The 57,671-nt window shown below is 63.9% G+C and carries 46 protein-coding genes and 1 pseudogene (1 of these 47 running past the window's edge); 28 read left to right on the top strand and 19 right to left on the bottom strand.

Annotated elements, in window-relative coordinates; translation table 11 throughout:
• Nucleotides 1-3,758, bottom strand: the 5' portion of a protein-coding gene (locus ACFFWD_RS01640; protein WP_376960766.1) for an AfsR/SARP family transcriptional regulator. Its footprint begins 178 nt before the window's first position; 3,758 of the gene's 3,936 nt are visible here — the first part of the coding sequence; the start codon lies at nt 3,756-3,758; its stop codon lies beyond the left edge, outside the window.
• A 209-nt stretch (nt 3,759-3,967) separates the two neighbouring features.
• On the opposite strand from ACFFWD_RS01640, the gene ACFFWD_RS01635 reads away from it, so the two are divergent.
• Both ACFFWD_RS01635 and ACFFWD_RS01630 read left to right on the top strand, forming a co-directional pair.
• Entirely contained in the window at nt 3,968-4,255 is a 288-nt protein-coding gene (locus ACFFWD_RS01635; protein WP_376960764.1) for a hypothetical protein, read from the top strand.
• Between the two features lie 22 nt (nt 4,256-4,277).
• Nucleotides 4,278-4,523, top strand: coding sequence for a hypothetical protein (locus tag ACFFWD_RS01630; protein WP_376960762.1), 246 nt, complete (start codon nt 4,278-4,280; stop codon nt 4,521-4,523).
• 157 nt (nt 4,524-4,680) lie between these two features.
• Here the strand turns inward: ACFFWD_RS01630 and ACFFWD_RS01625 are convergent, their stop codons facing one another.
• Nucleotides 4,681-5,052, bottom strand: coding sequence for a c-type cytochrome (locus ACFFWD_RS01625; protein ID WP_376960875.1), 372 nt, complete (start codon nt 5,050-5,052; stop codon nt 4,681-4,683).
• 696 nt (nt 5,053-5,748) lie between these two features.
• Here ACFFWD_RS01625 and ACFFWD_RS01620 point away from each other — a divergent pair.
• Together ACFFWD_RS01620 and ACFFWD_RS01615 are read left to right on the top strand one after the other, a co-directional pair.
• On the top strand, nt 5,749-5,904 hold the full coding sequence (locus ACFFWD_RS01620; RefSeq protein ID WP_376960760.1) for an SAM domain-containing protein: 156 nt from the start codon (nt 5,749-5,751) through the stop codon (nt 5,902-5,904).
• 155 nt (nt 5,905-6,059) lie between these two features.
• Nucleotides 6,060-8,987, top strand: a complete 2,928-nt coding sequence (locus ACFFWD_RS01615; RefSeq protein WP_376960758.1) for an ATP-binding protein — start codon at nt 6,060-6,062, stop codon at nt 8,985-8,987.
• A gap of 184 nt (nt 8,988-9,171) precedes the next feature.
• On the opposite strand, the gene ACFFWD_RS01610 is transcribed toward ACFFWD_RS01615, so the two are convergent.
• Complete coding sequence (locus ACFFWD_RS01610; protein ID WP_376960756.1) at nt 9,172-9,384, bottom strand: hypothetical protein; 213 nt, start codon at nt 9,382-9,384, stop codon at nt 9,172-9,174.
• Nucleotides 9,385-9,498: 114 nt separating this feature from the next.
• On the opposite strand from ACFFWD_RS01610, the gene dinB reads away from it, so the two are divergent.
• The 5 genes from dinB (at nt 9,499) to ACFFWD_RS01585 (ending at nt 14,793) form a co-directional block, all read left to right on the top strand.
• Nucleotides 9,499-10,746 (top strand): DNA polymerase IV, encoded by a 1,248-nt coding sequence (dinB, locus tag ACFFWD_RS01605; RefSeq protein WP_376960754.1) that lies wholly within the window; start codon nt 9,499-9,501, stop codon nt 10,744-10,746.
• A 221-nt stretch (nt 10,747-10,967) separates the two neighbouring features.
• Nucleotides 10,968-11,756, top strand: coding sequence for an ATP-binding cassette domain-containing protein (locus tag ACFFWD_RS01600; RefSeq protein ID WP_376960752.1), 789 nt, complete (start codon nt 10,968-10,970; stop codon nt 11,754-11,756).
• Between the two features lie 58 nt (nt 11,757-11,814).
• Nucleotides 11,815-12,552 (top strand): ATP-binding cassette domain-containing protein, encoded by a 738-nt coding sequence (locus ACFFWD_RS01595; RefSeq protein ID WP_376960750.1) that lies wholly within the window; start codon nt 11,815-11,817, stop codon nt 12,550-12,552.
• Nucleotides 12,549-13,544, top strand: coding sequence for an ABC transporter permease (locus tag ACFFWD_RS01590; protein ID WP_376960748.1), 996 nt, complete (start codon nt 12,549-12,551; stop codon nt 13,542-13,544). Before ACFFWD_RS01595 ends, ACFFWD_RS01590 begins: the two co-directional genes overlap by 4 nt.
• A 97-nt stretch (nt 13,545-13,641) precedes the next feature.
• A complete protein-coding gene (locus ACFFWD_RS01585) occupies nt 13,642-14,793 on the top strand; it encodes a substrate-binding domain-containing protein (protein WP_376960746.1) in 1,152 nt (383 codons plus the stop codon).
• Nucleotides 14,794-14,894: 101 nt separating this feature from the next.
• Here ACFFWD_RS01585 and ACFFWD_RS01580 read toward each other — a convergent pair whose 3' ends face one another.
• The gene (locus tag ACFFWD_RS01580; RefSeq protein ID WP_376960744.1) at nt 14,895-15,689 is read right to left on the bottom strand and encodes a DeoR/GlpR family DNA-binding transcription regulator; all 795 of its coding nucleotides are present in this window, start codon (nt 15,687-15,689) and stop codon (nt 14,895-14,897) included.
• A gap of 365 nt (nt 15,690-16,054) precedes the next feature.
• On the opposite strand from ACFFWD_RS01580, the gene deoC reads away from it, so the two are divergent.
• The 9 genes from deoC (at nt 16,055) to ACFFWD_RS01535 (ending at nt 25,708) form a co-directional block, all read left to right on the top strand.
• Nucleotides 16,055-16,972, top strand: coding sequence for a deoxyribose-phosphate aldolase (gene deoC / locus ACFFWD_RS01575; protein ID WP_376960742.1), 918 nt, complete (start codon nt 16,055-16,057; stop codon nt 16,970-16,972).
• 8 nt (nt 16,973-16,980) lie between these two features.
• Nucleotides 16,981-19,365 carry an aldehyde dehydrogenase family protein gene (locus tag ACFFWD_RS01570; RefSeq protein ID WP_376960740.1) on the top strand — a complete coding sequence of 795 codons (2,385 nt, stop codon included), beginning with the start codon at nt 16,981-16,983 and terminating at the stop codon, nt 19,363-19,365.
• Between the two features lie 81 nt (nt 19,366-19,446).
• Nucleotides 19,447-19,905 (top strand): RbsD/FucU family protein, encoded by a 459-nt coding sequence (locus tag ACFFWD_RS01565; RefSeq protein WP_376960738.1) that lies wholly within the window; start codon nt 19,447-19,449, stop codon nt 19,903-19,905.
• A gap of 2 nt (nt 19,906-19,907) precedes the next feature.
• Nucleotides 19,908-20,840, top strand: a complete 933-nt coding sequence (rbsK, locus tag ACFFWD_RS01560; RefSeq protein ID WP_376960736.1) for a ribokinase — start codon at nt 19,908-19,910, stop codon at nt 20,838-20,840.
• The gene (locus tag ACFFWD_RS01555; RefSeq protein ID WP_376960734.1) at nt 20,837-21,712 is read left to right on the top strand and encodes a carbohydrate ABC transporter permease; all 876 of its coding nucleotides are present in this window, start codon (nt 20,837-20,839) and stop codon (nt 21,710-21,712) included. The genes rbsK and ACFFWD_RS01555 overlap by 4 nt, the downstream gene beginning before the upstream one ends.
• On the top strand, nt 21,709-22,746 hold the full coding sequence (locus ACFFWD_RS01550) for a carbohydrate ABC transporter permease (RefSeq protein WP_376960732.1): 1,038 nt from the start codon (nt 21,709-21,711) through the stop codon (nt 22,744-22,746). The genes ACFFWD_RS01555 and ACFFWD_RS01550 overlap by 4 nt, the downstream gene beginning before the upstream one ends.
• Before the next feature lie 47 nt (nt 22,747-22,793).
• Entirely contained in the window at nt 22,794-24,233 is a 1,440-nt protein-coding gene (locus tag ACFFWD_RS01545; protein WP_376960874.1) for an extracellular solute-binding protein, read from the top strand.
• A gap of 94 nt (nt 24,234-24,327) precedes the next feature.
• Nucleotides 24,328-25,422 (top strand): ABC transporter ATP-binding protein, encoded by a 1,095-nt coding sequence (locus ACFFWD_RS01540; protein WP_376960730.1) that lies wholly within the window; start codon nt 24,328-24,330, stop codon nt 25,420-25,422.
• A gap of 103 nt (nt 25,423-25,525) precedes the next feature.
• Nucleotides 25,526-25,708 carry a hypothetical protein gene (locus ACFFWD_RS01535; protein ID WP_376960728.1) on the top strand — a complete coding sequence of 61 codons (183 nt, stop codon included), beginning with the start codon at nt 25,526-25,528 and terminating at the stop codon, nt 25,706-25,708.
• A gap of 137 nt (nt 25,709-25,845) precedes the next feature.
• On the opposite strand, the gene ACFFWD_RS01530 is transcribed toward ACFFWD_RS01535, so the two are convergent.
• From ACFFWD_RS01530 to ACFFWD_RS01500, 7 genes are all read right to left on the bottom strand, one after another.
• The gene (locus tag ACFFWD_RS01530; protein WP_376960726.1) at nt 25,846-26,154 is read right to left on the bottom strand and encodes a hypothetical protein; all 309 of its coding nucleotides are present in this window, start codon (nt 26,152-26,154) and stop codon (nt 25,846-25,848) included.
• A gap of 90 nt (nt 26,155-26,244) precedes the next feature.
• On the bottom strand, nt 26,245-27,948 hold the full coding sequence (locus ACFFWD_RS01525; protein WP_376960724.1) for a bifunctional protein-serine/threonine kinase/phosphatase: 1,704 nt from the start codon (nt 27,946-27,948) through the stop codon (nt 26,245-26,247).
• Between the two features lie 33 nt (nt 27,949-27,981).
• On the bottom strand, nt 27,982-29,241 hold the full coding sequence (locus ACFFWD_RS01520) for an MFS transporter (protein WP_376960722.1): 1,260 nt from the start codon (nt 29,239-29,241) through the stop codon (nt 27,982-27,984).
• A gap of 285 nt (nt 29,242-29,526) precedes the next feature.
• Entirely contained in the window at nt 29,527-30,624 is a 1,098-nt protein-coding gene (locus ACFFWD_RS01515; protein WP_376960720.1) for an ABC transporter ATP-binding protein, read from the bottom strand.
• A gap of 61 nt (nt 30,625-30,685) precedes the next feature.
• A complete protein-coding gene (locus tag ACFFWD_RS01510) occupies nt 30,686-31,981 on the bottom strand; it encodes an ABC transporter substrate-binding protein (protein ID WP_376960718.1) in 1,296 nt (431 codons plus the stop codon).
• Nucleotides 31,982-32,060: 79 nt separating this feature from the next.
• On the bottom strand, nt 32,061-32,897 hold the full coding sequence (locus ACFFWD_RS01505; protein ID WP_376960716.1) for a carbohydrate ABC transporter permease: 837 nt from the start codon (nt 32,895-32,897) through the stop codon (nt 32,061-32,063).
• A 4-nt stretch (nt 32,898-32,901) separates the two neighbouring features.
• On the bottom strand, nt 32,902-33,795 hold the full coding sequence (locus tag ACFFWD_RS01500) for a carbohydrate ABC transporter permease (RefSeq protein WP_376960714.1): 894 nt from the start codon (nt 33,793-33,795) through the stop codon (nt 32,902-32,904).
• 557 nt (nt 33,796-34,352) lie between these two features.
• Here ACFFWD_RS01500 and nirB point away from each other — a divergent pair.
• The 4 genes from nirB (at nt 34,353) to ACFFWD_RS01480 (ending at nt 41,815) form a co-directional block, all read left to right on the top strand.
• The gene (gene nirB / locus ACFFWD_RS01495; protein ID WP_376960872.1) at nt 34,353-36,797 is read left to right on the top strand and encodes a nitrite reductase large subunit NirB; all 2,445 of its coding nucleotides are present in this window, start codon (nt 34,353-34,355) and stop codon (nt 36,795-36,797) included.
• Nucleotides 36,794-37,123, top strand: coding sequence for a nitrite reductase small subunit NirD (gene nirD / locus ACFFWD_RS01490; RefSeq protein ID WP_376960712.1), 330 nt, complete (start codon nt 36,794-36,796; stop codon nt 37,121-37,123). The genes nirB and nirD overlap by 4 nt, the downstream gene beginning before the upstream one ends.
• Before the next feature lie 10 nt (nt 37,124-37,133).
• Nucleotides 37,134-39,839, top strand: a complete 2,706-nt coding sequence (locus tag ACFFWD_RS01485) for a molybdopterin-dependent oxidoreductase (RefSeq protein ID WP_376960710.1) — start codon at nt 37,134-37,136, stop codon at nt 39,837-39,839.
• A gap of 557 nt (nt 39,840-40,396) precedes the next feature.
• Nucleotides 40,397-41,815: an FAD-binding oxidoreductase gene (locus ACFFWD_RS01480; RefSeq protein ID WP_376960708.1), complete on the top strand. Its 1,419-nt coding sequence runs from the start codon at nt 40,397-40,399 to the stop codon at nt 41,813-41,815.
• Between the two features lie 396 nt (nt 41,816-42,211).
• On the opposite strand, the gene ACFFWD_RS01475 is transcribed toward ACFFWD_RS01480, so the two are convergent.
• From ACFFWD_RS01475 to ACFFWD_RS01450, 6 genes and pseudogenes are all read right to left on the bottom strand, one after another.
• Nucleotides 42,212-42,529, bottom strand: a complete 318-nt coding sequence (locus ACFFWD_RS01475; protein WP_376960706.1) for a hypothetical protein — start codon at nt 42,527-42,529, stop codon at nt 42,212-42,214.
• 118 nt (nt 42,530-42,647) lie between these two features.
• The gene (locus ACFFWD_RS01470) at nt 42,648-42,869 is read right to left on the bottom strand and encodes a hypothetical protein (protein ID WP_376960704.1); all 222 of its coding nucleotides are present in this window, start codon (nt 42,867-42,869) and stop codon (nt 42,648-42,650) included.
• Between the two features lie 153 nt (nt 42,870-43,022).
• Complete coding sequence (locus ACFFWD_RS01465; RefSeq protein WP_376960702.1) at nt 43,023-43,865, bottom strand: DUF1194 domain-containing protein; 843 nt, start codon at nt 43,863-43,865, stop codon at nt 43,023-43,025.
• 257 nt (nt 43,866-44,122) lie between these two features.
• Nucleotides 44,123-45,118: pseudogene (locus ACFFWD_RS01460) on the bottom strand (ABC transporter substrate-binding protein).
• 204 nt (nt 45,119-45,322) lie between these two features.
• On the bottom strand, nt 45,323-46,915 hold the full coding sequence (locus tag ACFFWD_RS01455; RefSeq protein ID WP_376960701.1) for an ABC transporter substrate-binding protein: 1,593 nt from the start codon (nt 46,913-46,915) through the stop codon (nt 45,323-45,325).
• Between the two features lie 210 nt (nt 46,916-47,125).
• Nucleotides 47,126-48,064: an IclR family transcriptional regulator gene (locus tag ACFFWD_RS01450; RefSeq protein ID WP_376960699.1), complete on the bottom strand. Its 939-nt coding sequence runs from the start codon at nt 48,062-48,064 to the stop codon at nt 47,126-47,128.
• Between the two features lie 313 nt (nt 48,065-48,377).
• Between ACFFWD_RS01450 and ACFFWD_RS01445 the strand changes: the two genes are divergently transcribed.
• From ACFFWD_RS01445 to ACFFWD_RS01430, 4 genes are all read left to right on the top strand, one after another.
• Complete coding sequence (locus ACFFWD_RS01445) at nt 48,378-50,156, top strand: acyl-CoA dehydrogenase family protein (RefSeq protein WP_376960697.1); 1,779 nt, start codon at nt 48,378-48,380, stop codon at nt 50,154-50,156.
• Between the two features lie 35 nt (nt 50,157-50,191).
• Nucleotides 50,192-51,424 carry an ABC transporter substrate-binding protein gene (locus tag ACFFWD_RS01440; protein ID WP_376960695.1) on the top strand — a complete coding sequence of 411 codons (1,233 nt, stop codon included), beginning with the start codon at nt 50,192-50,194 and terminating at the stop codon, nt 51,422-51,424.
• Between the two features lie 250 nt (nt 51,425-51,674).
• Entirely contained in the window at nt 51,675-52,901 is a 1,227-nt protein-coding gene (locus ACFFWD_RS01435; protein WP_376960693.1) for a CaiB/BaiF CoA transferase family protein, read from the top strand.
• Between the two features lie 252 nt (nt 52,902-53,153).
• Complete coding sequence (locus tag ACFFWD_RS01430) at nt 53,154-53,549, top strand: RidA family protein (protein WP_376960691.1); 396 nt, start codon at nt 53,154-53,156, stop codon at nt 53,547-53,549.
• Between the two features lie 83 nt (nt 53,550-53,632).
• Here the strand turns inward: ACFFWD_RS01430 and ACFFWD_RS01425 are convergent, their stop codons facing one another.
• Both ACFFWD_RS01425 and ACFFWD_RS01420 read right to left on the bottom strand, forming a co-directional pair.
• Nucleotides 53,633-54,082 (bottom strand): hypothetical protein, encoded by a 450-nt coding sequence (locus ACFFWD_RS01425; protein WP_376960689.1) that lies wholly within the window; start codon nt 54,080-54,082, stop codon nt 53,633-53,635.
• Between the two features lie 81 nt (nt 54,083-54,163).
• Nucleotides 54,164-54,853 (bottom strand): TetR/AcrR family transcriptional regulator, encoded by a 690-nt coding sequence (locus ACFFWD_RS01420; protein WP_376960687.1) that lies wholly within the window; start codon nt 54,851-54,853, stop codon nt 54,164-54,166.
• 196 nt (nt 54,854-55,049) lie between these two features.
• On the opposite strand from ACFFWD_RS01420, the gene ACFFWD_RS01415 reads away from it, so the two are divergent.
• Nucleotides 55,050-56,282 (top strand): acyl-CoA dehydrogenase family protein, encoded by a 1,233-nt coding sequence (locus tag ACFFWD_RS01415; protein WP_376960685.1) that lies wholly within the window; start codon nt 55,050-55,052, stop codon nt 56,280-56,282.
• 139 nt (nt 56,283-56,421) lie between these two features.
• Entirely contained in the window at nt 56,422-57,480 is a 1,059-nt protein-coding gene (locus tag ACFFWD_RS01410) for a phosphotransferase family protein (protein ID WP_376960683.1), read from the top strand.
• Nucleotides 57,481-57,671 lie beyond the last annotated feature (191 nt).

Genomic DNA, 57,671 nt, shown 5'->3' with positions numbered 1-57,671 from the left:
TGGTTCCGTGCAACCGCAAGGGCATGCTGAAAACAGAGTTCCGCTTCGGCCGGCCCTGTCTGCCGATGCGCAAGCAGCCACTCTCCTTTCAGGCGATGCAGTTCTGCCTCGAAGAAGCGTTCGTTCCTTCTTTCGGCAATGTCCAGCGCCTTGGTCAGCAGATCCATCGCCTCGTCGGGCTGATCCGCATGTTCGCAGCATGTGGCGAGCAGGCTGAGCCTCCAGGTCTCGCTGATCAAAGCGCCCGTTGCTTTCACATCGTCATGGCCCTTGCGGGCGAGCGCGAGTCCTTTCGCTGCCTCGCCGCGCGTCACAAGCAGGTGACCGCGCAATACTGTGCAATTTGCCAACCAATATGGAAATCCCTGCTGCGTGGCAATCGCGGCCGCTTCCTCCAGCACATCGCATGCAGCCTTCTCATCGCAGCGCAAAAGATGCAGGGCAGCCGCATGCCACAGCGCATAAGCCAGGCTGTGCGAGTGGCGCAAAGTTCTACCCCAGGACACCGCCTGCTCGGCCCGCGACAGTGCCTGGTCCTGGTGGCCAAGCCTGAAGAGAATGTGGGCCAACAAGCTGAGCGCAGTTACCTTGAGGTCAGCGAACATAGGGCTTGGAGTGAGCCGGTGCGTTTCGGAAGCATAGATGGCAAGCACACGCTCCAGATGACGCTTGGACGAGGCAAATTCTCCAGAAACATGCAGGGAAGCACCCATCATAAGATGACCACCCAGGGTTGCACGCGGGTCATCCTGTTTCTCGGAGAGGCGTAACAAATTCTCTGCGTCCTCCCGCGCTGCAATGTGCTCGCCTCGCGTGAAGTGAAACGCGCCTTGTCCGCGGAGCACGGATATAAGAGTGGCGGCGTCGCCAAGCTGGGCGCACAGTGCACGGGCACGCGCGTACGCTTGCCCCGCTTCCGGCGCTGCATAGCCTTTGGAGGCGGCCAGAGCCACACCCAGGGCCACCTGGAGTGGAAGTTCTTGCCGCCAGCGATCTCGCTCGTTCGGTTGGGCTGACAAAAGCTCCAACCCCTTCTGCAACTGCACAACCGCCTCGGTCATAGCCCCGCGTGCAATCGCTTGTTGGCCCGCCTTAAGCCAGTAGCGCACTGCCTTGTCGGCCAGGCCAGCCTCGGAACTATGCCGCGCCAACAGGTCGGGCTGGGTTTCCACGATTTCCGCAAATTGTCCCTCCAGGGTTGTGGTGATCCGGGCATGAATCTGTTGGCGCTGGCTGCGCAACAAGGCACCGTGGGCGGCATCCTGTACTAAGGCGTGTTTGAAGGTGTATTCCGCGTCGGGCGGGGATCCTCGCCGGAAGATCAGTTCGGCGTTCACCAGCTGTGCGAGAGCATCATCGATCTGTGGTTGCGGCATCTGTGCGACTGCGCTGATCAGCTCGTGAGAGAACGAACGACCAAGCGCGGCCGCGATCTGCACCACCTCGCGTGTTGCTGGCAAACGATCAAGTCGTGCGAGGAGCGAAGCTTGCAGTGTAGACGGGATTGACGGCAGGACTGCCGGCCTGGTCAGTGCGTGGCGATCGCTGGCGTCCAACAGGAGGCCGCTCTCCACCACGCTCTTGGTTAGCTCTTCGATGAAGAGCGGCACGCCGTCGGTGCGATCGATGATGTGATCCACAATCTCTCGGGGCAGTGCCTTGCCGCCGGTCACCCCCGCGATCATCTCGGCACGCTGGGCGGGCGGCAGGCGATTGAGCGTGAGCAAGGTCACTTGCGGGCGGCCAATCCACGGGGGCGCGAACTCCCGCCGAAAGGTAATGATCAGAAGGACCGGCAGGGAAGGCACGTGATCGACGATCAGGTCGAGCAACTCCAGCGAGGTGGGGTCGATCCAATGGACATCTTCGAACACCACGAGCACAGGTTCGTCCGCGGCCATCCCCTCGAACTGCGCCAACAGTGCCCGAAGCGTCTTCTCCTTGCGCTTCTGGGGAGTGAGGTCAAGGGGCGGATAACGGTCGCCGGTCGGCACAGACAGCAGATTCGTGATCAGCGGGACAGGCTCGGTGATGTCGTCGGCCGCGCGGGCAAGCATCGCCGTAAGCTTGTCCAGCCGCTGCTCATCCGTGTCGTCGCGCCGGAATCCTGCCGCCCTTTGTATCTGGCTGATGATCGGATAAAGCGTGCTGTCTTGATGGTGAGGCGAGCAGAAATGAGGCAAGTGGGTGTGGGGCTCCTCCTGAAGCCGCTCGTGCAGCTCCACCGTCAGCCGCGACTTGCCGATTCCGGGCTCGCCCGACAGCAGCACCACGCGCCCGTCTCCGTTCGCCGCCTGTCGCCACCGGCGCAGCAATAGGTCCAGTTCTTCGTCACGGCCGATCAGCGGCGTAGTGGGCGCGCGCAATGCTTCGAAACGGCTGTCGACGCCGCTCGTCCCCAGCACCCGCCATGCCGGAACTGGCTCGGAGAATCCATTGAGCGCGATCTGCCCAAGGTGGTCGCAGTCGAACAGGTTGCCGACGAGCCGGCGGGTGCTCGCCGCTATCGCAACAGAGTTGGGCTCAGCGATCCTTTCCAGGGCCCCCGCGAGTTGCACAGCTCCGCCGATGATCACCTGCTGTTCCGCGCCATTGCCGAGGAGACCGCCGACCACGACCGGACCGGTGGCGATGCCTGTGCGCAACTGAAGGGAGCCGGCGCTACCGCCATCGAGCCTGGAGACCGCATCGACCAAGGTCAGACCGGCGCGAACCGCGCGTTCGATGTCGTGCTCGTGTGCTTGCGGATGGCCGAAATAAGCGAGCATCTCGGTCCCGGAGAGCCTGCTCACCATGCCGCCGGATCGAGAGATGATCGGCATGCAGCAGCGCTGATAGGCAGCGATCAGTGCCTGCAGTTCCTCCGGATCGAGTTGGGCCGCGAGCGCGCTCGTGCCGACAAGATCACAGGCAAGCACCGTGACCTGCCGGCGCTCCGGCGAACGCGGCTTTGCCGGCGGCTCAATCTCGACGTCGTCGAGCGACTTCGCCGCAGCATCCCCGTCTGAGGTCGTGCCTCGCTCCTGGTTCCATTGACGAAGGATCTCGCGGCGCAATGCTTTGGTGGTCGCATCCGGATCAATGCCCAACTCCTTTGCGAGAAGATCGGCGCAGGTGCGATACTGGCGAAGCGCCGCGCCGTGTCTGCCCTGTCGGCAATAAAGCTCCATGAGAGTGCGGTGGACACGCTCTTGCAGAGGGTCCGCCGCCAGCAGCCCCGCTGCAGTACGAATGCCGGGTTCGACCGCGCCCTTGGACAAATGATGATCCAACAGATTGGTCATCGCCTGCAGCGCCAGTTCGCGGAATCGCTCACGTTCCGCCGTCACCCAGCTCTCGAACTCGGGTGCGCGGACCTGGAAGCCCTCGAGAAGTTCGCCGCCATAGAGGGCGATGGCCTGCTCCAGATGTTCGGCTCCTTCTTGCGCAACCAGATCACCGAAGAGGATGGCATCGGTGGTCAACGCCGTCGGCTCAAAGGTGATTGTGTCCTCGTGAGCGACCAAAGCGCGTGGGTCGACGCGCGACAGCGCCTTGCGCACAAGGCTCAACGCCTGTCGCAGGCTGTCGCGCGCCTGCACTTCGCTATGGTCGCCCCACAGCAGAGCCGCAAGTTTCAGGCGCGCCTGAGCCTGGCCCGGGTGCAGCGCCAGATAAGCCAAGAGCGCCCAGGCCTTCCTGGTCGACAACGGGACCGGCTCTCCGGGATCCGTCTGGAGCCGGAGACCGCCAAGCAGCGCGAGATTGACCTTCGCCATGTCGGTCGCACTTGGGCTTGAGCGCGCAAGAAAAAGCGCCCCGGGGCCAAGGATTTTGCGAATCTATCACGCTTCGACCCACGGGTCGATTGCGGCACGACGGTAGGTTCTTCGGAAGCGACATGGTCGCCTGCGGACTGCATGTGAACAGGCACACATCGGGCGCCGGCGAACTGAACTAAGGCCTCTATTTTAAGGAAGGGATTTCCATGAAGAAAATATTCTTGGTGGCCGCTGTTGCGGCAGTGACGGTAGTGGGCTCCTGGGCGGGGGCTGCAGAGCTGCCAAGCTTTGAATTGAAAGGCTTTCCGATCACGCGACATCAGGTTGCGGTGATGGGAGCGGAAGGCGTTCAGGAACAGTCGGCGACCCCAACGCTTACGTACGGCGGGATGCCGGCGTCTCCGCATCAGATCGCCGTCTTGACACCGCGGCGCAGCATGACGGCGAAGGGGGCGGCCGTGAAGCCGGTGACTGTTGGCCTCGCGGCTGAATGAGAGGCGAGATTGGGGGGTGGGGGTGCTGACAGCATTGGTGCTCATTTGCTCGGCTGCGGTCGCAGCCGATGCGGGCGACTGCACGCGCAGCAACGCCAACACGGTGATGCGCGTGCCGGCCGAATTCGGAAATCCGGCGACGTGCTTCATGCATGCGCAGGCCTATCTGGCGGGGAGCTCGATTGGACGGGACCTCGATGCCGACGAGCGGGTCAGGATTATCTGCGTGCCACGTGAAAGCGTCATCGCCGCCACGCCGGGTCAATGAGCGAGAAGTCTCTCTGGCCGCGAGGTCATGCGCGTCGAATCAGCCCGATTCGCCTTCAGCGCCGCGCCTCGATTGGTTGGCGCTGCGCTTATAATCCGGCGCGCAAGCTGAGGTCTATGCCGCTCCTTGAAATCGCCGCGCCAGCTCGAAGCGATGATTATTGTTCTTTCTCGAGTGATCGTAAGAAAAGAAGCAGTTTCGCTCTGGTGTCGGCCGATGCCAGTCCCCCATACGGCCTCATGCTATTGCCAGGCACCGTCTCATCCGGGTTCGCGATGAAGCGATCAAGCATTGCCTCGTCCCAAACAAACCCCGCGCCCTTCATGGCGCTCGAATAGCCGTAGTTTGATACCGCGCCTGCTTTCCTTCCGACGATGTTGTGCAGGTGAGGCCCGAGTCTATTATCGCCCTCCCTTGTCGTGTGACAGGTTCGGCAGGAGCTGTTGAACACCCGTCCCCCCAATTCGACGTCTGCGCGTCGGTTGATCGACTCCTGAGATGTGGCAGAGGACGATAGAAGGATGGACACAATGCCGGTTAACGCTGCAAGCCAACGAGGCCGAGCCTCGCGCTTCACTTTTGCGACCGGCGGTCCATCAGTCGCTATTTCGCTGAGCGACACAATCAATTTACACCGCCTCACTCAATTGCCGTCTGCTAGCAGGCTTGACCCGCCTCAGGTGAGCGACGATTGGGCATAGAGCCCGGATCTTTCTTATGCCTGCGGATCTCCTGTATCGGATCGAGGCAATTTACGTCCTCCAATGTGAGAGCCAAGCGGAATAGTGCGGTACTTGGAGCCGAACAGCCGTTGTCGGCTCCTGGCCCCTTAGGAAATCTAAGAGCCTCATCTGAGGCCTCAAGACCACTAGCGTGGTGCGACCACGAACCGGCCAAAGGCTGGATCTCGAACGTCTCCAGCTAAGCGATCAACAACGGTTCATCGAGCCCAACTGCGTCCAATACAACGTCCAACAAAGCGTCCAACACAAAAAACCGGCTGCGCGTCTAAGCCTATGATATGCAGTCGAAAATCCGATCGGATAAATTCGAATCGGCGCGCTTCACCCGCTCCACGATTTTCTACGCCACTCCACGATTTTGTGCGATTTGGCACGCTTTTGAACGCTGCCAAAGGCGCGACCTTTATATGGTCCGAAATCTCCTCCCCAAGTTCAACAAATGTGCCAATCTGCTTTCTTAAGACAGCTGGGGGGCCAACTGCATGAGCGATCTTCGCGACTGGTTGCGTGGCAACAATCTGGAGCAATACGCCGACGCGTTTGAGGCGAACGACATTGACCTGGATATTCTGCCCGACCTCGATGGCCGCGACCTCGAGCAACTAGGTTTGTCCCTGGGCAATCGCCGCCGGCTTTGAAGGCGATCGCGGCGCGTAATACCGAGGTGGCCCGAATTTCCTCCTTCGACGAGGCTTCCTCGTTCGACAAATCTGCTTCAGCCGCATCGCTCCCGTCCGCTGAAAAATCGTCTGCCGCGGAGAGATCCGGTTCTGTCGATGCCGAGCGGCGGCAAGTGACTGTGATGTTCGCCGATATGGTTGGCTCAACGGCGCTGTCGGCGAAGTTCGATCCGGAGCTGCTCGGCGGCCTGATTCGGCGATACCAGGACGCGGTGGCCGGTGCGATCGGGCGTTACGGTGGTTTCGTCGCCAAGTTCATGGGCAACGGTGTGCTGGCCTATTTCGGTTTCCCACGCGCCTTCGAGGATGCGGCGGAACACGCCGTTCACGCAGCGATTGGAATTCTGTCGGAAGTCGGCGCAATCGAAATGCCCGACGGCACGCGCGTGCAGGTGCGGATCGGCATCGCCACCGGTCTCGTCGTGGTCGGCGAAATCATCGGCACCGGCTCGGCGCAGGAGCGGACCATCGTCGGTGAAACCCCCAACCTCGCCGCGCGTCTACAGGCGCTGGCCGGGGCGGATTGCATCCTCGTCAGCGAGTCGACCCAAAAATTGTTGGGCGGCCTTTTCGAGCTCACCCACACCGGCGAGCACGAGTTGAAGGGCTTTGCCCGCCCGGTGCCGGCCTGGCGGGTGTGCGGCGAAGCCTCGGTCGAAAGCCGTTTTGCCGCGATCCGCGCCGGAGGCCTGCCGCTGATCGGCCGGGCCCATGAAATGGGCTTGATGCGCGAACGCTGGCATCTGGCGCGGCAAGGCGAAGGCCAGATATTGACTGTGACCGGCGAAGCCGGCATCGGCAAATCGCGCGTGATCGAGGCGCTGCAGCAAGAGCTTGCAGCCGAAGCTCATGCGCGCATCAATCTGCAATGCTCTCCCTATCACAGCGACAGCGCGCTCTACCCGGTGATCCAGTATCTCAACCGCGCCGCCGGCCTTGCGCCTGCCGATCCACCGGATGTGCGCACCGAGAAACTCCGCGCCCTTCTTGGCGCGCGGCACATCGCCGATCCGGCTGCGCTGCCGCTGTTGGCCGAGCTGTTGTCGATCCCGCTGACTGAGGCGGCTCCGGCCGCGTCGCCGGCGCAGCGCAAGGCCGCGACGCTCGCGCTGATCGTCGAGATCATGACGCGGACCAGCGACAGCGATCCGGTGCTGATCGTGCTGGAAGACGCACATTGGATCGATGCGACCACGCTCGAAATGATGACGCGATTGGCCGACAGCATCACCCGCGCGCGGCTCCTTGTCGTGGTGTCGGCGCGCCCGGATTTCACGCCGTCGTGGCTGTCAAGGTCACACGCCACGCTGATTACGCTTGGACGCCTCGGCCGTCCCGAATGCATGCAGGTGGTCGCGAGCGTCGCTGCCGCGCATGGACTGGCGGCGGACACGATCGCCTCGATCATCGCCAAGACCGATGGCGTGCCGCTGTTCGTCGAAGAGCTGACCCGAAGTGTGATGGAATCGGCGGGCGAGGATTCGGTGCCGGCGACGCTGAAGGACTCGCTGATGGCCCGCCTCGACCGTCTCGGCGGCGCGCGCGAGGGGGCCCAAATTGCCGCGGTGATCGGCCGGCAATTCGCCTTTGCCTTGCTGGAAGCGGTTGCCGGCAAGGAAAACGACGAACTGGAGGACATGCTGGCAAAGCTGGTTGCCGCGGGAATTGTGTTTCCCGAGGCGCGTGGCTTCGAACGGAGTTTCAACTTCAAGCACGCACTGGTACGTGACGCCGCCTATGAAAGCCTGTTGCTGATGCGCAGCCGAGAATGGCACGCGCGCGTCGGTCTTGCGCTCGAGCAGCGCTTTGGCGACATCGCCGCGAAGGAACCGGAGCTGCTGGCCTATCATTTTGGCAAAGCGGGGCAGCTCTCTCTCGCTTGCGATTACCGCATGCGCGCCGGCAACCAGGCCGTGAGCCGCTCGACCTATGTGGAGGCGATCGCGCATTTCACGGCGGGTCTCAAGCTCGCCGAAACCATGCCGCCCCAAGACGGCCTGCGCCGGCAACTGGAGTTCTGGCTCAAACTCGGTGCGGCGTCGGTCGTCACGCACGGCCTGCAAAGCGTCGAGGCCGAAACAGCCTACACCAAGGCCGGCGAGATCGGTGAGCAGCTCGGCGACGGCCCTGCTTCCTTCCAGGCCAAATGGGGCCTCTGGATCAACGCCAACCTAAGGCGCAAAACAGCCCTGGCGCGCGACCGCGCCGGCGAACTGGTGTCACTCGCGCAACGGTCAGGCGATCGCGAGTTGTTGCTCGAAGCCTACCATTGCCAGCTTTCAACGGCATATTTTCGCGGCGACGTCGGCGGCGCGCTGGAGGGCTGCCAGCACGTTATCGCGCTTTACGACATGATGCAGCATCGTCATCTCGCGCACGCCTTTGGTGGCCACGATCCCGCCGTCTGCGCCCATATCCAGTGCGGCAACTCATGGCGGCTATCGGGCGACGAACAACAGGCAAGGCCGCATTTCTCGCAAGGCATTGCGCTGGCAGAAATGCTCGATCACCCGAATAGTCTCGCGCACGGGCTGCACAACGTCGGTATCGGCTATCAGCTCGGAGGAGAGCGCGAAGCGACCTACGCGGCGGCGCATCGCGCGGCCGCGCTTGCCGACAAGTTCGGCCTGCCGCCATGGCGCGCCAGCAGTCTGATCCTGGTCGGGTGGGCCACCGCAAGCGGCGCAGCCGCTGCAGACGCCGTGCGGCTGATCGATGCCGAGATCGCCAATGCCACCGCGGCCGGTCCGCTGCCGCAATATTATCTCGGCCTCGCAGCCGAAGTTCTGCTTGCCGCGGGGCGGCCTGCGGACGCGCTCCGTCATCTCGACCGCGCGATCGCGGGTATCGACGAGGCCGGCATCGGCATCTACCTGCCCGAGATCTATCGCTTGCGCGGCGCGTGCCTGCTGGCGCTCGACCGTGGCAACAAGACTGAGGCACGATCAGCCTTCGCAACCGCTGCCGGTATCGCTAAGCGTCAGGGGGCGGTCATTTTCGAGCGTCGCGCGGAGGCATCCTTGTCCGAGTTTGCGATATAGGGACCACCGGATAGCGGCTGGAGCCATGCCTGAGATGTCCGATCATGGCCCAAGGCGCAGCGTCCGATGAAACGTCCAACAAAACGTCCAACACGAAAATCAGCTATTTCTCTAGGCTGCTGATATTCCGACGGAAATTCGATCGGAAAATTTGAATCGGCGCGCTTCACCCGCTCCAGTGTTTTCAGGTGCCCGGTTCACTCCGACCAATTCGGCCGCGAGCGGATCTCTTCGCGGTCGCTGCGCTTGTGTCCCTCAATTCCGCTTCCAGAAGTCCCTTGGCGACGATCAGCGCGCGGACGGCTGCACGAACGTCGCCATCGCAGGCCGCGATCACCTGGTCGGCGGCTGCATCCAGCGGATCAGATCCTGATAGCGTCCTTGAAGCGGCCGACATGCTCGAAATCCCGGTTGACCGGCCCACACTATGTTCCTATTTTGTTCTCATGTCAATCGCGCCGTCCGGGGACGGCGGCAGGTTTCGGCCAAGTGCCACGGGCGAACGGTCGGGATGGCAACAGCAGCAACCATCCTTCATGCAGACCTGGATGCATTTTATGCCTCGGTGGAGCAACTGCTCGACCCTTCGCTACGCGGCAAACCTATCGCCGTCGGGGGCGGGGTCGTGCTTGCTGCGTCCTACGAAGCAAAGGCGTTCGGCGTTCATGGCGGCATGCCGGGACGGCGGGCACACGAGCTGTGTCCGCAACTGATTTTCGTCGACGGCCATTTCAAGGACTACCAACGGCTGGGCGACGCTGCGATCAAGGTGATCGGCGATTTCACTCCGCTCGTCGAGCGGATTTCCATCGATGAGGCCTTTGCCGACGTTGCCGGTTGCACGCATCTGTTCGGCACACCGGCCGAAATTGCTACGGCCATCCGCCGGCGCGTGCGCGCCGAGCTTGGCCTTCCGATCTCCGTGGGAGTCGCACGCACCAAGCATCTGGCGAAGATCGCCTCGCAGGTGGCCAAGCCCGACGGGCTCGTGGTCGTCGACCCCGATACCGAGCTCGAATTCCTGCACCAACTGAACGTCGAGCTGATGTGGGGCGTGGGGCCGGTCACGAAGGCGCGGCTGGCCGAGATCGGCGTCCTGACCATCGGCCAGTTGGCTAGGACGTCAGGGCGATCGCTCGAGCGGCTGCTCGGCCCGGCGGCCGGAGACAAACTCGCCGCGCTGGCGTGGAATCGCGATCCGCGGCAACTCAGGCCGCACCACCGGGCCCGCTCGGCAGGTGCGCAGTCTGCGCTCGGCAGGAAGCCTGCCGTCGAACGCGTCATTCGTCCGACGCTGCTTCATCTCGCCGACCGTGTCGCCACGCGGCTGCGGGCGAAATCAAGGCCCGGCCGAACCGTGACGGTTCGTGTTCGCTTCGCAGATCTGCACGCGGTCACGCGTTCTGTCACGCTCGACGCGCCGATCTCCGCTACCTTGATCCTTGCCAGGCTTGCCGAGCAACTGGTGCGCGCGATCCTTGCAGATCATCCGCATGAAAAAACGATCTCGTTGCTCGCGATCTCCGTGTCGCATCTCGAGGAGCATTGGGACCTGGCGCTGGAGCTACCGCTCGGACTTGAAGATGAGGTCCGCCGCCCCGGCAGCAGGCAAGGCATGGCGCGTTGGGCGGCAGACTGCGCCGTCGACAAGATCCGCGATCGCTTCGGATGGGACGCGATCGGCTATGGGTCGGCAGCCCTGGGGCTGTCCCGTTCGGTGCCCGACGCGTTTCGCTCGCTCGCGGAAAAGGAGCTGTAGCCGCAACAGTCCGCGGTTGCGCAATCCCGCGAGAGCCGCGGTCTCCCGTCGCGGACCGCTCCCGCTCTACGCCTGTCGTCACTCATGTCAGATGCCGGCCCGGCGCGCTTGGCCGCCGGCCATTGACACCTGACCGGTTGTGATAGAAAAATAACACATAAAGTGACAAAAATATCAGTCGTGTTACGATGCTATCACGGCGAGGGGAGGGCGAGGGTCGCATGTTTCGACCGCAGCCAAATGCAGAAGCGGCGGAGATCCGGCCAGAGCGGCCGCTGGTCAGGGTCGAGGGCGTCGCGAAGAGCTTTGGCGGTGTGCGCGCCTTGCGTGGCGTGAGCCTGGAGGTACGGCCCGGAGAGGTTCACGCGCTGCTGGGCGAGAACGGCGCCGGCAAATCCACTCTCATCAAGATCCTCAGCGGCGTGCACGCCTGCGACAGTGGCACGATCGAGATCGCCGGCCAGCCCGTTGCCTTCGACGGCCCGGCGCAATCGCGCGCGGCCGGCGTCGCGGTTGTCTACCAGGATCTGAGCCTGGTCGAATCCTTGAGCGTCGGCGCCAATATGATGCTCGGCCGCGAGCCGCTCACGCGCTTTGGCTTTCTCAGAAAGCAGAAGCTGATGACGGAGGCCGGAGCGTTCCTGAAACGGCACGGTATTCAACTCGATCCGCGCGCCATCGTCGGCTCGCTGCCTTTCGCCTACCGGCAGATGACCGAGATCTCGAAGGCGCTGATCGGCGATGCCCGCGTGCTGATCCTCGATGAGCCGACCTCGTCGCTGACCAGCGACGAGGTGCAGGTGCTGTTCGATGCGATCGCCAGGGTGACGAGCCGCGGCGTCGGCGTGATCTATGTGACCCACCGGCTGGACGAGGTGTTCCAGATCTCGCAGCGGGTGACGGTGTTTCGCGATGGCGCCAATGTCGGCACCTTTGTCACCACGGAAACCGACATGAAGCGTCTGGTCGCCGCGATTGTGGGGCCACGCGGACCAATCCGCAGCGCCTGAGCCTGTGGCGCCGGCACCCCGCGCCGGGAGGCCGGCGCCTGCGATCTCGCTCTCCCGGGTGTCCAACGACCGGCTCTCCGGCGTGGACCTCACCGTCTCCAGGGGCGAAATCCACGGCCTCGCCGGATTGATCGGCAGCGGGCGCACGGAAATCCTGGAGACCATTTTCGGCCTTCGCCGCGTCGAGAGTGGAGAAATCGCGATCGACGGTCAGGCGCGGTCGCTGCGGACGCCGACCGAGGCGATCGAGCAGGGCATCGCGCTTGTGCCCGAAGATCGCCACCTGCAGGGACTGATCCTCGAGCACTCGATCGAGCGCAACGTCGCGCTGGCGCAGCTTCGCCGGTTCTCGCGTTGGGGCTGGACGCAGCAGCGCGCAACGGTCAAGGACGCCGGCGCCGCCATTCGCAAGCTCGCCGTCAAGGCGCCGGGCCCCTCCAGCCTGGTCAAGACCCTGTCGGGCGGCAACCAGCAGAAGGTCGTCTTCGCAAAATGGAGCAATCCGCCGCCGCGCGTGCTGCTGCTCGATGAGCCGACCGTCGGCGTCGATGTCGGCGCGCGCGAGGAAATCTACAGCGTGATCCGAAGCGCGGCCGCCGCCGGCGCCGGCGTGCTCGTCGTCTCCTCCGACCTCGCCGAACTGCTTTTGCTTTGCGACCGGATCTCCCTGGTGGTCGAAGGCCGTATCGTCACGACGCTGTCGCGTGGCGCGATCGTCAATGCCGAGGAGCTCCATCACCTGCTTCAGCTAACCCAGGCTGCGGACCAGCGTCCGCCATACGAGTTGTCAGCATGATCGACCTCATCGCATCCCGGATCACCGCGCTGTCGACGCCTGCGCCGAACCGCCTGCAGAAGCTGTTGCAGACGCTGCTGCGCGGTGAGCGGCCCTACATGCTCTACATCGCCTTCGTCGTGCTTCTGATCGTCTTCAGCCTGAGTTCGCCGTGGTTCCTGTCGGTCGATAACTTCATGAATATCGGCCGGCAGACGACGCTGGTGTCGATCGTCGCCGTTGGCATGACGTTCATCATCATCGCCCGCCAGATCGACCTGTCGGTCGCCTCGACGCTGGCGCTGTCAGGCATGGCGGCAGCGCTCGCGATGGCCAATATCCACAATCACTGGATCGTGGGCGCGGGCGCCGGGCTCGGCACCGGGGCGCTGGTCGGGCTCCTCAACGGCATCCTGACCACGCAGCTGGCGATCCCCTCGTTTCTCGTGACGCTCGGCACGCTGAGCATGGCGCGCGGCCTTGCGATGATGGTCACCAACACCAAGCCGGTGATCATCACCAACGAGACTTACTTTGCCATTTTCGGAGAAGGCTCCTTCCTCGGCGTGCCGGCACCGATTGCCTGGACGCTGGCGTCGACGATCGTCGGCATTCTGCTCTTGCACTACAATATCTTCGGACGGCGCATCTATGCGGTCGGCGGCAACCCGACCGCGGCGCTCTATTCGGGCATCCGCACCAGGCAGGTGACGACACTCGCCTTCGTGCTGACGGGCATGCTTGCCGGACTTGCGGCGCTGGTGCTCTCGGCGCGGTCGCATGCGGCGCGGCCCGACGTAGTCCAGGGCATGGAGCTCGACGTCATTGCGTCGGTGATCCTCGGCGGCTGCAGCCTGTTCGGCGGTCGCGGCTTTATCCTGGGGACGCTGCTCGGCAGCCTGATCATCGGCACGCTCAACAATGGCCTGGTCCTGCTCGGTGTCAGCTCGCCGATGCAACTCGTCATCAAGGGCGCGATCATCATTGCCGCCGTCGCCTTCACCAAACGCTAGCCGCAATCCGACGCCGCACGAGCTTGCGTGCGGCGGCCACGGGGCAAGGTCGCCGACCCCGGTGAACTGGCGATCAAGAGGAAGACGGGAGGAAACAATGAAACTTAGCTCGCGACGACGGCCCGTGCTGACGGCATCGATTTTGGCGGCAGCGGTCTCCATCGCCACCTCGGCGGCCGCGGAAGTGCCCGCGACCTGCGTCAAGGGTGTTGATCTCGCAACGCTCGGACCGAAATCGATCATCGGTCAGGGGCCACATGGCGAGAAGGCCGCATCGCCCGATGCGCTCGCGCTCTCGGACGCCGACGCCGCGAAAGTGAAGGCCGGTCATTTCAAGGTCGGCATTTCCATGCAGACGGTCAACCTCGACTGGTCGCAGCTGCAGATCCAGGGCATCACCGACACGCTGAAGAAATACGGCGTGACCGTCACCGGGGTGGCGTCCGCCGAGTACCAGGTGGACAAGCAGATCGCCGACATCGAGAACACGATCCAGCAGCACCCGGACGGCATCATCTCGATCCCGGTGGATTTCACCGCGACCGTGCCGACCTACAAGAAGATCGCCAAGGCCGGCATTAAGCTGGTGCTGATGGACAGCATCCCGACGGGTCTGAAGCATCCCGAGGAATATGCATCGATGGTGTCCGCGGACAGTCAGGGCAACGGCCAGATCGCGGCACAAATCCTTGCGTCCTGCATCCCGCAGGGCGGCACCATCGGCCTGGTCAACTTTGGTGTCGATTACTTCAGCACCAACGAACGCACCAAGGGCGTCCGGGAGTGGATGGCGAAGAACCGGCCGGACATCAAGATGAAGCAGGTCGACTTCACCGATCCGCCGAAGGTCTCGCAGATCGCCGGCGATTTCCTGACCGGCAATCCTGACGTCACAGCATTGTTCGCGGTGTGGGACCAGCCGGCGCTCGACACGCTGAGCTCGATGCGCGCGCAGGGCATCGATATTCCCGTGACGACCGTCGATCTCGGCCTGCAGTCGGCGATCGAGATCGCGAAGGGCGGTCCCCTGAAGGCGACCGGCTCGCAGCGTCCCTATGATCAGGGCGTCGCGGAGGCCATGGCCATGATGAACGCGCTGATCGGGAAGGCGACGCCGGCCTGGATCGGCGTGCAGTCGCTGCCGGTGGTGCAGTCGAACGTGCTGGAATCCTACCAGACCGTGTTCAAGAAGGAGCCGCCGGCCGGACTCGTCGACGCTTGCAACAAGGCGAAGCCGGCGTGTAACTGATCGGGATCAGCATGCGCGATCCGCTCTCGCGGGTCGCGCAGCGCCCTATCGGCTGGGGCGGGCGAACTCCACACAGGGATCGCCGGCCGCGGCTCAGCGGATCAATCGACCTTTCGTGCGTATTCGACCGGAAGGCTCTTGAACAGCTTGCGCATCTCGCTGGAGACGGAGCCGCCGATGATGATCCGCGAGAAGGCGTCGAGATTGGCAAAGAAGGCGGGCTTGAGGCTGCCGAGCTTGCTGGCGTCGGCCACCAGGATGCATTCCATCGCGGTCTCGATCACGGCCTGCTTGATGGCGATCTCGTGGAAGTTGGAACAGCTCGCGCCGCGCGTAGGATGCACGCCGCCCGCAGAGATGAAGGCCTTGTTGATGCCGAGCTTCCGCAGATAGGAAAGTCCCTCCTCGGAGGAGAAGGACTGCGATGAGGGGTGATAAAGCCCGCCCATCAGCATGACCTGCGTCGCCGGCCGCCGGGTGACGATCGCCGCGATGTTCATTGAATAGCAGATCACCGAGAGCGGCAGATCTTCCGGCAGGCAGTCCGCGAGCGACTGCATCGTGGTTCCGCAGTCGATGAAGATCGTGTCGCCGGCCGTGATCGACGCGGCCGCGGACCGGCAGGCAAGCCGCTTGTCCTGCGTGTGCTGGTCGATCTCCTGCTCAAAGGCATATTTGATTCCGCTCGGCGAGGTCGCGTTCACGACATAGCCGCCGAGCAGCGCAAGCGCGGTCTCGGTCCCGGCGAGGTCGCGCCGCACCGTCATTTCCGACACGTTCAGGAGTTCGGCGGCTTCCCTCAGATGCAGCGCGCCGCCGGTTTCCACGGCGCGCCGCAGCCTCAACAGGCGCTGCGCGCGTGTCTCGCTCGGGCGTGCACTCGATAGTTCAGCCATTTTTTGCACCGACCCTCGTTATCTATCCGGTTGACAGCGATCTTACAATAGTGTGATTTCCGAAACGGCAAATGTTAGAATCGTAACATGAGGCCTCGGCGCCGTTTATGCAATCCGTGACGATCGGTTGGTTCGATTCAACGTCAACGGATGGCAAACGCCTCGAACCGGGTCCGGGAGGAGCAAGTGTTGCAATCGAGACAGGCACTGTACGTGGCCGCGCGATCGATTCGCTAGGACGGGTGTGACGTTTGATGTCGCAGAGTGCATTGATACCGAACCCGGCCACAGCATCGTTTCGCTCTCCTGAACCGCGGAGCGCGCATGCGGGATCCTTCCCACGCAACGAAGGTTGCGAGCTGGAAATGGATTGGGTCGACGATATCCGCATCAATCTCTCCGCGGCCGAGCGCCGCGTTTCGAGCCTGTCCGGCCGGCGCACGGTGAAGAACGATGCGCAGGCGGCCTGGCTCCTGAAGGCCGTCGCATGCATCGACCTGACCACGCTGAACGGTGACGACACCGCCGGGCGGGTGAAGCGCCTGTGCGCCAAGGCGAGGGCGCCGGTGCGGGCCGACATTCTCGCGGCGCTCGGATTTGCCGACCGCGTCGTGCACACCGGCGCCGTCTGCGTCTATCACCGCTTCGTCGCTACCGCAGTCGAGGCGCTCGAAGGATCCGGCATTCCGGTTGCGGCCGTCTCGACCGGCTTCCCGGCGGGTCTCGTGCCCCATGACCTCAAGCTCAGGGAGATCGACGCCTCGGTGCAGGACGGTGCGAGCGAAATCGATATCGTAATCACCCGTGAGCACGTGTTGAAGCGCGACTGGCAGGCCCTTTACCAGGAGGTGAAGGAGTTTCGCGCAGCCTGTGGTGACGCGCATCTCAAGACGATCCTGGCCACCGGCGATCTCAAGACGCTGCGCAACGTTGCCAAGGCGTCGATGGTCTGCATGATGGCGGGCGCGGACTTCATCAAGACGTCCACCGGCAAGGAAGGCGTCAATGCGACGCTGCCGGTGACGCTCGTCATGCTGCGGATGATCCGTGCCTATCAGGAGCGCACCGGTTACAAGATAGGCTTCAAGCCCGCCGGCGGAATCTCGACGGCGAAGGACGTGCTCAACTACCAGTTCCTGATGAAAGAAGAGCTCGGGCGCGACTGGCTGGAGCCAACTCTGTTCCGCATCGGCGCGTCGAGTCTGCTCGCTGACATCGAACGCCAGCTCGAGCATCACGTCACCGGCCGCTATTCGGCCTTCAACCGTCACCCCGTGGGATGAAGCCGGATATGAGCGTCGCACATTATTACGAGACCATGGACTATGGTCCCGCGCCCGAGGCGGACGGCGAGGCGCGCGCCTGGCTGAAGAAGCACGGTGCGGTGTTCGGCCATTTCATCGGCGGAGAGTTTGTCGCGCCGAACGGCGGGAAGCACCTCACCACGATCGAACCCGCCAACGGCAATACGCTGGCCAGGATCGCGCAGGGATCCGCAGCCGACGTGGAGGCGGCGGTCGGCGCCGCACGCGAGGCGCAACCGCTCTGGGCGCAGCTTGGCGGCCATGGTCGCGCGCGCCATCTCTACGCGATGGCGCGGATGCTGCAGCGGCATTCCAGGCTGTTCGCGGTGCTGGAAGCCATCGACAACGGCAAGCCGTTGCGGGAAACGCGTGATCTCGATGTGCCGCTCGCCGCGCGCCACTTCCTGCATCACGCCGGCTGGGCCCAGCTGCAGGAACGGGAGCTCGCCGATCAGGTGCCGCTCGGCGTCGTCGGCCAGATCATCCCCTGGAATTTCCCGTTGCTGATGCTGGCGTGGAAGATCGCGCCGGCGCTCGCGATGGGCAACACGGTGGTGCTGAAGCCCGCAGAGTTCACCTCGCTCACGGCGCTGCTGTTCGCCGAACTTGCCGCGCAAGCGGCGCTGCCGCCCGGCGTGCTCAACGTCGTCACCGGCGACGGTACGACGGGGGCGTCGCTGGTGGATCACCCCGGCGTCGACAAGATCGCATTCACCGGATCGACCGAGGTGGGCCGCCTGATCCGGCAGGCGACCGCAGGCTCTGGCAAGTCGCTGACGCTCGAGCTCGGCGGCAAGTCGCCCTTCATCGTCTTCGACGATGCCGACATCGACGGCGCAATCGAAGGCGTGGTCGACGCCATCTGGTTTAACCAGGGCCAGGTCTGCTGCGCGGGTTCGCGCCTGCTGGTGCAGGAGGGGATCGCCGAGACGTTCCGCAAGCGCCTGATCCGTCGGATGGAAACGCTGCGCGTCGGCTCGCCGCTCGACAAGGCGATCGACATGGGTGCGGTGGTGGCCCCGGTGCAACTCGAACGGATCAAATCGCTGGTCGAGACCGGGGTGAACGAGGGCGCCGAGAAATATCAGGCCGCTGCCGCGCTGCCGCAGCAGGGATGCTTCTATCCGCCGACGCTGCTCTGGAATGTGCAGCCGTCCTCGACGGTTGCCATCGAAGAGATCTTCGGTCCGGTGCTGGTCGCGATGACGTTCCGGACCCCGGATGAGGCTGTCATGCTCGCCAACAACACCCGCTACGGCCTTGCCGCCAGCGTGTGGAGCGAGACGATCGGGCTTGCGCTCGACATCGCGCCGAAGCTGCTCGCCGGCGTGGTCTGGATCAACGCCACCAATTTGTTCGATGCCGGCGTCGGCTTTGGCGGCTATCGCGAATCCGGCTTTGGCCGTGAGGGCGGCCGCGAAGGCATCTACGAATATCTGAAGCCAAAGGCCTGGAGCCAGCGCAAGCCGCGGGCTGAAGCGCCGGTGCCGTCAGGCACGACCGCGGGCGCCGGCTTCGAGATTCCGCCGATCGATCGGACGGCGAAGCTCTTCATCGGCGGCAAGCAGGCCCGGCCCGACGGCAATTACGCCCGTACCGTGCTCTCGCCGAAGGGCAAGCAGCTCGGCGAGGTCGGCGAAGGCAATCGCAAGGACATCCGCAACGCGGTTGCCGCCGCGCGCGCCGCGGAAGCATGGCCGAAATCGACAGCGCATAATCGCGCCCAAATCCTCTATTATCTTGCCGAAAACCTTTCGACGCGCCGCGACGAGTTGGGGACGCGCATCGCCGCCATGACCGGACTGCCGAACGCCAAGGCTAAAGCGGAGGTCGACGCGAGCGTTGAGCGGCTGTTCAGCTATGGCGCCTGGGCCGACAAGTATGAAGGCGCCGTCCATATGCCGCCGCTGCGCGGTGTCGCGCTCGCCATGCATGAGCCGATCGGCGTCGTCGGGGTGGCCTGCCCCGACGAGGCGCCGTTGCTTGGCTTCATCAGCCTGGTCGCGCCGCTGATTGCGGTGGGCAATCGGGTCGTCGTCATCCCGAGCGAGCGCCATCCGCTCGCTGCGACCGATTTCTACCAGGTGCTGGAGACGTCTGACGTGCCCGCGGGTGTCGTCAACATTGTCACCGGCAACCGCAACGGTCTCGTCAAAGTCCTCGCCGAACACGACGATATCGATGCGCTCTGGGTGTTCGGCTCGAAGGAAGCCTCGGCAGCCGCCGAGCGGCTGTCCGTCGGCAATCTCAAGCGCACGCTGGTCGACCATGGGTTCGCGCTCGACTGGAACGAGCGCGCTGCCAGCGAGGGCCCGATCCTGCTTCGCCATGCGGTGCAGGTGAAGAACATCTGGATTCCCTATGGAGACTAGAGAGTGCGCCTCGCGGTGACACGAGCTGCAGATCCGGGTCAGCAGAGCCCGGACAAATGTCGGGGGACGAAGGGAGGGAAAATGCTGAAGACGATCGATCCATTGCTCAATGCCGACGTGCTGTACGCCCTGCAGGCCATGGGGCACGGCGATCGGCTGGTCATCTGCGACACCAATTTTCCGGCTGATTCGATCGCGCGCCAGACCGTCCTTGGCCGGCTGCTTCGCATCGACAATGTCAGCGCGGCAAGAGCGGTCGACGCCGTGCTCTCGGTGCTACCGCTCGACACCTTCGTCGAGGATGCGGCGATCCGCATGGAAATCGTCGGACAACCGCAGGAAGTGCCGCCGGTCCAGCGCGAGGTGCAGGCCGCGATCGACCGCGCCGAAGGGAAATCATGGCCGCTCGTCGGCGTTGAGCGTCACGCCTTCTATGAGAAGGCGAGGGGCGCCTATTGCGTGATCGCGACCGGCGAACGCCGCTTCTACGGCTGCTTCCTGTTCACGAAGGGCGTCATTCCGCCGGATGGAGGACAGTGACCATGAGCAAGAACGGCGTCGCCGTCCTCGGCGTTTTCGTCGTCGACCTGGCGTTCCGCGCCGGCAACCTGCCGGCGATCGGCGAGACCATCGCCGGCTCCGGATTTGCGATGGGGCCGGGCGGCAAGGGATCGAACCAGGCGGTCGCGGCCGCGCGCGCCGGCGCCAGCGTGACCTTCATCTCGCGGATCGGCAGCGACGCCTTTGGCGAGCTTGCCCTGAAGACATGGGAGGCCGAGGGGATTTCGCCGCGCGTGACCCGCACGGCCGCGCCGACCGGGGCCGCATTCATCTATGTCCATGAGATCCGCGGCGACAACGCCATCATCGTGGTGCCCGGTGCGGCGACCCATCTGAGCCCGGCGGATATTGATGCGGCCGCGGATGCGATCCGCGGAAGCCGCGTCTTCGTGACCCAGCTCGAGCAGCCGGTGGATGCCGCGCGTCGCGGGCTCGAAATGGCCCGCAGCGCCGGCAGCATCACGGTGTTCAACCCCGCGCCGGCCATGACGGTCGACAACGAGCTGTTCGCGCTCAGCGACTACGTCGTGCCCAATGAAACCGAGGCCGAAGCCCTGACCGGCATCGCGGTCGGGGATCTTGCGGCCGCCCGCAGCGCCGGTGACGTGCTGCTCGCCAAGGGGGCCGGAACCGCGTTGATCACGCTCGGCGAGCGCGGTGCGCTGTTCCACGCGCGGGATCGTTCGATCCATGTGCCGCCCTTTGCCGCCGGTAAGGTGGTGGAAACCGCGGGCGCCGGCGATGCATTCGTCGGTGGTTTCGCGGCGGCGCTCGCTGGTGGCGCGGATCCGCTTGAGGCCGTGCGTTTCGGTTCGGCGACCGCCGGGATTTCGGTGACGCGAGCCGGCACCGCGCCCGCGATGCCCCAGCGCGCAGAGATCGAAACGCTCTTGAAGGAGCATGCCGCGACATGATGCGGAATGATCCGATCAAGCACGTCTTTATCTGGCCGGCCGTGCTCGTCGTGCTTGCGATCTCGATCTTTCCGCTGATCTATTCGCTGACCACCAGCTTCCTCAGCTACCGTCTGATTCCGCCGATCCCGCCGCGGGTGGTTGGGCTCGGCAATTACGCATCGCTGCTGCAGGAGCCACGCTTCTGGAACGCGATCCTCACCACGACGCTGATCGCATTCATATCGGTCGGGTTGCAGTACGCGGTCGGATTCGCGGTGGCGCTGGCGCTGAACGCGCGCGTGCCGGGCGAGCGGCTGTTTCGGGTCGCGCTGCTGCTGCCGATGCTGCTGGCTCCGGTCGCGGTTGCGCTTGTGGCGCGCATGATCTTCAATCCGACCATGGGGCCGCTCAACCAGCTCCTGACCCAGTTTGGCCTCGCCAACTTGCCATTCCTCACCAACGGCCATTGGGCGCTCGCCTGCATCATCGCGGTCGAGATCTGGCAATGGACGCCGTTCGTGATCCTGATGCTGCTGGCCGGCCTGCAGACCCTGCCGGAGGATGTCTACGAAGCGGCCGAGCTCGAGAACGCCAGTAGCTGGCAACAGTTCTGGGGGATCACGTTCCCGATGATGCTGCCGATCTCGGCTGCGGTCGTCTTCATCCGCCTGATCGAGAGCTACAAGATCATGGACACCGTCTTCGTCATGACCGGCGGCGGACCGGGCGTCGATACCGAGACGCTGACCCTGTTCGCCTATCAGGAGGGCTTCAAGAAGTTCAATCTCGGCTACACCTCGGCGCTGAGCTTCCTGTTCCTGATCGCCATCACGATCATCGGCGTAACGTATCTGGCGCTGCTGCGGCCGCATCTGGAGAAACGCCGATGAGCGGACGTAGCTTGACGGGACTGTCGCCATGGGGACGCCGGCTGGTTGCGATCGGCTGCCTGGCCTGGTGCCTGATCACGGTGTTTCCGCTCTACTGGGTGGTGGTGACGGCGTTCAAGACGCCGCCGGGCGTCGTCGGCGGTCCCACCTATCTGCCGTTCATCGACTTCACGCCGACCATGCAGCCCTTCATCGATCTCTATCAGGGGATCCGTGGCGAGTTCTTCCGGACCTTCCTGAACTCGACCATCGTGGGCCTGTCGGCGGCCGCGATCGCAACCGCGATCGGTGCGATGGCGGCCTATGCACTGGTGCGGTTCGAATTCAAGGTTCGCCTCGGTGCGGGCCTTGCGTTCTTCCTGCTCGCGCTGGCCGGCTATCTGGTCTTCAACAACACGCTTGGCTTCACCCGGCCGCAGGCGTTGCTGCTCGCCTTTCCCATAGCGCTCGTCGCGTCGGTCGTGGTCAACCGCCTGCCGTTGCCCGGTCCGATCCTCGGCAATGAGGACATCCTGTTCTGGTTCGTCAGCCAGCGCATGTTCCCGCCGATCGTCACGGCGTTCGCGCTTTATCTGCTCTACAGCGAGATCGGCCGTCTCGGCTTCCAGCTGATCGACAGCTATGTCGGCCTGACGCTGTGCTACGTGGCGTTCTCGCTGCCGATCGTCGTCTGGCTGATGCGCGATTTCTTCGAGGCCGTGCCGATCGAGGTGGAAGAGGCGGCGATGGTCGACAACGTGCCGAGCTGGCGCATCTTCGTCGGCATTGTCGTGCCGATGTCGATGAACGGGCTGCTGGCGACCTTCATGATCACGCTGGCCTTCGTCTGGAACGAGTTCCTGTTCGCGCTGTTCCTGACCAATTCGAGATGGCAGACGCTTCCGATCCTGGTGGCGGGACAGAACAGCCAGCGCGGCGATGAATGGTGGGCGATTTCGGCTGCGGCCCTCGTCGCCATCATTCCAATGATGATCATGGCGGGCCTGCTCAGCCGCATGATGCGTTCGGGCTTGTTGCTCGGCGCGATCAAATAAGAAGTTTACGTAGGGAGGAGAATACCATGTTGAGAAGAACGTTCCTAATGCTTGCGACGTCGCTGGCGACCGTCTGCGGTGGAGGCCAGGTTTACGCCGCCTGCAGTCCTGACTATTCCGGCGTCACACTGACGGTGGCATCGCAGACCGGGCCGTACATCGCGTCGGCGCTCAAGCTCGGTGCGGACGAGTGGACCAAGAAGACCTGCGGCAAGGTCAATGTCGTCGAATTTCCGTGGTCGGAGCTCTATCCGAAGATCGCGACCTCGCTGACCGCGAACGACGCGACGTTCGATCTCGTCAGCTTTGCACCGGCGTGGTTGCCCGACTTCGTCGCCTATCTCAGCGAGATGCCGAAGGACATGCAGGCGGGCAAGGATTGGGACGACGTCGAGCCGGCCTATCGCGAACGCCTGATGGTCTGGGAGGGCAAGATCTACTCGCAGTCCATGGACGGCGACGTTCACACCTACACCTACCGCAAGGATCTGTTCGACGATCCCAAGGAGAAGGACGCGTTCAAGGCCAAGTATGGCTATGACCTCGCGCCGCCGAAGACGTGGAAGCAGTATCTCGACATCGCCGAGTTCTTCCAGCGGCCGGACAAGGGGCTGTGGGGCACGGCCGAAGCCTTCCGCCGCGGCGGCCAGCAGTTCTGGTTCTTCTTCAGCCACGCGGCCGCCTACACCAACAATCCGAACTACCCGGGCGCGATGTTCTTCGATCCCGAAACGATGGACGCCCAGATCAACAATCCGGGCTGGGTGAAGGGGCTCGAGGAGTACATCCGCGCCTCGAAGCTCGGACCGCCGAATGCGCTGAACTTCTCGTTCGGCGAGGTGAACGCAGCGGTCGCCGGCGGCCAGGTGGCGGAGTCGATCGGCTGGGGCGACACCGGCGTGATCGCGGCCGATCCCAAGCAGTCGAAGATATCGGGCAAGGTCGGCTCGGCGGTGCTGCCCGGCTCCGACGAGATCTGGAATGCGAAGACCAAGAAATGGGACAAGTTCCCGGCGGTGCTGCCGTCGCCCTTCATGGCGTTCGGCGGCTGGCAGATTGCGGTGCCGAAGGCCGGCAAGCACCAGCAGGCGGCCTGGGACTTCATCAAGACGTTGACGGGCCCCGAGGTCTCCGGCCAGGCGGCGATCACCGGCGGCACCGGCGTCAACCCGTATCGCAAGTCGCACACCGCCAATCTGCAGCTGTGGAGCAAGATCTTCACGCCTGTTGAGGCCAAGGAATATCTCGGCGCGCAGGCCGACTCCATCAACGGCAAGAATGTCGCGCTCGACATGCGTCTGCCCGGCTATTTCTCCTACACCGAAGTGGTGGAGATCGAGCTCGGCAAGGCGCTTGCCGGCCAGACCACGCCGCAGGCCGCGCTCGACACGGTGGCGAAGGAATGGAATCGGCTGACCGACGAGTTCGGCCGCGCCAAGCAGCTCGCAGCCTATCGGGCGGCGATGGGCCTGCCGCCCAAGAAGTAGCGTGCTAACTCGCGTGCACTCGAGACGGCCCGGATGACGCGCAAGCGCCATCCGGGCTCTCGATCGCCGTCGATAATGAGACAAACGGAATTCTATGGCCAACGTCGAAATCGATAACGTCAGCAAGGCATACGGACCCTACAAGATCATTGAGGGGCTTGATCTCACCGTGCGCGACGAGGAGTTCGTCGTGCTTGTCGGCCCGTCCGGCTGCGGCAAGACGACGACCCTGCGCATGATCGCGGGGCTCGAGACCGTCACCGGCGGCGCCATCCGCATCGGCGGACGCGACGTGACGAACCTGCGCCCCGGCTTGCGAAACTGCGCCATGGTGTTCCAGAACTATGCGCTGTATCCGCACATGACCGTCGGCGAGAACATCGGCTACGGCATGAAGGTGCGGGGCGAACCGCGCGCCGGTATTGAAAAGGCGGTCAAGGACGTCGCGCGCGTGCTCAATCTCGAGCAATACCTCGATCGCCGGCCCAAGCAATTGTCCGGCGGCCAGCGCCAGCGCGTTGCCATCGGGCGCGCCATCGTGCGCAGCCCGGACGTCTTCCTGTTCGACGAGCCGCTGTCCAACCTCGATGCCAAGCTTCGGATCGAGATGCGCACCGAGATCAAGGCGCTGCATCGGCGGTTGGCCAAGACCATCGTCTACGTTACCCACGATCAGGTCGAGGCCATGACCATGGCCGACCGCGTCGTCGTGATGAACGGCGGCCGCATCGAGCAGGCGGCCGATCCGATCACGCTCTACGAGAAGCCGGATAATCTGTTTGTCGCCGGCTTCATCGGCGCGCCCAGCATGAATTTCATTCACGGCGAGATCGCCGCCCGCGATGGGGCGCTGTGCTTCACCGAACCATCAGGCACAATGCTGGTCTTGCCGAAGAGCCGTGAGACCGCCTATCGGCGCAGCATCGGCAAGCCTGTCGTGCTTGGCGTGCGGCCGGACCATATCAGTCACCATGGCGCACCGGCCGGCTGTGCGATCCGCATGGTCGTGAAGGACGTCGAGCCGCTCGGCCCTCACACCCTCGTGATCGGAAAGGTCGGCGACTTTCCATTCACCGCGCAGATGCAGGTTGGCGTCGCTGCGGAGCCGGATCGTCCCTTCGACGTCGCGCTCGACCTCGACAAGGCGCATCTGTTCGACAAGTCGACCGGACGCGTCATCACGGCCTGATGCGCCGGGGCTGGCTGGATCTCAGCGCCGCGCCAAATCGTCGGTTGCGAGTTGGCCGATGACGCGCCAATCTTTGCGGTATGCCGGTGCTTGGACGCTTCCGATGACGGAGTGGTATCTCGTTTGGGTCGACGGCCTGCGCGGGCCCGAGGCGCAGAAATGGTCTTCGGATGCGCTGTGGGGACAGCTCTCCCGACAGGACGTGATTGTCCGCTTCCCGCTGACGGATCGGGAAGCCGAGCTGCCGATCGACCAACTGGCCAGGCTGCACCCGATCCCTGGTTGAAGGAATGCCGTGGGGGCTTACGGCGGGACGCGCAAGGCGCGTGCAGGGACGTCGCACGGCACGAACGGCAGCAGGATGCTGTCATAGCGCTTCGCATCCGGGTTGAGACCGATCAGCGGATGACCGTCGAGATACTTCTACGGCTCAAATTTACCGAATGTTCTGTCGATCGTGGCGGTCACTTTGGATTTCGAAATGATGTCGTCACCGGATCCGTCGCCGCCAGACCTGTATTCATATTCAGTCGTGTAGGTCGTCCGAGAGGTGGGCACCCAGAACTTGGCCAATAAGACGGCGACCACGAGAAACACGATGCCGATGGGTACGCCATACGCTTTCGCGCCCTCGTACTCCAGCATCGGGATTACGCCACCAACTCCCGCGTACAAGAAGGCTGCCCCCAGTAGGACCGCGATCAGGATTACAAAGAACTTGGCGAGGCCCATTGTTACCTCCTGCGCTTGAAGGTTGTATTTTATTCCGCGTTCGCGGAGTCGGCTACTGCTTTGTGCAGTGTCGCCGGCGAGGCCGTCGGACTAATGCCTCGCCAGCAGCACCACGATGATCACGGCCAGGATCGCGCACAGCACCTTCCAGAACGTCACGGGATCGCGGTCGTGCAGCGATTTGCGGGTGGTGGCCGCGGGGCCGGCCCAGGTCGCGCCGTTCTCCAGTTCGTGAGCGAATTCGATGGCGTCGCCGAAGCGCTGCGCGGGTTCGACGCTAAGCGCCCTGCCGATCACGGCGTCGAGCCAGGCCGGCAGGTCCGGGCGATAGCGCGACAGCGGCGCGGGCTTGCCGAAGCGTGGGCGCGAGAACGGCTCGATCTCGCCGAACGGATAGTTCGCCGTGAACATGCGGTAGACGGTGACGCCGAGCGCGAACAGGTCGGAGGCCTCGTCGCCGGCCTTGCCGCCGAACAGTTCGGGGGCCATGTAGCTCGCGGTGCCCGGAATATCCTCGGCGGGGAAGTCCTCCAGGAGCGGCACGCGCGCAACCCCGAGATCGACCAGGCGCAAGCCACCGTCCTTCAGCAGGATCACATTATCGGGCTTGATGTCGCGATGGATGATGCCGGCGCGGTGCAGCGCCGTCACCGCGCGCACCAGTTTTGTGGCGATGCCGATGCCCTCCGTCAGCGACAGGCGCGGCGCGCGGTTGAGCCGCTGCTCCAGCGTCTCGCCCTCGTAGAGCGGCATCGCCGAATAGAGCCGGGTCTGCCGTTCGGCCGGCAGTTCGATGATCTCGCCGATCCAGAGGCTGCGGACGCGCGCGGCGACCCAAGCCTCGCGCACGAAGGCGAGGCGGTAGGAGCCTTCGGAAGCGACGCGCGGATGGGGAAACTTCAAGACGACCTCGCGGCCCCGCCGCTTGTCGGTCGCCTTGAACAGGCGGCTGTAGCGTCCGTCGGACAGCACCTCGCCGAGCGCGAAATCGTCGATCACCTCGCCGGCCTTGGGCAGATCGAGGATCGGCAGGGTCGCGATCGCGTGCGTCAGCTCGTCGCGATCCGCCGGCGGCAGGTCGACGACGTCGAGCACCAGCGCGGTGGTGTTGTCGGTGCTGCCGGCGGTGAGCGCGGCATCGACAATGGCGCGCGCGGATTCCTCCGGCGGGGTGCGTTCCCCGAGCAGATCCTGGAGGCGCTGGTCGCCGAGCGCACCATGCACGCCGTCGCTGCAGATCAAGAGGCGATCGTGCTGTCGGAGCCCGACGGTCGCATAGTCGAAGCGCGCGAACTCCTCAAAGCCGATGGCGCGGTTGAGCATGTGCGCAAGATCGCCGCGGCCGGCGATGTGGTCCTGCGTCAACCGCTCTAGCCGGCCCTCGCTCAGGCGGTAGGCGCGGGTGTCGCCGATATGGATGACATGGCACAGCCGCCGCGACAGGATGACCGAGGAGAACGCGCAGGCCATGCCGCTGCGCGCAGCGTCGACGCGGCCCTGGCTGTAGATCCAGCTATTGGCCGCCTCCAGCGCCCGCGCGGCGCGGCGGCGAACGCCGAGCGTTTCCGGCAACGAATAGTAAGCATCGATGAAGCTGCGGACCGCGACCTCCGCGGCCTCGCGTCCGCCCTTGTGGCCGCCGACGCCGTCGGCGACCGCAGCAACGACGTCGCGACTTGTCGCGCCCGGCCGGTCGAGACAGGCCGCGACATAGTCCTCATTGGCCGCGCGCTTGCCGGTCTCGCTGGCGAAACCGACGCGTACCCCAAGATCCCGTTGCGAACCGTTCGCCACGCCCGAGCCCCGTCACCTTGCGGAGCGGAGTCGTCAGACGCGCGCTCCCGACACCGCGCCCCAGGTGGTGCGCCAGCGGACCTTGACCATGGCAAGTCCGATGAAGCCAAGCAACGCCAGGAAGCCGAAGAACAGGAAGCCGGCGCCGAAACCGCCGGTCATGCCCTTGGCGGTGCCGAGCGTCTGCGCCAGGAAGAAGCCGCCGACGCCGCCGGCGCAGCCGACGAGGCCCGTCATCAGGCCGATCTCGTGGCGGAAGCGCAGCGGGATCAGCTGGAACACCGCGCCGTTGCCCATGCCGAGCGCCAGCGTCCCGAGCGAGAACAGCAGCACCGAGATCCAGGCGATGCGCGGCATCTCGGCGAGCGACCAGCCGCTAGGTGCCGGTGCGGTCGGGCCTTCCGGCATGAACGCGATCACGACATAGGCCGCAACCACGACGCCGAACAGGATCGACAGCGAGCGGATGCCGCCGATGCGGTCGGCGATCAGGCCGCCGACCGGGCGGAAGCCCGAGCCGAAGGCGACGATCAGCGCAACCAGAAGGCCGGCTGCGACGCCGGAGACGTGGTACTGCACGGTGAAATAGAGCGGCAGCGCGTTGGCGAGGCCGACGAAGCCGCCGAAAGTGATGAAATAGAAGAACATGAACCAGCGGCTGTCGGAATCCCTGAGCAGCGCGCCATAGGCCTTCAGCGAGATCGGCTTGCGCTCGCCCGGCGCATCCTTGGCCGCGACAATGTAGTAGGCCAGCACCATCAGCATCGGGATCAGGAGGCAGCCGAACACGGCCTGCCAGCCCCAATGTTCAGCGATCGAGGGCGCAAGCAGCGTGTCGAGCACCACGCCCATATTGCCGGCGCCGGCAATCCCCATCACCACGCCCTGATATTGCGGCGGGTACCAGCGGCTGGCCTGGGGCAGGGCGACGGCAAAGGAGGCGCCGCCGACGCCGAGCGCGAGGCCAAACAGCTCGATCGCAAGCTTGCTGTTCAGCCCGGAATGCCAGACCGCCACGGTTGCGGCGATGACGACGACCTGGGCGATAATGCCGGTGCGCTTAGCGCCGATGATGTCGGCGAGGATTCCCATAGGCACGCGCAGCAGCGCGCCCGCCAGCACCGGGATCGCGACCAGCGTGAACTTCTCGTTCACCGCGAGGTTCATGTCGCGCGCGATGTAGACGATCAGCGGGCCGAGCGCGACCCACGCCATGAAACTGATGTCGAAGTAGAGGAACGCAGCCAGCAGCGTCGGCCAGTGACCTGCCTTCCTGAACTCAGCAAACTTCATGTGCACAGCCTCGCGGTGATGCGGCCGAACGAATGCGCGCAGGCGCAAAGTGTCGGCGCGAACAGGACAGAACATGTGTTGAAAGGTGAGGCGCTCGTCGTTGAGACGCGCTCGGTCACAAACAGTTCAGCAATATCCATGCCATCGCACAGGAGGCGGCGCTTTGCCTGCAATCGCAACACGTTGCGGGTGGAACCTGATCGCGCGCGACGCTTGGTTTTGCCGATGCGCCAAGCACGCACCGCCGCGCAAACGCGCAGGCTGGTGCTTTTTTGTGCGCCGCATTCAGCCCGAAATCGGCAGCTCGCTCTCGGGATCGAAGAAGTGCAGGCGGCCCACCTGCGCCGAAAGGCGAACCTGATCGCCCCGCGCGACCTTCATTTCCGCGGGCACGCGGGCCACCGTGAGGCTGTCGGCCCCGACCCTGGTCTCCAGCAGGATCTCCGAGCCAAGCTGCTCGACGACCTCGACGCGGGCGTCGAAGCTAAAGCCGCTTGCGCTGTCGCCGAGCACCAGATGCTCCGGCCGCACCCCCATGACCACTTGCCGGCCATCATGCGGCGCGAGCGCGCGCGCATCGGCGGCGGTGACTGTCAGCCGGAGGCCCGCCGCCTCGACCGCCATCGCGTCGGCACCACGGCGCACGGTGACGTCGATGAAGTTCATTGCCGGCGCGCCGATGAACCCGGCGACGAACCTGTTGGCCGGCCTTTCATAGACGGCAAGTGGCGTACCGATCTGCTGCACCCGGCCGTCGCGCATGATCACGACCCGGTCGCCCAGCGTCATCGCTTCGATCTGGTCGTGGGTGACGAACACCGACGTGGTGGGGATCTGGGCATGCAGGCGCTTGATCTCGATGCGCATCCGGGCGCGCAGCTTGGCGTCGAGGTTCGACAGCGGCTCGTCGAACAGGAACACCCGCGGATTGCGCACGATGCAGCGGCCGAGCGCGACGCGCTGCTGCTGGCCGCCCGACAGCTGCTTCGGCTTGCGCTGCAGCAGCTCGTGCAGGCCGAGGATGTCGGCGGCGCGGTCGATTGCAGCCTTGATCTCACGCTCGGCGACGCGCTTGTTGCGCAGGCCGAAGGCGAGATTGTCGTAGACGCTCATATGCTGGTAGAGCGCGTAGTTCTGGAACACCATGGCGACATCGCGGTCGCGCGGCGGGAGGTGATTGACGAGCTGCCCGCCGATGCGGATCTCGCCGCTGGTGACATCCTCGAGGCCCGCAATCATGCGCAACGTCGTCGACTTGCCGCAACCGGACGGGCCGACCAGCGCCACGAATTCCTTGTCGGCGATCTCGAGATCGACGTCCTTCACGGCGTGGAACAGCGTGCCATAATGCTTGTTGAGCTTGCTGAGGCTGATCGCTGCCATTTCCGCCGTCACTGACCCAGTTGGCTTATGACCCGCCGCGGGGTGCGCGGCGGGCTCGATGTTACTGCTGCTGTTGCGCGGCCTTGCTGACGAGCGGCGCACCGTCGGCCAGCACCTTCGCGATATCCTCGCGCTTGCCGGTGACCGCCTTGGTGACCGTATCGTTGAAGGCCTTGTGCACGGCCGGCCATTGCGGGAAGTAATAGGCGCCGCGCACCTTGTCGGGAGAATCCAGCACCGACTCCTTCAGGAGCTTCATGAAGGGATCCTGTGCGGCGATCTTCGGCCAGAATGTGGTGTTGGGCGGCGGCGCGCCGGTTGCCTTGAACAGTTTGATCTGCCCTTCCTCGTCGAGCATCATCGCTTCCAGCATTTGCTTGGCGAGCTTCTTGCGCTCGGGCGAGATCGATTTCGGGATGGCCCAGCCCCAGATGTCGTCCCAGGCGAACGGCCTGGTCCGGTTCGGGCCGAGCGGGAAGCGCGCGGCACCGACCTTGCCGGCGATCTTCGATTTGGCCGGATCGTTGAAGGTGCCCCACCACAGCGTATCCGCGACGGTGAACGCGGCGTCGCCGGCCATGAACACCGCATTGGCTTCGTTACGGTCGTAGGCTGGCATGCCGCGCGGCACGATCTTGTGGACGTTGATCGCATCCCACCAATATTCGACGTTCTGCTGCATGCAGGGCTCGCTCAGTCCCGACTTCCAGCCGGCCTCGGCCAGCTTCTTGTTGTCGCGCTCATAGGCGGGCATCAGTACGTCGCAATTGTTGGCCCACATCGACCAGAGCCAACTGAACCAGCTGTGGTTCATTGCCATGCCGCCGACGTAACCGAACTTGACCTTGCCTTCCGCCTGAAGCCTTTTGCTCACGCTGACGAGTTCATCCAGCGTCTTCGGGACCTCCTCGGGCTTGACCAGGTCGGTGCGGTAGAAGAACACGCTGAAGGTCTGGCCCATCGGCACCACCGTATTCTGGCCTTGCGCGTTCGCGAACACGACCGGCGCCATGCCCCACTTCTCGGCATATTTGTTGGCGTCGATGTCGTCGGTCGGCTCGAGCAGGTGCGCCCAGGTCTGGCCCCAATCGTCATTGTGCCAGATGACGTCGTACTGGTCCGAGTTCGAGGTCAGCGATGCCGTCATCTTCTCGACGTAGACGCCGTAGGAGTTCGGCACCTTGACGATCTTGACCGCGTTCTTGGCGCCCCAGGTCTCGAACATCGCGATCGAGGCATCCTGGATCGGGCTCGGCTGATAGCCGACCCGCAGTTCGGTTACTTGTGCGGCGGCGGTGCCCGTTGCCGCCACCAGCGCAGCGACGGCCGCGATCGTCCATCTTGCCACTCTCTGCATGGCTATCCTCCCTCGTTATTGTCGTTGCGTTTGAGCGTTTCGATTTTCTTCTTGGACTTCTCTGTTGGACGTCTCCTCGTCAGATCCGCAAACCGCGGATCACGTATTTCTGCCCGAACAGCGCGATCACGAAGGCCGGCACCAGCGCCATCACCGCAGTCGCCGCCATCAGGTTCCAGCGCAGTCCCATCTCGGTCACGAACTGTGCCATCACCACCGTGATCATCGGCACGCGGTTGCCGGTCAGGATCAGCGCGAACAGGAACTCGTTCCAGGTGAACAGCCAGCACAGCACCGCGAGCGCCGAGATCGCGGGCAGGGCGGAGGGGATCGCGACGCGGAAGAAGGCACCCCAGCGACTGCAGCCGTCGATCAAGGCGGCATACTCCATCGATGGATCGATGCCGTCGAAGAATCCCTTCATCAGCCAGGAGAAGAAGCAGATATGCACTGCGACGTGCGGCAGCAGCAGGCCGACATAGGTGTCGTAGATGCCCCAGCTCTGTGCCACGAAGTAGAGCGGTAATACCCAGGAGATGTAAGGCACGCAGCGGAAGACGTAGATGGTTCCGAACCAGATCCGCGACGCCGGCCCGGCGAAACGCGACAGCATGTAACCGCTCGACACCGTCACCAGCAGCGAAAAGATGGTCGCAAGCGTTGCAATCAGCGCGCTGTTGATAAAGGCCTCGACGATCCGCTCCTGGCCCAGCACCTCGGCGAAATTGCCGAGCGTGAATTCGGTGCCCCGATGAACGTAATAGACACCCGACTCCGGCCGCAGCGAGGTCAGGATCAGCCACAGCACCGGAAAAGCGAAGACGAAGCAGATGCCGGCAAGCGCCAGCGCGAACAGGGCCTTGCGGCTCCTTCGCGGCAGTTGCGGCAGCAGGCTTGGGCGGGTCACCATCGGCATCGGGTCAGGCCTTCGCGATACGGTCGACGAGGCGATAGAGCGCCACGCCGAGCACGAGGATGATGGCCGCGCCGATAATCGCCGCCGCCGAGCCGCGGCCGAGATCGAGGTTGAGGAAGGCGTGGACATAGGCATAGAGGCTGAACAATTCGGTGGAACGACCCGGCCCGCCGCCGGTCAGCGTCCACACGATGTCGAAGGTGCGGAAGGCGTCGATGGCGCGGATCACCACGCAGACGGCGATCACGGGGCGCAGCATCGGCAGGGTGAGGAAGCGGAACACGCGCCAGGTCGAGGTGCCGTCGATCGCCGCCGCCTCGAACGGCTCCTTCGGCAGGCTCTGCAGGCCGGCGAGCAGCAGCAGCGTGAACCAGGGCGTCCACAGCCAGATGTCGGTCAAGAGGATGATGGCAAAGGCGCTCCAACGCTGCACCAGCCAGGGCTGCCCTTCGAGGCCGATCGCCTCCAGCACCACATTCACGATGCCGAATTGGTCGTTGAAGATCCAGCGGATCATGATCGCGGCGATCACCGGCGCCACCATCAGCGGCAGCAGCAGCACCGTCTGCACCAGCTTCTGCCCGGGGAAGGGGCGGTTGAGCAGAAGCGCCAGCGCAAGGCCGAGGGCCAGCGCACCAGCTACGCTCAGCACCATGAACACGAAGGTGTTCGGCAACACGACATAGAGAAAGGCCGGGTCGGTGATTACCGCCTGATAATGGGCGAGCCCGACCCAGCTCTTCCTGGGGTTGTAGAGCGCCCAGTCGCGAAAGCTGGCGTTGGCGCCGATGACGATGGGAAGGACCTGGAACGCGATCAGGAGCAGCGCGGCCGGCGCGATGAGAAGCAGCACGAACCGCTGTTGCTCGCCGAACCTGGGACGCCGCGATGCCGACAAGCCCGTTCCTCGCCTGTGCGCTGACGCTTTGATCGTTGGCTTTGTTTGGTGCGTGGCCAGGACGCGCACAAAGCCAGCGATTATGGGAGCGGCGTTCGACGCTAGTCAATCCGGAGATGGCGAGCATGTCGGCGAGGCTTTTCAATCGATCGATCTCGCCGCCATGTCCGGTGACGTCGGCGTCGTATCGCTTGTCGAGGCGCGCGACGGGCGGCCGATCGGCCCGCCTGCTGCAAGCCGCAACGGCCGGCGACGCCGATCAGTGGGCACTGCACAAGAGATGGACGGTTCAAGCCAAAGATTTGGGCGACTGTCGTGCGCGCGTGCCAGCCTCCGATTCTGGAGTTGATTGCAGGGCATTGATTCTATTCGGGGAAATGCCGTCCCCGAATTGGCATGCGTTTTGAATAAGAGGCGTTAGACCGCCATTGCCGACGGTCGCTTGCCCGCCGCCGGGCGTTCCTAAATCGCCAAAACCTTTTGCCGAGCGTCGACGCTGCCGCGTCGTTGAGCGGCGTCGTCGGAATCTTGAAAGGCAGATCATGCTCGACAAACTGATCAAGCAAAGGCTGGTGGTGATCGGCAACGGGATGGCCGGCATCCGCACCGTGGAGGCGCTGCTCGAGCGTGCCCCCGATCTTTATGACATCACCGTGTTCGGCTCGGAGCCCTACGGCAACTACAACCGCATCCTGCTGTCGCCGGTGCTCGCCGGCGAGAAGACCGTCGACGACATCATGCTCAACACCGTCGATTGGTACGAGGACAACAACATCACGCTGCGCAAGGGCGAGACGGTCACCATGATCGACCGCCGCACCTGCGAGGTCGTCACCGAGGCCGGGGACCGCATCCCCTATGACCGGCTGCTGATCGCGACCGGCTCCAATCCGATCATGCTGCCGCTGCCGGGCAAGGACCTGCCGGGCGTGATCGGCTTCCGCGACATCTACGACGTCGACCGCATGATCAAGGCCTCGACCAGCTATCAGAACGCGGTCGTGATCGGCGGCGGACTGCTCGGCCTCGAAGCCGCCAACGGCCTGATGAAGCGCGGCATGAACGTCACCGTCGTGCACCTGCTCGATACGCTGATGGAGCGCCAGCTCGATCCGGTCGCCGGCGGTCTCCTGCGCAAGTCGCTGGAAGAGCGCGGCATGGTGTTCAAGATGCCGGCGCAGACACAAGCGATCCTGGGCGAGGACCGCGTCACCGGCGTGCGTTTCGCCGACGGCACCGAACTGCCGGCGGATCTGGTGGTGATGGCGGTCGGTATCCGTCCGAACTTCGAGCTTGCGAAGAAGGCCGGCCTGCACTGCGAGCGCGGCATCGTCGTCTCCGACACCATGCAGACCTATGACGGCCGCATCTACGCGGTCGGCGAATGCGTGCAGCACCGCCGCCAGACCTATGGTCTCGTCGCGCCGCTGTTCGACCAGGCCAAGGTCTGCGCCAACCACCTCGCCATGAAGGGCTTTGCCACCTATGACGGCTCGGTCACCTCGACCAAGCTGAAGGTCACGGGAATCGACCTGTTCTCGGCCGGCGACTTCGCGCCGGGCCCCGACAAGGAGGAGATCGTGCTGCAGGACGCCAATCGCGGCGTCTACAAGCGCATCATCCTGAAGGACAAGAAGATCGTTGGCGCCGTGCTCTACGGCGACACCATCGACGGCCCCTGGTACTTCCAGCACCTGCGCGACGGCACCGACGTCTCGCATATGCGCGAGCGGCTGGTGTTCGGCGCCGCCAATCTCGGCGACGGCGGCATCAGCGGCCAGAACTCGGTCGCCGCGATGAGCGACGAGACCGAGATCTGCGGCTGCAACGGCGTCTGCAAGGGCGCGATTGTCAAGGCGATCAGCGACAAGAAGCTGTTCACGCTCGACGACGTCCGCGCCCACACCAAGGCGTCGTCGTCCTGCGGCTCTTGTACCGGCCTCGTCGAACAGGTGCTGGCGTTCACGCTCGGCGGCGACTATTCGGCGGCGCCGAAGGTCAAGCCGCTGTGCAAGTGCACCGATCACAGCCATGACGACGTCCGCCGCGTCATCGTCGAACAGAGCCTGAAGACCATCCCCGACGTGATGCGCTTCATGGAGTGGAAGACCGCGAACGGCTGCCACTCCTGCCGTCCGGCGCTGAACTATTATCTGTTGGCGACCTGGCCCGGCGAATATCGCGACGACCAGCAGTCCCGCTTCATCAATGAGCGCGTTCACGCCAACATCCAGAAGGACGGCACCTATTCGGTGGTACCGCGGATGTGGGGCGGCGTGACCACGCCGAACGAGCTGCGCGCGATCGCCGATGTCGCCGACAAGTTCAGCATCCCGACCGTGAAGGTCACCGGTGGCCAGCGTATCGACCTGCTGGGCGTGAAGAAGGAGGATCTGCCCGCGGTGTGGGCCGACCTCAACGACGCCGGCCTGGTATCCGGCCACGCCTATGCCAAGGGCCTGCGCACGGTGAAGACCTGCGTCGGCTCGGAATGGTGCCGCTTCGGCACCCAGGATTCCACCGGCCTCGGCATCCGAATCGAGAAGTTCATGTGGGGCTCGTGGACGCCGGCCAAGGTCAAGCTTGCGGTTTCCGGCTGCCCGCGCAACTGCGCGGAGGCGACCTGCAAGGACGTCGGCGTGGTCTGCGTCGATTCCGGCTTCGAGATCCATTTCGCCGGCGCCGCCGGGTTGCACATCAAGGGCACCGAGTTCCTGACCAAGGTCGAGACCGAGGACGAGGCGCTCGAGGTGATCGTGGCGCTGACCCAGCTCTATCGCGAGGAGGGCTGGTATCTCGAGCGGATGTACAAATGGTGCGACCGCGTTGGTCTCGAGCAGATCAGGAAGCGCGTGGTCGACGACGTCAAGAACCGCAAGGCGCTGTTCGGACGCTTCGCCTATTCGCAGCAGTTCTCGCAGAGCGATCCGTGGGCCGAGCGCGCCAGAAGCGGCGTCGACCGCAACGAGTTCACCCCGCTCGCCGAATTGGAGCTCGCATGACCAACTGGATCGAAATCGGCGCGCTGACCGACATTCCGCGGCTCGGCTCGCGCGTGGTGCGTACGCCGGGCGGCAACATCGCGGTGTTCCGCACCGAGGATGACGAGGTGTTCGCACTCGACGACCGCTGCCCGCACAAGGGCGGGCCACTGTCGCAGGGCATCGTGCACAACAAGCGCGTGACCTGTCCGCTGCACAATTTCGTCATCGAGCTCGCCAGCGGCCAGGCGGTCGCACCCGATGAGGGCTGCACGCATGCGCATCCGGCCAAGGTCGAGAACGGCATCGTGTGGCTGTCGATACGTCAGGTTCAGCCGGTGAGCTGAGCGGCGCGCGATGTCCGTCAAGACCACGTGCCCCTATTGCGGTGTCGGTTGCGGCGTCGTCGCGTCCAAGGATGCGGCGGGCACCGTCCGCGTCGAGGGGGACCGCCAGCATCCGGCCAATTTCGGCCGGCTGTGCAGCAAGGGCTCGGCGCTCGCCGAGACTATCGGTCTGGAAGGACGGTTGCTGGAGCCGCTGATTGAAGGCACGCCGGTCACGTGGGATGACGCGCTCGACCATGTCGCCGACGGCTTCAACCGGATCATCAGGGAGCATGGGCCCGACGCGGTCGCGTTCTACGTCTCCGGCCAGCTCTTGACCGAGGACTATTACGTCATCAACAAGCTCGCCAAGGGCTTTGTCGGCACCGCCAATATCGACACCAATTCGCGGCTGTGCATGGCCTCCAGCGTGGTCGGCCACAAGCGCGCGTTCGGCAGCGACACCGTGCCGGGCTGCTACGAGGACCTCGAGCAGGCTGATCTGCTGGTGCTGGTCGGCTCCAACGCCGCCTGGTGCCACCCGATTCTGCACCAGCGCATGCTGGCGGCAAAGGAGAAGAACCCGGCCTGCAGGATCGTGGTGATCGATCCGCGACGCACCGCAACCTGCGAGGGCGCCGATCTGCATCTGCCGCTGCGCTCGGGCAGTGATACCGTGCTGTTCAATGGGCTGCTTGCGCATCTCGCTGGCAACGGCGTGATCGACCGCGCCTTTGTCGGCAATTCTACGACGGGCGCAGCCGATGCGCTTGCGCAAGTGGTCGGTCAGACGGTTGCGCAGACGGCCGCGACCTGCGGCCTGAGCGAAGGCGCGGTCGGGCTGTTCTTCGACTGGTTCGCCAAGACCGAGCGCGTCGTCACGCTCTATTCGCAAGGCGTCAACCAGTCGACCAGTGGCGTCGACAAGGTCAATGCCATCATCAATTGCCATCTCTTGACCGGCCGCATCGGCCGTCCTGGCATGGGGCCGTTCTCCCTGACCGGCCAGCCCAACGCGATGGGCGGCCGCGAGGTCGGCGGGCTCGCCAACCAGCTCGCCGCGCATATGGAGATCGAGAATTCAGCGCATCGCTACCTGGTGCAGCGGTTCTGGCGCGCACCTGTCATCGCGGAGAAGGGCGGGCTGAAGGCGGTCGACATGTTCGACGCCATCGCCGAAAAGCGCGTCAAGGCGGTGTGGATCATCTCGACCAATCCGGTGGTGAGCCTGCCGGATGCCGATCGCGTCCGCGCGGCGCTCGAGGCTTGCGAGCTCGTCGTCGTATCCGACTGCATGCGCGACACCGACACCACGCGCCATGCCGATGTGCTGTTGCCAGCGCTCGCATGGGGCGAGAAGGACGGCACCGTCACCAATTCCGAGCGGCGGATGTCGCGGCAGCGCCGGTTCCTGACCGCCCCGGGGGAAGCACGCGCGGATTGGCGGATCATCTGCGACGTCGCGCAGCGCATGGGCTATGCCGGCTTCGATTACGCTTCCGTGGCCGATGTATTCCGCGAGCACGCCGAGCTGTCCGGCTTCGAGAACGGGGGAAAGCGCGATTTCGACATCTCGGCGCTGGCGACGCTCGATGACCGCGCCTATGACGCGCTGGCGCCGGTGCAGTGGCCGGTGACGCGGAACGCTCCGACCGGCACGGCGCGGATGTTCGAGACGCAAAAGTTCTTCACCCCCGACGGCAAGGCGCGCTTCGTGCCGGTCACGCCGCGCGCGGCGCAGAACGCCACCAGCCGCGATTATCCGCTGGTGCTCAACACCGGCCGTGTCAGGGACCAGTGGCACACCATGACGCGGACCGGGAAAACCGCGCGGCTCCTGTCGCATGTCTTCGAGCCCTATGCCGAATTCCATCCCGAGGATGCGCGGCTCGCCGGTGTGACGAATGACGGGCTGACGCGGTTGACCAGCCCCTGGGGCGAGATGATCGCGCGCGTCGTGATCAGCACCGACCAGCGTCGCGGCTGTGTGTTCGTGCCGATGCACTGGAACGAGGAGTTTGCCGGCGAGGGGCGGGTCAACGCCCTGGTCAATCCCGCCGTCGACCCGCTGTCCGGACAGCCGGAGTCCAAGCACACACCGGTCAAGGCCGACGCCTATCTGCCGAAATGGCATGCCTTCATTCTCAGCCGCAATGCGATCCGGCGTCCCGCATCCGGATACTGGGTTCAGGGCAAGGCGGGCGATTGCTGGCGGCTCGAGCTCGCGCTCGACGCCCGCCCCGAGAGCTGGCGCGACTGGGCGAGGGCGCAGCTTGGCCTCGAGCAGGTCGAGATCGAATGGATCGCTTATCGCGATCCGGCCGCCGGGCGATTCCGCTACGCGGCCGTGCGCGACGGCCGGCTCGAGGGTTGCGTATTCATCGCGCCCGATCACGCGCTGCCGTCGCGGGCGTGGCTGACCGGATTGTTCGCGGAAGCGCAACTGTCGGCGAATGCGCGAATTTCGCTGCTGGCGGGGCGGCCATTCGGGGCAGCCGAGGACAAGGGCCCGATCGTCTGCTCCTGCTTCAGCGTTGGACGGAACCAGATTGCGGGCGAGATCAAGAAAGGCGCCGACAGCGTCGATGCGATCGGACGCTGCTTGAAGGCGGGAACCAATTGCGGCGCCTGCCGGCCCGAGATCAGCAAGCTGATCAGCGCCAGCGCACCGGCGCTTGCGGCCGCCGTGGCACCCCGCGCGTCCCAGCCGCAAATTGCGCGCCCTGTTGCCAACTAGGCGTGTACTCGTAAACGCGCTGGCGTAACGCATCGAAGTCGATGTCCGCTTCTCTTCTCAACCGACGCGCTTGCTGCGCAGCAGCGAAATGACGCGAAGGGCAAACAAGCGACATCGGCGGCTCGCAAGACGAACGTCGAACCGTTCGTGGTCAAGGTATTCGCCGCCTTGATCGTCGAACCGGCGATGGCGCCAAGGCCGCGATCGAGGCTGGCGGCGTGGGGGGTAGAAACGGACAAGCTGACCGAAGCGGCTCAGGCGATCCACCACCGCGGATATCGATTGAACCTTCGGGCTTCCGCTACGACACACGTCTACGGTGACGTGCGTCCGAGGGGGGACGATCGTCGCACGTAGCGAAGGAGAGAACGACAAGCCTTCAACGGGTGCAACTGAACCGTTTCAAATCTCAATTTCCAACCAAGAGGAAGAAGCCATGAAACGTGTACTGACGTTGATTAGTACAGATCTTGGACTGGTCGGACGACGAGGAGCATGAGAAACAAAAACTCAAATATTGGTGCCCTCCCCACTGGCGCGGAAATTGGAGACTCGTCATGGCCCATACTCTCGCCCAGCAGCCCGAGTACAGACTGAGTCAAGCAGCAGTCGCGGACCTTCGTACCGCGCTTCGCGGCGCCCTCCTGCAACCCCCCGACCCTGGTTACCGCGAAGCGCGCTCGATCTGGAACGGCATGATCACCCGAGAGCCGGCGCTCATCGCCCGGGTAAGCGGCGCGTCGGACGTTGTCACCTGCGTGAACTTCGCCCGCGAGAACGGACTGCCGCTGTCGATTCGAGGCGGTGGACACAATATTGCTGGCACCGCGCTCTGCGACCGTGGGCTGATGATCGACATGAGCCTGCGGCGCGGTGTGCGTGTCGACCCCGGCAGACGCATCGTGCGCGCAGAGGGCGGCACCACCTGGGGGGATGTCGACCACGAGTCGCAGCCCTTCGGCCTGGTGGTTCCAGGCGGCATCGTATCGAACACCGGTGTTGCCGGGTTTACAATGGGCGGTGGATTCGGCTGGACCTCCCGCAAATGCGCGTACGCGGCGGACAATCTCATGTCCGTCGATATTGTCACCGCGGACGGCGAGCGCCGCCATGCCAGCGAAACCGAGAACGCCGATCTGTTCTGGGCGTTGCGGGGTGGCGGCGGCAATTTTGGGGCGGTCACGTCCTTCGAGTTCCAGGCACATCCACACGGACCGCAGGCGCTATGCGGGATGGTCGTGTACCCGATGGCACACGCGCGCGACGTTGCCCATGAGTTTCGTCGGATCACTGCCGCGGCGCCGGACGAGTTGTGTTGTTTGCTTATCCTGCGCATTGCCCCGCCCGCGCCATTCCTGCCCGCGCAACTGCACGGCACGCCAATCGCGGCGATTGCCGTATGCTGGACTGGCGATCAGGCCGCTGGACAGGATGCGATGCGTGCGCTCAAGAGCTTTGGCAAGCCGGCTGCCGATACGATCACGATAAAGCCGTTCATTGCGCATCAGACCATGCTCGATTCCGGCCAGCCGTTCGGCCGGCGCTATTACTGGAAGTCGGATTTTTTCGCCGACATGAGCGAGCGCCTGATTGATGTGATGGTCGAACATGCCGAACGTATTACCTCTCCGTATTCCGCTGCTCTCTTGATGCACTTGGGCGGCGCTCCCGCGCAACTCGATCGCGGGCTCAACGCCGTCGGCTTCCGGACCGCCCAATACGTGTTGAACGTGCAGGCGGCCTGGGAAAATCCGCAGGAGGATCGCCGTCATATCGAGTGGGCGCGCGACTACTGGGCGGCTATCCATCCGTTTTCGAGCGGCTCCGCTTACATCAATTTCATGACCGAGGACGAGGGCGACGCCCGCGTGCGCGCCGCCTATGGCGATCGGCTCTACGCGCGGCTCGCCGAGATCAAGGCCAAATTCGATCCGGGAAATCTATTCCACGGCGCACAGAACATCCCGCCGCGATAGACACGCGTCGACCCGGTGGAGGGCAACCATGGCGACCGGGATAGACGTGTCATGCAGGAGGATCAGAGTGTCATTGCCACGTCAGTGATTATCACCAGGTCCATCACTGAAGAAGGCAGGTGCTGGCGGCTAGCACGAATTGGCCGCGTGGTATTCCGTGTATCGTTGGCTGCTGCATGACCGCTACGGGTCAAAAGCGCCGATTTAGCCTCGCTTCGGCGATGTCTGCTTTTCCCCCGGCAACCGACATAAAGACCGGTCCCGGGGTTGGTCGGCAAGGGCCAAAGCGGAATCGCTCTTGCCGTCATCGTGGTCTTGACCTTGTTCGTCTGGCTGACGCGCCAATGGAGCCGCGCAGGTCTGCGGAGGCGCGCGAAAGTTCAAATCAGACTGCCCTCAGCCGAGAAGCCTGCCTGGCCGGAACATGAAAACGTTGGGAACGAATCTTCTGGCCACCGCGAGGGCGCTGCTCTCGCAGCTTTCCAGTGCGATCTTCTGGGCGAGCATCACGTCTCCGATCGGCAGTTCGCCCATCGTCCGGAAACACAGGCCGAGCCTCGGGCGGCCTTTTTCGTCGATCTCGCTGACGTTCGACATGGCGCCCGGATAGATCCTGTACTGCTTGCCCGTGTCGCCACCGACGACTTCGAAATATCCCTTTTTCGCGAACTGCGTCCGTTGCACCGGCGACAGCCACTCCCGCAGAAGCCGCAAGGATCGGCCTTCCGGAGTTCGCTCGGCCCGGAGTCTGATGAAAAGAGCCCTTACGGCTCTCATACGCGAGCGTTCGCCTGGTAGAAGGGACGTAAGGCGCGACATGGCGCTGACCGTTTTACCCGCCGACCAGCCTGGGGAAGAACACGGTTTCTTCCGCGTTCGGGTCGAACGATCGGATTTGCGAGACCTGACCCGCACCGGTCCGGACCGCGGCGGTGAAGCCGACCTTCGTCAGCTCCCAAAACCGCTGCTCCGCCTTGGCCAGCTCCTGTGCGTCGTTCGGGTCGAAAGAGTGCCGGCTGTCGCCGGTGCCGTCCATCACGATCTGGATTGCCATGATCGTCCTCCTCGGATTGCTGATAGCCAAGGACCTTGCTCAAGTATCCGGCCGAAGCCGCGGAATTTCAAGAGAATACGATTCCGCCGCGAACGCCGAATTAGGTGTCCTCGGAGTTATCGGCGTGGCCTTTGACCCAAGGTGGCTCGGGCCTCACCGGCCCCAGCGGTCCTGCCACAATTTTTCACCGATCAAACAGGGCACCCGCGACTTTTTCTCAGTTGCCGGGACGATCCGGCGCTCCAGTGTCCGGCCCGCGACCTCGAGCAGGAGTTTTGCGCGGATCGCCTCCTTGAATTTTTCCCGATCCTTGATCGGTACCACAAACGAGCCCGGGCCGCCGATCACGCAGTCCTCGTAATACCAATCGAGGTTGTCGATATCCATGGTCGAATAGGACGGCTCTTTCACCATAATTGGCAGGCCGTTGATGACGATGCCCTTCGACAGTGCCTCGTCCCGCGCGCCGGTCACGGGCGCGCCGTTGTTGTTGGGGCCGTCGCCGGAGATGTCGATGACGCGGCGCAAGCCGTGATAGGGATCCTCATCAAACAGCGGCATCGCGAAATAGATCGCACCCGAGATCGAGGTGCGCGAGCCCCGGCGAACCGGCGCACTCATGATTTCGTTGGCTACTGCATCCGCCGATTCCGGGCCGTCGATCAACCGCCAGGGAATGATGATCTTCTGGTCGCTCGAAGCCGACCACTCGAAATAGGTAACTGCCACCTTGCTGTGGGGGCCGGTCTTCATCGCCTGAAGGAAATCTTTCGAGACGATGGCCTGCGCGTAGCCCTCGCGCTGAACGGCAAGTTCGTCCAAGTCCATCGAATAGGAAACATCGACGGCGATCACAAGCTCGACGTCAACGGACGACACACTGTCGTTGGGGTCGGCCTGTTGAGAGTTGGGGCCCGGCGCTGCAGCGCTCGTTACGTCGCCCCACGCCATCGCTCCGGCCACAAGCGCCGCTCCGATCGAGACAGTCCAGCGCATGGCAACCCTCCCGTCGTTTCGAAGGGATGGTGACACGCAAAACGCGCGGCGAAAAGCGGCAACATATTTTGCTTTTCACATTTCGGTTAGTCATGTGGGCGCGTTGACACGGCCCATTGCCGCTGTGGGTTAAAAGCTCCACGTTGACTGTCGGCCGGTCGCTTCCGGTTTATTGCTGTCATCGGACGTCGGCGGCGTCCTTCGACACTTCGCATTCGGGCCAATAAGCGACATATGCAATGCAGCAACAGGAAGCTCTATTCGATCACTTCATCGGCGGCGGCTTGCAGGGCAAGCGGCACCTTGAGACCCAGCGTCCTGGCAGTCTTGAGGTTGACGACCAACTCGAATGAGGTCGGCTGTACGACAGGCAGATCGGCGGGCTTTTCACCTTTGAGAATCTTGCCGGCATACACTGCGGCTTGACGATAGGCGTTCGAGAGACTGGTTCCATAGCTCATGAGGCCGCCGAGGGCAGCGAACTCGCGATACGAGAAGATCGCGGGCAGCGAATGCTGCGCCGTTAGCGCAACGATTTGCTCCCGTCAGGCAAGGAAAAAGGGATCGGAGTCGACCAATACCGCTTCGGCTTTCTCCCGGATCAAAGTCGCAAAGGATGTATCTAGGTCGCGCTCGGTGCCGGCCCTGACGACAACAAGCTTCTTGCCAAGCTTCTCCGCTGCTGCCTGCGCGGCTCGCGTGTTGGACTCGGCGTTTGGATTGTTCGGGTTCACCAGCATGCCAATCATCCCGGCGGTGGGCACGAGTTCGCTGAGCAGTTCCAGTCGTTTTGCGACCGTGAAGACCAAAAGAAAGCTGACGCCCGTGAGATTGCCGTCCGGCCGGTTGAGGCTGGCAACGAAGCCGGCGGCTATGGGGTCGAAGCCAGTGACGAAGACGACGGGAATTGTCGTCGTCGCGGCTTTTGCAGCCTGGATCGAATTGTCGCCACCAATGGTGACGATGACATTCACTCGGCGGTTGACCAACTCCGCCGCCATGGCCCGCAATCGATCGGTCTGATTGTCCGCCGAGCGGTATTCGATCGCCACGTTCTGGCCTTCGACATACCCGGACTCCTTCAAGCCCCGGTGAAATCCGAGTAGCTGATCGCGGCGCGTTTCGAATGGCACGCTGCTGAGCAAACCGATCACCGGCAACGCCGACTGCTGCGCACTCGCCGCAAGAGGCCATACCGCCGCGCCGCCGATGAGCGTGATGAACTCGCGCCGCTTTAGTTGGCCGAATTGCATGCCGCTGCCCATAGCCCAGAAGTCCCCAGCATAACAAATGGGCGAGGATCGGTCAGCGGCGCGCTGCGCTGCGGAATTGCGACCGGCCTCGTGTCGGCTCAGGGGTCATTTTCGACCAAGTCTGTCGGCTTTCGCTGCCATTTGATGTCGGCTTTGCCCCAAAAGCAACCGGTGCCGGTCCAGAAGCGTTGTGAGCCGATCCATCTACTTGTCGAGCCAGACATCCTCCATGCGCCAGCTGTTGAAGATGCTGTTGACCATGATCGTCAGGCCCTTGACGTAGGGGCGCTCGCAGGTGCCGCCGCGGCGGTAGTAAATGATCGGCCGCACATCGTCGTTGGCGAGCTGACGCTCGATCGTCCACAGCATCTGCTTGCGCTTGGCCGCGTCACCCTCGCGTGATTGCGCCTCGATCATCTTGTCCAGCTCGGGATTGCAATAATTGTCCCAGTTGAGGTTCGAGCCGCAGCCGTAGAACAACTGCACGGTCGGGTCTGGATCGGGCCCCGCCGTCTGCAAGTTGAGCGCGACCGTGTATTCCTTGCGCTGGATCTTCGGGAAGTATTGCGGCGTGTCGACGAGCTCGAGTTCGCCGTCGATATAGATCTGCTTGAGCTGATCAATCAGCAGCACCGCCGGGTCGCGGTATATCGACCAGTCGCGCGTCGTCACCTTGATCTTGAGCCGGTTGTCGGGGCCGTAACCGAGCTTTCGCACCATGGCGCGGGCCTTTTCCCGGCTCTTGTATACGTCGAGGCCGTACCCCGGCAGCTTGGCGATCTGGTCCACCGGCATGCCCCACAACCCGGCCGGGGGCGGTTGCAGGATGCCGCCGATCTCGCCTTCACCCTGGCCGAGCGTATCGACATAGGCCTTGCGGTCGATCGTCAGCGCCATCGCCCGCCGCAGATCGGGATTGTCGAACGGCGGCTGGGTCCGGTTGATCAGCAAGTGGGTGTTAATCGTGCCGGGCGACAGCTCGCACAGCGCACCCGGCACCCGCTCGCGCATGTTGCTGTAGCGGATAACCGACAGGTCAAACGGGAATGTCATATCGAACTTCCCGGAAACAAACGCCAGGTCCGCAGTCGATGGCTCCTGGATGATGCTGTATTCGATCCCGTCGAGATACGGCCGGTCCTTCTTCCAGTAATCTCGATTGCGGGTGACTTTTATGCCTTCATTGGGCCTGAACTCGACGAACTTGAACGGGCCGGTGCCGATCGGATGCTGGCGCATCTGCGCCGCAGTGACATGGCAGGGATAGATCGCCGAGAATCCGCCGGCAAGCAGCATCGGGAAGGCGGGCTGCGGCCGCTTCAGCTTGAAGGTGACCTCGTAATTGCCGTTCGTCGTGACGTCGGTTAGGTTCTCGAATGCGGTCTTGCGCGGGTTGAGCCGCAGCTTGTCGGGCAGCTTATCGAGCAGCAGGTCAAAGGTGCACTTGACATCGGCGGCGGTGAACGGCTTGCCATCATGCCATTTGACGTCCTGACGCAGCTGGAAGGTCAGCGCGGTGTCGTCCTCGTTCCACGACCAGTCTGTCGCCAGCTCGGAGGCTATCGTGTCGAGGCTGACCTGCGGCTTGTGCTGGTCGAACAGGATGAGATTGTTGAACACGCCCATCATCGGCATCTCGGCCACGATGGTCGCTGCCTCGTGGATCGACATGTTGGCCGGGCTAGCCGGGCTGGCGAGCCGCAGGATGCCACCGCGCTTCTGCGCCGAGGCGGGATCGCCGGCAGAAAGCGCCAACAGCAGTGAGCCCGCTGCTATGCAACACAAATGCTGCTTCATCAGTCGGTCCTCCCTGAGTTCGTGGCTCGGGCGCTGAAACCCGGCAACGAGCTGGAAAGTGGCGACCGGCAATGATACCGGTCCCGTGGAAGCGCCGCCTCATTCGATCACGGGAGGTCGGCTATAGGTCCATCGCGCCTTTCGCTGCCGCCCAGCGATCACATCACTTTCTAAGCAAAGCGGACGCGAGCGCCGATCAGCCCCCATCGCTCAGGTTTCGATCGGTGGCGCGTCGGTATCGATTTGCGGAAGCAGGCCGGGCGACTGCCGTTCGACCAGCTCGCGCATCTTTCCGATGATCGCCTTGGCCTCTGCCGATATGATCGCGCTGGGGCCGGCGACCGCAATGACAAGCGGCGGCATGCGGTCCGAGTCGGTCAGCCGCATCGCAATCGTGCTGAGACCGGGCGTGCCCATGTTGCGGGTGTAGGCAAAGCCCTGCCGGCGGATGCTCGTCAACGCGTGTTGGATGTCCGCGAATTTGACAGGAGACGTCGGCGTCTCTTCCGCATTGATGCGCTGAACGATTCGTCTTGCGTCATCATCATTCATCAAGCTCAGGAACAGGCGGCCCGGCGTCGAATGGGTCAATAGTCGCCGCGCACCGGGCTCGAGATAGTAGCGGACGGGCGTCGTCCCCTGGATCACGCGAATGTACAGGCTGTAGAGCTGATTGCGCGCGACGACGAAGGTCGTCAGCCGCGTCGCCTCGTGCAACTCGCGCGTGATGGCGTCAAGCGTGGTGCCCGGAAGCGTCTGATCCTTGAGCCAGCCGCCGAGCAGGGCGATGCGCACCGTCGGCACATAGGTCCGCGTGCGTTTGTCATGATCGAGATAGCTGAGTTCGACGAGGCTCTTCAAGAGCGCCGACGTGCTCGACGTCGGGTAGCTCAGGCGGCGCGCGATCTCGGTCATGGTCGCCGGCCGCTCGATCTCGGCGAAATATTCGAAGATGCGCAGGGCGCGGTGCGCCGACTTGACGACCGACGGGTCGGTCTCGCCGTCGGCGGCACGAAACAGCCTTTCGTGCCGGTTGGCCTCGATGACGGTGGCCGAGGGATCATCGACATCAGCCCGAATCCGCTCGGCGACGATCCGCCTGCGGCCGCGGCGGGAGGGGGGCTGCGTATCGGAGCGGACTCCTTTCATCGATCGCCGTTCCGTGTCCTTGGGAGCAGGAGAGTCTGTGGTGCGCCGCAATATGGGCATCGGCTGCCCTTTGCGCGCCGAGTGTGCCGCGAAACCAACGGAGGTCAAGCGTCGGCAGGCCACGGGATGCGGGCGCGCGGTCGGCTCGCGCCGGTATTTCCTCCACGTATCTGGAATTATTTTCGCACAGGGGTCCAGCCGTAGACAGCGCCGCAATCGTTCTCGATCTTGTGCGCGGAAGCGAGATGCACGGCATCCCGCGCGTCGTCACGCGCGGTGTGACGTCGACCCGGAACAACCAAGGAGAATTCCGATGCAGATGAGCGTGCAAGTCGATCGCGGTGCTGCCGCTGACCCGTCGGATCCGGCCCGCCACATCTCGCCCGATTGTGCGGGTCTCAACTTCTATGATCTGGATCGCGCGCTTCGCGGCCTTCTCCGACTGTATCTCGCGCCCGAGGATCACCAGAAGCTGGAACCGCATTTCCGGCGCCTCGGCGAACTGGCCGGCGGCAGGCTCGACCGGCTGGCCAGGATCGCCGACAAGCACGCGCCGGTGCTCAATCCGAGAGACGCGTTCGGCCGCGACGAGGACTGGATCGACTATCACCCCGCGTATCGCGAGATGGAGGCGATCGCCTTCGGGGATTTCCAGTTCCACGCCATGAGCCATCGCGGCGGTGTGCTTGGCATGGATCGGCCGCTGCCATCAGTTGCGAAATACGCCTTCCAGTATTTGTACGTGCAGGCCGAGTTCGGGCTGATGTGTCCGATCAGCGTGTCAGACACCTCGACGCACCTGATCCGCAAATTCGCCTCCGACGATCTCAAGGCCTACCTGCTGCCGAAGATGCTGTCGGATGACATGGCGACGCTGTGGAAGGGCACGCAGTTCATGACCGAGCGCGCCGGCGGCTCGGATGTCGGAGCCATCGAGACGGTCGCGCGGCGGGACGGCGACGTCTGGCGCCTGACCGGCGACAAATGGTTCTGCTCGCACGCCGATGCCGACGTTGCCTTGATGCTGGCACGACCCGAGGGCGCGCCTGACGGCACCAAGGGCCTTGCGCTGTTCGCGCTGCCGCGTCGCCTGAAGGATGGCCGGCGCAACAGCTACCGGATCGTCCGCCTCAAGGACAAGCTCGGAACCAAGTCGATGGCCTCGGGCGAGATCCGCCTCGACAACGCTGTCGCCTATCTCGTCGGCGATCCGACGCAAGGCCTGAAGCAGATGATGGAACAGGTAAACCTGTCGCGGCTGTCGCACGGCGTGCGCGCGGCCGCAATGATGCGGCGCTGCGTCAACGAGGCCAAGGTGAGCGCCGCGGCACGCGTTGCCTTCGGTCAGCGCGTGATCGATTTTCCGCTGCTTCGCCGCCAATTGATGAAGCTGATCGTCCCGACCGAGCAGGCATTGTCGATGGCGATGGTGGCCGCGCGCGCCATGGATGATGCGAACGCCGGCGCGGCGGAGGCGAGGGACCTGGTCCGTATCCTGACGCCGCTGCTGAAATATCGCGCCTGCCGCGACAACATTCCGGTCGCCACCGGTTCGATGGAGGTGCGCGGCGGCAACGGCTATATCGAGGAGTGGGTGCAGGCGCGGCTGGTGCGCGACGCCCAGATCGGCGTACTCTGGGAGGGCACGAGCAACATCAACGCGCTCGACATCATCCAGCGCGCGGTCGGCAAGAGCGGCGCGCACAAGGCGCTTGTCGCGACGCTGCAGCGGCGGCTCGGCGAGGCGAGGAAACTGCCGGAGAGTTTTGGCAAGCGCCTTCGCGTCGCGCTCGACCGCTCGATCGCCTTTGCCGAACGCGTGGCGGCGGACCGCCAGTCGGAGCATGCCGCCCGCCTTGCGGCCAGCGCACTCTATCACGCGGCATCGGCCATCGTCCTGGCGTGGGAGGGCTGCCAGCCGGAGATCGACGCCAGGCGCCTCCTGCTGTCACGCTTTGTGCTCGAGCATCGCCTGACGCCGAAGGATCCGCTGGCGCCGGCCGACGATGCCTGGGAGCGCGAGGCGATCGATCTGGTGCTTGGCGATGAAGCGGTCACGTTTGTCAAAGCGAGTGGGCTTCTGACGGCCTGACACAAACACAACAAAAAAGACGGGAGGGAGTCCTTATGGAAATAAGGCGATCGATTGCGGCTGCGCTCACGGCGCTGCTCGGCCTGGCGGCGGCTCAACCGGCGGCGGCCCAGGTCTCCGGCGATGTGGTGCGCATCGGCGTCATCAACGACATGTCGGGTCTCTATTCCGATCTCGGCGGCGAGGGATCGGTGGAGGCGGCCCGGCTCGCGATCGAGGATTTCGGTCCGACCGTGCTCGGCAAGAAGATCGAGTTGGTGTCGGCCGATCATCAGAACAAGCCCGATATTGCATCCATCATCGTGCGGCGCTGGATCGACGAGAACGGCGTCGACCTGATCGCGGACGGCGGCAATTCGGCGACGGCGCTGGCCATCCAGGGCATCACCCGCGACAAGAAACGCATCTTCGTGATTTCGGGGCCCGGCAGCTCCGACCTCACCGGCAAGCAGTGCTCGCCCTACGGCTTCCACTTTGCCTACAGCACCTATGCGGAAGCCTCCGCGGTCACCAAGGCGATGCTGAAGAAACACGCGGATACATGGTTCTTCCTCACCGCCGATTATGCCTTCGGCCACGCGCTGGAGCGCGATGCGTCGGGCTTCGTCGCGGCCGCCGGCAGCAAGGTGGTCGGCGCGGTCCGTCATCCGCTGGGAGCCTCCGACCTGTCGTCGTTCCTGCTTCAGGCGCAGAACTCGAAGGCCAAGGTGATCGCGCTGGCCAACGCGGGCGGCGATACCGTCAACAGCCTGAAGCAGGCGGCCGAGTTCGGCATCGGGCGATCCGCCGACCAGAGCATCGTCGCGCTGCTGATGTTGATCACGGACGTGCATTCGCTCGGCCTTCAGGCCGCGCAGGGCATCCTCTATGCCACGTCGTTCTCCTGGACCCAGAACGAGGCGACGCGCACCTTCGGTCACCGCTTCATGGCGCGCCGCAACGGGCAGGCGCCGACCATGATCCAGGCCGGCGTCTACAGCGGCGTGATGCATTATCTGAAGGCGGTGCAGGCCGCCGGAACCGACGATGCCGACGCCGTCGCCGCGGCGATGCGCAAGCTGCCGGTCAACGACTTCATGACGCAGAATGGGCAGGTGCGCGAGGACGGCCAGGTGATGCGTTCGATGTATCTGGTCCAGGCCAAGTCGCCGGCCGAGTCGCACGAGCCATGGGACTATGAAAAGGTCGTCGCGACGATTTCGCCTGACGAGGCCTGGCGCCCGCTCGCCGATGGCGGCTGCCCGTTCGTGCAGGGGAAGGGCCAATAACGCGCCCGCCGACGGGCGAGCTGCGCCGAGGCATTACGACTGGCGGCTTAAGGTTACAGGCCGGTCCGCGCTGCGCGCGGGCCGGTTCCTCCAAGCAAAATTCCGCCCGGTAGGCCGCACATAGGCCGCAGGCGGATGGCCTCATGCCGACAATGCAGTGCTCGCAACACCAAAATGGTGTATCGGCAAGCTCGGCCATGCGCGGAAGGTGTCCGCCGGCCACACAATCAAGATATCGGAGGAAGGTTTCATGTCGGCTCTGCCACTCTCGGGCATCAAGATTCTCGACCTGACGCGCGTGCTTGCGGGCCCGCTGTCGGCCCAGATGCTGGCGGATCTCGGCGCCGAGGTGATCAAGATCGAGCGGCCCGGCGGCGGCGACGATGCCCGCGCCTTCGGCCCGCCCTACCTCACCGATCCCGAGGGCAAGCAGAACAACAACAATTCGTTCTACCTCTGCGCCAACCGCAACAAGAAGTCGGTCACCGTCAACATCGCCAAGCCCGAGGGGCAGGAGATCATCCGCGAGCTGGCGAAGTCGGTCGACGTGATGATGGAGAACTACAAGGTCGGCGACCTCAAGCGCTACGGCCTCGACTACGAGACCATCAAGAAGCTCAACCCCGGCATCATCTACTGCTCGGTGACCGGCTTCGGCCAGACCGGCCCCTACGCGCCGCGCGCCGGCTATGACGCGATCCTGCAGGCGATGGGCGGCCTGATGAGCGTCACCGGCCATCTCGACGGCGAGCCGGGCGCGGGTCCGATGAAGGTCGGCCCCTCGATCGTCGACTACATGACCGGCATGAACTCCTCGATCGGCATCCTCGCCGCACTTTATCACCGCAAGGCCAATGGCGGGGAGGGGCAGCATGTCGACGTCTGCCTGTTCGACACCGTGATCGCCGCGCTGTCGCACTACGCCCAGATCTATCTCGTCAACGGCAAGACGCCGCCGCGCCGCGGCACCTGGGGCAATGGCGGCATGCCGGCCGGCGTGTTCCGCTGCACCGACGGCGAATTGATGCTGGTGGTCGGCAATGACGGCCAGTTCCAGCGCACCTGCGCCGTGCTCGGCGCACCGGAGCTCGCGACCGATCCGCGCTTCATCAAGAACAACGACCGGGTCGTGCACGGCAAGGAGATCATGGCGATCTTTGCCGGCCTGTTCCTGAAGAAGCCGGTCGCCTACTGGCTGGACGAGCTGGAGAAAGCCGGCGTCCCCTCGGGCCCGATCAATGATTTTGCCCAGGTGTTCGACGACCCGCACGTCCAGTCGCGCGGCATGCGGGTCAAGGTCGATCATCCCTTCGAACATGACCTGTCATTGATCCGCAATGCGCTGACCTTCTCGGGCACGCCGATCACCGAATACCGCGCCCCGCCGCTGCTCGGCGCCGACACCAAGGACGTGCTGGCGACCATCGGCTACGACGCGGCCAAGATCGAAGGGCTAAAGGCGCAGGGGATCGTGTAGCGGCTGGCATTTCGTTGGCCATTCGGATCTACATGTCCCGTCACCCTGAGGTGGCCGCTTCTTCAGCGGCCCTCGAAGGGCGACGGCCCGGCTGGTGGCCGTCGATCCTTCGAGACGCGCGCGAGAGCGCGCTCCTCAGGATGACGGGGATAGAGCGACGCAGCCTACCTGAACACTTCGGTCATCTTCGAAGCATCACATAAAGAGCGTGCGCTAGCCTGGCACCATCGATCCCAATCGAAGGTGCGCGCCATGAAACGAGAAGTCGTCCGTGTCGAGCCGATCTCGAGCTGGCTGGAACGCTGGAAGGCGCCGGCCTCGCCGGTGACGCGGGCCGGCAGCATGATCTTCGTCTCCGGCCTGCCGCCGTTCGATCCTGACACCGGCGAGATCGCGGCCGGCGCATCGATCGAGCGGCAGGGCGAGTTCGTGATGGCGCAGCTCAACCGCTGCCTCGAGGCGGCAGGCGCCTCGCTCGACAATGTGATGAAGTGCAACGTGTTCTGCACCTCGGCAAAACACTTCGCCGCTTTCAACGCGATCTACGCGCGCTACTTCCCGCACCACCCGCCGGCGCGGATCTTCGTCTGCATCCCGGAATGGACCGGACCGTTCGATATCGAGATCGACTGTATCGCGATGGTCTAGCGCGAGGTTGCAGCTCACGTGCCTTGGCGGAACTCTAGGGTCGAATGTGACGAGCGAACATAGCCGAATATGTCGTCCAGCTATTACTCCGACAGCTTGTCGATCAGCTTATAGATGATCTCATCATCAACCTGAGATCTCCAGCTAGGATCAGCCTGATCAAACTTGAAGGGTAGGCGATGTTCTTTGATGTTGTTGATGCTGCCTCGAACTTCTGGACGCGAATTCGCCATCTCGTTTAGGTCGATAATAGATGAATCTTGCTGCCCCACTTCGCGAAGCAGCTTAAAGTATGGATCGTTGCTTGGTCGGAATCGCCGGCCTCGGCAGAACTCTTTGACGGCTGGGTAGTATGCAGCTTGTAATCGCTCCACGACGCGATGCCTAATGTCGGCGAAGACGTACTCGACGAGTCGGTGATCGTCGGTCGTCTTAGTAACGCTAGCGGCCAAGCAAATTGATTGGCAAATCTGTTGAGTCAGCCAGTAGTCACCGCGGGTTTTCCTCGCCCCAATTACTGTTCGCAACTTCAAGTTTATATCAGAATCGGGACGACATTGGAACACTGGGACGTTGGCGAGGACTGCTTCGCGACGGTCTAGCTCGGGGCCTTCCTACAGATCCTGCCGCGTCAGCCGTCCCTGCGCCACCGCCGCCCGGGCAGGCGGCTTTGTCTGCGCTTCACCCATCGTCAGCGCCATCACCGTGACTGCGACCACGCGGTCGATGATCGCCTTCACATCGTCGAGGTCGCATTTGCCTTCCGACAGCCGCAATAGGCGCTCCTTCTCGCGGATGGTGTGGTGGGCCATCGCAAGCGCGAAGTGCAGGCCCCAGTAGAGCTCGGTGTCGTCGCGGCCGGGCATCGCGCGGCGCATCGCCGCGGCGAATTTGCGCAAATGATCGACCTCGCGGTTCTTGATGCGGCGGATCGGCGGCACCGATTCGATCGAGGCACGGATCATGAAGCGCGCGGCGGTCGAGCCCTCGCGGTCGGGACCGAGGCAGCCGCGCAGGGGAGGGCCGACCAACGCGCGCATGATGTCCTCGATCGACGCGCGGCCGCCGCCTTTCTCCTCGGCCGCCCGCAATTCATTGAGCCGCTCGCGGTTGGTCTGGATGCTGCGCGTGACGAACAGCTCCGCGATCAACTCGTCCTTGGAGCCGAAATGGTAATTTACCGCGGCGAGGTTGACGCTCGCCTCCGCGACGATGTCGCGCAGCGTGACGTCGCCGAAGCCGCGCTCGGCGTAGAGCCGCTCGGCGGCGGCGAGAATGGCGGTCCGGGTCTGGTCGCTGGCCATGGGTCACCCCCATCGTGGGAGTTGCATTTCAAACATTTGTATGAAACTATCGTTTGAAGAGCCGGAAATGTCAATCCGCATGTCGCGGGGCGGCGTTCTGGCACACCACGTCAGCGTGTTCCCGTGAACGGCCCTTGCGGCGTGCGGGCGCGAGGTGGACAGTGCGGCCCAAAGTCTAGAAAACGAGGAGCGTCCCATGGATTTCACGATGTCGGCCAAGCAGAAGGAATGGCTTGAGCGCGTACAGGCCTTCATGAAGGATCATGTCCGTCCCGCGGTGCCGATCCATGACCAGCAGGATGCCGAGGGTCCGCGCTGGAAGGTGATCCCGATCATCGAGGAGCTGAAGAAGAAGGCGAAGGCTCAGGGCCTCTGGAACATGTTCATGCCGCCGTCCTCGCACGAGGACGATGAATTCCACGGCGCGGGATTGACCAACCTCGAATACGCGCTGCTGTCGGAAGAAATGGGCCGCATCTCCTGGGCTTCGGAGGTGTTCAACTGCTCGGCACCCGATACCGGCAACATGGAAGTGTTCATCCGCTACGGTACCAAGGAGCAGAAGCGCAAATGGCTGCGCCCGCTGATGGACGGCGAGATCCGCTCCGCCTTCCTGATGACCGAGCCGGCGGTGGCCTCGTCCGATGCCACCAACATCGAGACGCGGATCGATAAGGACGGCGATCACTACGTCATCAACGGCCGCAAATGGTGGTCGTCGGGCGTCGGCGATCCCCGCTGCAAGATCGCGATCCTGATGGGCAAGACCGATTTCAACGCTGCCGCGCATCAGCAACAGTCGCAGATCCTGGTGCCGCTCGACACGCCCGGCATCAAGGTCGAGAAGATGCTGCCGGTGTTCGGCTTCGACGATGCGCCGCACGGCCACGCCCAGGTGCTGCTCGAGAACGTCCGCGTGCCCAAGGAGAACATCCTGCTCGGCGAGGGCCGCGGCTTCGAGATCGCGCAGGGCCGCCTCGGTCCGGGCCGCATCCATCACTGCATGCGCACGATCGGCAAGGCCGAGGAGGCGCTCGAGAAGATGGTGAAGCGGCTGGCCTCGCGCACCGCGTTCGGCAAGAAGATCATCGAGCATTCGGTGTGGGAGCAGCGCATCGGCGAGGCGCGCACCGACATCGAGATGACGCGCCTGTTGTGCCTCAAGGCGGCCGACATGATGGACAAGGTCGGCAACAAGACCGCGCAGGCCGAGATCGCGATGATCAAGGTCGCGGCGCCCAACATGGCGCTGAAGATCATCGATCAGGCGATCCAGGCCTATGGCGGCGCCGGCGTGTCCGACGAGGCGGGGCTTGCCAAGGACTATGCCGGTATCCGCACGCTGCGCCTGGCTGACGGTCCGGACGAGGTGCACAATCGCGCCATTGCCAGACTTGAACTTCGGAAGTATGCAAACAAGAGCAACTAGAGCATGACCCGGAAAAGTGGACACCGGTTTTCCGTAAGGTCATGATCAAAACGAAAAGAGAAATCAGGCTGGCGTGCCAGCCTGATTTAGGGACGCCTGCGATGGCGCTCCCCAAGAACTGAGTTAAGGGAGCGTCATCGTGGCGGACGGCGTCAGGAAAGACGAGGAATTTTCCGGCACAAGGGAAGTCGAGGAGCGTCATCGTATCAACGAGACGAACCTCGATGCCTGGATGAAGGAACATGTCGAGGGCTATCAGGGACCGCTGAAAGTCCTGCAATTCAAGGGCGGACAATCCAATCCGACCTACAAGCTCGAAACCCCCGGCCGTTCCTATGTGATGCGCCGCAGGCCGTTCGGTAAATTGTTGCCGTCGGCACATGCGGTCGATCGCGAGTTCCGCGTCATCGCCGCGCTCGGCAAGCAGAACTTTCCGGTCGCGAAAGCCTATGCGCTGTGCACCGACGACGCCGTGGTCGGCTCGGCCTTCTACATCATGTCGATGGAGGAGGGGCGGGTGTTCTGGGATCCGACGCTGCCGAGCCAGGAGCCGGACGCGCGCCGAAAAATCTTCACCAGCAAGATCGAGACGCTGGCGAAGCTGCACGTCCTCGACCCCGAGAAGATCGGGCTTGGAGATTTCGGCAAGCCCGGCAACTATTTTGCCCGCCAGGTCGATCGCTGGACCAAGCAATACCGCGCGTCGGAAACCCAGCACATCCCGGAGTTCGAGAAGCTCGCCGAGTGGCTGCCGAAGACGGTGCCGCAGCAGCAGCGCGTGTCGGTCGTCCATGGCGACTATCGCCTCGACAACATGATCTTCCACGCCACCGAGCCGCGCGTGCAGGCGGTGCTGGACTGGGAATTGTCGACGCTCGGCGATCCGATGGCCGACTTCACCTATCTCCTGATGCAGTGGACCATGCCGGGGCTGGCCGGCGCCGACCTCAAGGCGCTGAACATTCCGAGCCAGGACGAAGCCGCGCAGATCTACTGCAACGTCACCGGCATCGCGGTGCCGGACCTCAACTGGTACTTCTCCTACAACCTGTTCCGCCTCGCGGGCATCACGCAGGGTATCGCGGGCCGGATCCGCGACGGCACCGCCGCGAACGCCAAGGCCATCGAGTCGGCCAAGCGCACCGTGCCGCTGTCGAAGGCATCATGGGAATACGCGCAGAAGGCCGGCGCGACCTGAGACGAATTCTGGCGGCGCGCCCCACTTGGGTCGCGCCGCTTTTGTGCGCGTGGTGTATGTCCGGATTGTAGCCATCTGTGACTTGAGTTCACCGCGCCGCTTTGGCGAGCCTGTCCGGTCAATGCCCCGCCCTAGGTCGTGTGGACTCTAAGGATTCCCTTTTAGGAGCAAATCAGATTCAAGGCTGCTTT

Source organism: Bradyrhizobium erythrophlei (assembly GCF_042430365.1).
In the GTDB taxonomy this organism is placed as follows: Bacteria; Pseudomonadota; Alphaproteobacteria; order Rhizobiales; family Xanthobacteraceae; genus Bradyrhizobium; species Bradyrhizobium erythrophlei.
This window is presented reverse-complemented; position numbering and strand designations above follow the sequence as displayed.

Coding starts and splice junctions, on each gene's coding strand:
- ACFFWD_RS01610 (WP_376960756.1), bottom strand. CDS start 9,384: ATGTCGGCCGCTTCAAGGACGCTATCAGGATCTGATCCGCTGGATGCA.
- ACFFWD_RS01505 (WP_376960716.1), bottom strand. CDS start 32,897: ATGCCGATGGTGACCCGCCCAAGCCTGCTGCCGCAACTGCCGCGAAGG.
- ACFFWD_RS01585 (WP_376960746.1), top strand. CDS start 13,642: ATGAAACTTAGCTCGCGACGACGGCCCGTGCTGACGGCATCGATTTTG.
- ACFFWD_RS01635 (WP_376960764.1), top strand. CDS start 3,968: ATGAAGAAAATATTCTTGGTGGCCGCTGTTGCGGCAGTGACGGTAGTG.
- ACFFWD_RS01415 (WP_376960685.1), top strand. CDS start 55,050: ATGGATTTCACGATGTCGGCCAAGCAGAAGGAATGGCTTGAGCGCGTA.
- ACFFWD_RS01430 (WP_376960691.1), top strand. CDS start 53,154: ATGAAACGAGAAGTCGTCCGTGTCGAGCCGATCTCGAGCTGGCTGGAA.
- ACFFWD_RS01520 (WP_376960722.1), bottom strand. CDS start 29,241: ATGAAGTTTGCTGAGTTCAGGAAGGCAGGTCACTGGCCGACGCTGCTG.
- ACFFWD_RS01510 (WP_376960718.1), bottom strand. CDS start 31,981: ATGCAGAGAGTGGCAAGATGGACGATCGCGGCCGTCGCTGCGCTGGTG.
- ACFFWD_RS01470 (WP_376960704.1), bottom strand. CDS start 42,869: ATGGCAATCCAGATCGTGATGGACGGCACCGGCGACAGCCGGCACTCT.
- deoC (WP_376960742.1), top strand. CDS start 16,055: ATGGATTGGGTCGACGATATCCGCATCAATCTCTCCGCGGCCGAGCGC.
- ACFFWD_RS01620 (WP_376960760.1), top strand. CDS start 5,749: ATGAGCGATCTTCGCGACTGGTTGCGTGGCAACAATCTGGAGCAATAC.
- ACFFWD_RS01570 (WP_376960740.1), top strand. CDS start 16,981: ATGAGCGTCGCACATTATTACGAGACCATGGACTATGGTCCCGCGCCC.
- ACFFWD_RS01590 (WP_376960748.1), top strand. CDS start 12,549: ATGATCGACCTCATCGCATCCCGGATCACCGCGCTGTCGACGCCTGCG.
- ACFFWD_RS01465 (WP_376960702.1), bottom strand. CDS start 43,865: ATGCGCTGGACTGTCTCGATCGGAGCGGCGCTTGTGGCCGGAGCGATG.
- ACFFWD_RS01420 (WP_376960687.1), bottom strand. CDS start 54,853: ATGGCCAGCGACCAGACCCGGACCGCCATTCTCGCCGCCGCCGAGCGG.
- ACFFWD_RS01535 (WP_376960728.1), top strand. CDS start 25,526: ATGACGGAGTGGTATCTCGTTTGGGTCGACGGCCTGCGCGGGCCCGAG.
- dinB (WP_376960754.1), top strand. CDS start 9,499: ATGGCAACAGCAGCAACCATCCTTCATGCAGACCTGGATGCATTTTAT.
- ACFFWD_RS01440 (WP_376960695.1), top strand. CDS start 50,192: ATGGAAATAAGGCGATCGATTGCGGCTGCGCTCACGGCGCTGCTCGGC.
- ACFFWD_RS01545 (WP_376960874.1), top strand. CDS start 22,794: ATGCTTGCGACGTCGCTGGCGACCGTCTGCGGTGGAGGCCAGGTTTAC.
- ACFFWD_RS01485 (WP_376960710.1), top strand. CDS start 37,134: ATGTCCGTCAAGACCACGTGCCCCTATTGCGGTGTCGGTTGCGGCGTC.
- ACFFWD_RS01580 (WP_376960744.1), bottom strand. CDS start 15,689: ATGGCTGAACTATCGAGTGCACGCCCGAGCGAGACACGCGCGCAGCGC.
- ACFFWD_RS01515 (WP_376960720.1), bottom strand. CDS start 30,624: ATGGCAGCGATCAGCCTCAGCAAGCTCAACAAGCATTATGGCACGCTG.
- rbsK (WP_376960736.1), top strand. CDS start 19,908: ATGAGCAAGAACGGCGTCGCCGTCCTCGGCGTTTTCGTCGTCGACCTG.
- ACFFWD_RS01480 (WP_376960708.1), top strand. CDS start 40,397: ATGGCCCATACTCTCGCCCAGCAGCCCGAGTACAGACTGAGTCAAGCA.
- ACFFWD_RS01555 (WP_376960734.1), top strand. CDS start 20,837: ATGATGCGGAATGATCCGATCAAGCACGTCTTTATCTGGCCGGCCGTG.
- ACFFWD_RS01455 (WP_376960701.1), bottom strand. CDS start 46,915: ATGAAGCAGCATTTGTGTTGCATAGCAGCGGGCTCACTGCTGTTGGCG.
- ACFFWD_RS01450 (WP_376960699.1), bottom strand. CDS start 48,064: ATGAAAGGAGTCCGCTCCGATACGCAGCCCCCCTCCCGCCGCGGCCGC.
- ACFFWD_RS01530 (WP_376960726.1), bottom strand. CDS start 26,154: ATGGGCCTCGCCAAGTTCTTTGTAATCCTGATCGCGGTCCTACTGGGG.
- ACFFWD_RS01565 (WP_376960738.1), top strand. CDS start 19,447: ATGCTGAAGACGATCGATCCATTGCTCAATGCCGACGTGCTGTACGCC.
- ACFFWD_RS01550 (WP_376960732.1), top strand. CDS start 21,709: ATGAGCGGACGTAGCTTGACGGGACTGTCGCCATGGGGACGCCGGCTG.
- nirD (WP_376960712.1), top strand. CDS start 36,794: ATGACCAACTGGATCGAAATCGGCGCGCTGACCGACATTCCGCGGCTC.
- ACFFWD_RS01600 (WP_376960752.1), top strand. CDS start 10,968: ATGTTTCGACCGCAGCCAAATGCAGAAGCGGCGGAGATCCGGCCAGAG.
- ACFFWD_RS01540 (WP_376960730.1), top strand. CDS start 24,328: ATGGCCAACGTCGAAATCGATAACGTCAGCAAGGCATACGGACCCTAC.
- ACFFWD_RS01445 (WP_376960697.1), top strand. CDS start 48,378: ATGCAGATGAGCGTGCAAGTCGATCGCGGTGCTGCCGCTGACCCGTCG.
- ACFFWD_RS01435 (WP_376960693.1), top strand. CDS start 51,675: ATGTCGGCTCTGCCACTCTCGGGCATCAAGATTCTCGACCTGACGCGC.